Source organism: Pseudomonas sp. R5(2019), assembly GCF_009905435.1.
In the GTDB taxonomy this organism is placed as follows: Bacteria; Pseudomonadota; Gammaproteobacteria; order Pseudomonadales; family Pseudomonadaceae; genus Aquipseudomonas.
In genome coordinates this window covers 1-52945 of sequence record NZ_JAAAMT010000040.1, presented here as the reverse complement: position 1 = coordinate 52945, position 52945 = coordinate 1, and the positions used below count along the sequence as shown (strand labels likewise).

General features: G+C 61.8%; 52 protein-coding genes. 30 read left to right on the top strand and 22 right to left on the bottom strand.

Annotated elements, in window-relative coordinates; genetic code table 11:
- Positions 1-167: 167 nt before the first annotated feature.
- From GUY40_RS21635 to GUY40_RS21620, 4 genes are all read left to right on the top strand, one after another.
- A complete protein-coding gene (locus GUY40_RS21635; RefSeq protein ID WP_166570952.1) occupies positions 168-443 on the top strand; it encodes a short-chain dehydrogenase in 276 nt (91 codons plus the stop codon).
- 78 nt (positions 444-521) lie between these two features.
- Positions 522-1871 (top strand): UDP-N-acetylmuramate:L-alanyl-gamma-D-glutamyl-meso-diaminopimelate ligase, encoded by a 1350-nt coding sequence (gene mpl, locus GUY40_RS21630; RefSeq protein ID WP_166570951.1) that lies wholly within the window; start codon positions 522-524, stop codon positions 1869-1871.
- A complete protein-coding gene (gene ubiX / locus GUY40_RS21625) occupies positions 1868-2497 on the top strand; it encodes a flavin prenyltransferase UbiX (RefSeq protein WP_166570950.1) in 630 nt (209 codons plus the stop codon). The genes mpl and ubiX overlap by 4 nt, the downstream gene beginning before the upstream one ends.
- The gene (locus tag GUY40_RS21620; RefSeq protein ID WP_166570949.1) at positions 2494-2787 is read left to right on the top strand and encodes a YceK/YidQ family lipoprotein; all 294 of its coding nucleotides are present in this window, start codon (positions 2494-2496) and stop codon (positions 2785-2787) included. The genes ubiX and GUY40_RS21620 overlap by 4 nt, the downstream gene beginning before the upstream one ends.
- A 21-nt stretch (positions 2788-2808) precedes the next feature.
- Here GUY40_RS21620 and GUY40_RS21615 read toward each other — a convergent pair whose 3' ends face one another.
- From GUY40_RS21615 to GUY40_RS21605, 3 genes are all read right to left on the bottom strand, one after another.
- Positions 2809-3459, bottom strand: coding sequence for an NAD(P)H-binding protein (locus GUY40_RS21615; protein ID WP_166570948.1), 651 nt, complete (start codon positions 3457-3459; stop codon positions 2809-2811).
- Between the two features lie 42 nt (positions 3460-3501).
- Positions 3502-5208, bottom strand: a complete 1707-nt coding sequence (locus GUY40_RS21610) for a C13 family peptidase (protein WP_166570947.1) — start codon at positions 5206-5208, stop codon at positions 3502-3504.
- A gap of 88 nt (positions 5209-5296) precedes the next feature.
- On the bottom strand, positions 5297-5752 hold the full coding sequence (locus tag GUY40_RS21605) for a MaoC family dehydratase (RefSeq protein ID WP_166570946.1): 456 nt from the start codon (positions 5750-5752) through the stop codon (positions 5297-5299).
- Positions 5753-5923: 171 nt separating this feature from the next.
- Here GUY40_RS21605 and GUY40_RS21600 point away from each other — a divergent pair, with 171 nt between their 5' ends.
- From GUY40_RS21600 to GUY40_RS21590, 3 genes are read left to right on the top strand one after another with little or no spacing between them, the layout of a single operon-like run.
- Positions 5924-6286, top strand: a complete 363-nt coding sequence (locus tag GUY40_RS21600) for a CidA/LrgA family protein (RefSeq protein WP_166570945.1) — start codon at positions 5924-5926, stop codon at positions 6284-6286.
- Between the two features lie 5 nt (positions 6287-6291).
- Positions 6292-7002 carry an LrgB family protein gene (locus tag GUY40_RS21595; protein WP_166570957.1) on the top strand — a complete coding sequence of 237 codons (711 nt, stop codon included), beginning with the start codon at positions 6292-6294 and terminating at the stop codon, positions 7000-7002.
- Between the two features lie 10 nt (positions 7003-7012).
- Positions 7013-7603, top strand: coding sequence for an LON peptidase substrate-binding domain-containing protein (locus tag GUY40_RS21590; protein ID WP_166570944.1), 591 nt, complete (start codon positions 7013-7015; stop codon positions 7601-7603).
- A gap of 155 nt (positions 7604-7758) precedes the next feature.
- Here the strand turns inward: GUY40_RS21590 and GUY40_RS21585 are convergent, their stop codons facing one another.
- Together GUY40_RS21585 and GUY40_RS21580 are read right to left on the bottom strand one after the other, a co-directional pair.
- Positions 7759-9075, bottom strand: a complete 1317-nt coding sequence (locus tag GUY40_RS21585; RefSeq protein ID WP_166570943.1) for a bifunctional DedA family/phosphatase PAP2 family protein — start codon at positions 9073-9075, stop codon at positions 7759-7761.
- Positions 9076-9077: 2 nt separating this feature from the next.
- The gene (locus tag GUY40_RS21580) at positions 9078-9797 is read right to left on the bottom strand and encodes a DNA-3-methyladenine glycosylase (RefSeq protein ID WP_166570942.1); all 720 of its coding nucleotides are present in this window, start codon (positions 9795-9797) and stop codon (positions 9078-9080) included.
- Between the two features lie 170 nt (positions 9798-9967).
- Here GUY40_RS21580 and GUY40_RS21575 point away from each other — a divergent pair, with 170 nt between their 5' ends.
- The 13 genes from GUY40_RS21575 to GUY40_RS21515 all read left to right on the top strand — a co-directional run bounded on the left by GUY40_RS21575 (position 9968) and on the right by GUY40_RS21515 (position 22349).
- The gene (locus tag GUY40_RS21575) at positions 9968-11239 is read left to right on the top strand and encodes a glutamate-5-semialdehyde dehydrogenase (protein ID WP_166570941.1); all 1272 of its coding nucleotides are present in this window, start codon (positions 9968-9970) and stop codon (positions 11237-11239) included.
- A 1-nt stretch (position 11240) separates the two neighbouring features.
- The gene (nadD, locus tag GUY40_RS21570; protein WP_166570940.1) at positions 11241-11933 is read left to right on the top strand and encodes a nicotinate-nucleotide adenylyltransferase; all 693 of its coding nucleotides are present in this window, start codon (positions 11241-11243) and stop codon (positions 11931-11933) included.
- Between the two features lie 47 nt (positions 11934-11980).
- Positions 11981-12367 carry a ribosome silencing factor gene (gene rsfS / locus GUY40_RS21565; RefSeq protein WP_166570939.1) on the top strand — a complete coding sequence of 129 codons (387 nt, stop codon included), beginning with the start codon at positions 11981-11983 and terminating at the stop codon, positions 12365-12367.
- A 9-nt stretch (positions 12368-12376) separates the two neighbouring features.
- Positions 12377-12844, top strand: coding sequence for a 23S rRNA (pseudouridine(1915)-N(3))-methyltransferase RlmH (gene rlmH / locus GUY40_RS21560; RefSeq protein WP_166570938.1), 468 nt, complete (start codon positions 12377-12379; stop codon positions 12842-12844).
- 17 nt (positions 12845-12861) lie between these two features.
- On the top strand, positions 12862-14757 hold the full coding sequence (gene mrdA / locus GUY40_RS21555; RefSeq protein ID WP_166570937.1) for a penicillin-binding protein 2: 1896 nt from the start codon (positions 12862-12864) through the stop codon (positions 14755-14757).
- A gap of 31 nt (positions 14758-14788) precedes the next feature.
- Positions 14789-15892 (top strand): rod shape-determining protein RodA, encoded by a 1104-nt coding sequence (rodA, locus tag GUY40_RS21550; RefSeq protein ID WP_166570956.1) that lies wholly within the window; start codon positions 14789-14791, stop codon positions 15890-15892.
- A gap of 17 nt (positions 15893-15909) precedes the next feature.
- On the top strand, positions 15910-16920 hold the full coding sequence (gene mltB, locus GUY40_RS21545) for a lytic murein transglycosylase B (protein WP_166570936.1): 1011 nt from the start codon (positions 15910-15912) through the stop codon (positions 16918-16920).
- Positions 16920-17918: a septal ring lytic transglycosylase RlpA family protein gene (locus GUY40_RS21540; RefSeq protein WP_166570935.1), complete on the top strand. Its 999-nt coding sequence runs from the start codon at positions 16920-16922 to the stop codon at positions 17916-17918. Before mltB ends, GUY40_RS21540 begins: the two co-directional genes overlap by 1 nt.
- A gap of 216 nt (positions 17919-18134) precedes the next feature.
- Positions 18135-19295, top strand: coding sequence for a D-alanyl-D-alanine carboxypeptidase family protein (locus tag GUY40_RS21535; protein ID WP_166570934.1), 1161 nt, complete (start codon positions 18135-18137; stop codon positions 19293-19295).
- A 78-nt stretch (positions 19296-19373) separates the two neighbouring features.
- Entirely contained in the window at positions 19374-19658 is a 285-nt protein-coding gene (locus tag GUY40_RS21530) for a DUF493 domain-containing protein (RefSeq protein ID WP_166570933.1), read from the top strand.
- On the top strand, positions 19658-20305 hold the full coding sequence (gene lipB / locus GUY40_RS21525; protein ID WP_166570932.1) for a lipoyl(octanoyl) transferase LipB: 648 nt from the start codon (positions 19658-19660) through the stop codon (positions 20303-20305). Before GUY40_RS21530 ends, lipB begins: the two co-directional genes overlap by 1 nt.
- Position 20306: 1 nt before the next feature.
- Entirely contained in the window at positions 20307-21335 is a 1029-nt protein-coding gene (lipA, locus tag GUY40_RS21520; RefSeq protein ID WP_256675816.1) for a lipoyl synthase, read from the top strand.
- Between the two features lie 84 nt (positions 21336-21419).
- The gene (locus GUY40_RS21515; RefSeq protein WP_178117918.1) at positions 21420-22349 is read left to right on the top strand and encodes an LD-carboxypeptidase; all 930 of its coding nucleotides are present in this window, start codon (positions 21420-21422) and stop codon (positions 22347-22349) included.
- Between the two features lie 87 nt (positions 22350-22436).
- Here the strand turns inward: GUY40_RS21515 and GUY40_RS21510 are convergent, their stop codons facing one another.
- From GUY40_RS21510 to leuS, 4 genes are all read right to left on the bottom strand, one after another.
- A complete protein-coding gene (locus tag GUY40_RS21510) occupies positions 22437-23765 on the bottom strand; it encodes a lytic murein transglycosylase (RefSeq protein ID WP_166570931.1) in 1329 nt (442 codons plus the stop codon).
- A 133-nt stretch (positions 23766-23898) separates the two neighbouring features.
- Entirely contained in the window at positions 23899-24936 is a 1038-nt protein-coding gene (gene holA, locus GUY40_RS21505) for a DNA polymerase III subunit delta (protein WP_166570930.1), read from the bottom strand.
- 40 nt (positions 24937-24976) lie between these two features.
- Positions 24977-25582, bottom strand: coding sequence for an LPS assembly lipoprotein LptE (gene lptE, locus GUY40_RS21500; RefSeq protein WP_166570929.1), 606 nt, complete (start codon positions 25580-25582; stop codon positions 24977-24979).
- Between the two features lie 69 nt (positions 25583-25651).
- Positions 25652-28258, bottom strand: coding sequence for a leucine--tRNA ligase (leuS, locus tag GUY40_RS21495; protein WP_166570928.1), 2607 nt, complete (start codon positions 28256-28258; stop codon positions 25652-25654).
- 285 nt (positions 28259-28543) lie between these two features.
- Here leuS and GUY40_RS21490 point away from each other — a divergent pair, with 285 nt between their 5' ends.
- Complete coding sequence (locus tag GUY40_RS21490; RefSeq protein ID WP_166570927.1) at positions 28544-28861, top strand: hypothetical protein; 318 nt, start codon at positions 28544-28546, stop codon at positions 28859-28861.
- A 127-nt stretch (positions 28862-28988) separates the two neighbouring features.
- A complete protein-coding gene (locus GUY40_RS21485) occupies positions 28989-29804 on the top strand; it encodes a YdcF family protein (protein ID WP_166570926.1) in 816 nt (271 codons plus the stop codon).
- Here the strand turns inward: GUY40_RS21485 and lnt are convergent.
- From lnt to miaB, 5 genes are all read right to left on the bottom strand, one after another.
- On the bottom strand, positions 29754-31271 hold the full coding sequence (gene lnt / locus GUY40_RS21480) for an apolipoprotein N-acyltransferase (RefSeq protein WP_166570925.1): 1518 nt from the start codon (positions 31269-31271) through the stop codon (positions 29754-29756). The two genes, GUY40_RS21485 and lnt, sit on opposite strands and share 51 nt — an antisense overlap.
- 8 nt (positions 31272-31279) lie before the next feature.
- Positions 31280-32119, bottom strand: coding sequence for an HlyC/CorC family transporter (locus tag GUY40_RS21475; protein WP_166570924.1), 840 nt, complete (start codon positions 32117-32119; stop codon positions 31280-31282).
- A gap of 5 nt (positions 32120-32124) precedes the next feature.
- Positions 32125-32622, bottom strand: coding sequence for an rRNA maturation RNase YbeY (gene ybeY / locus GUY40_RS21470; protein ID WP_166570923.1), 498 nt, complete (start codon positions 32620-32622; stop codon positions 32125-32127).
- Positions 32615-33631, bottom strand: a complete 1017-nt coding sequence (locus GUY40_RS21465; protein ID WP_166570922.1) for a PhoH family protein — start codon at positions 33629-33631, stop codon at positions 32615-32617. The genes ybeY and GUY40_RS21465 overlap by 8 nt, the downstream gene beginning before the upstream one ends.
- Positions 33632-33851: 220 nt before the next feature.
- Positions 33852-35180: a tRNA (N6-isopentenyl adenosine(37)-C2)-methylthiotransferase MiaB gene (gene miaB / locus GUY40_RS21460; protein WP_166570921.1), complete on the bottom strand. Its 1329-nt coding sequence runs from the start codon at positions 35178-35180 to the stop codon at positions 33852-33854.
- Between the two features lie 131 nt (positions 35181-35311).
- Here miaB and GUY40_RS21455 point away from each other — a divergent pair, with 131 nt between their 5' ends.
- Positions 35312-35638, top strand: coding sequence for a DUF1820 family protein (locus tag GUY40_RS21455; protein ID WP_166570920.1), 327 nt, complete (start codon positions 35312-35314; stop codon positions 35636-35638).
- 6 nt (positions 35639-35644) lie between these two features.
- Here GUY40_RS21455 and GUY40_RS21450 read toward each other — a convergent pair whose 3' ends face one another.
- The 4 genes from GUY40_RS21450 to GUY40_RS21435 all read right to left on the bottom strand — a co-directional run bounded on the left by GUY40_RS21450 (position 35645) and on the right by GUY40_RS21435 (position 39166).
- Positions 35645-36193 carry a tetratricopeptide repeat protein gene (locus GUY40_RS21450; protein WP_166570919.1) on the bottom strand — a complete coding sequence of 183 codons (549 nt, stop codon included), beginning with the start codon at positions 36191-36193 and terminating at the stop codon, positions 35645-35647.
- Positions 36194-36416: 223 nt separating this feature from the next.
- Positions 36417-37700 carry a glutamate-1-semialdehyde 2,1-aminomutase gene (gene hemL / locus GUY40_RS21445; protein ID WP_166570918.1) on the bottom strand — a complete coding sequence of 428 codons (1284 nt, stop codon included), beginning with the start codon at positions 37698-37700 and terminating at the stop codon, positions 36417-36419.
- 17 nt (positions 37701-37717) lie between these two features.
- Positions 37718-38344 carry a thiamine phosphate synthase gene (gene thiE, locus GUY40_RS21440; RefSeq protein WP_166570917.1) on the bottom strand — a complete coding sequence of 209 codons (627 nt, stop codon included), beginning with the start codon at positions 38342-38344 and terminating at the stop codon, positions 37718-37720.
- A 24-nt stretch (positions 38345-38368) separates the two neighbouring features.
- Positions 38369-39166: a hydroxymethylpyrimidine/phosphomethylpyrimidine kinase gene (locus tag GUY40_RS21435; RefSeq protein ID WP_166570916.1), complete on the bottom strand. Its 798-nt coding sequence runs from the start codon at positions 39164-39166 to the stop codon at positions 38369-38371.
- Positions 39167-39427: 261 nt separating this feature from the next.
- On the opposite strand from GUY40_RS21435, the gene GUY40_RS21430 reads away from it, so the two are divergent.
- The 4 genes from GUY40_RS21430 (at position 39428) to GUY40_RS21415 (ending at position 45420) form a co-directional block, all read left to right on the top strand.
- Positions 39428-41422: a hybrid sensor histidine kinase/response regulator gene (locus GUY40_RS21430; RefSeq protein WP_166570915.1), complete on the top strand. Its 1995-nt coding sequence runs from the start codon at positions 39428-39430 to the stop codon at positions 41420-41422.
- 109 nt (positions 41423-41531) lie between these two features.
- Complete coding sequence (locus GUY40_RS21425; protein WP_166570914.1) at positions 41532-43181, top strand: acyl-CoA dehydrogenase family protein; 1650 nt, start codon at positions 41532-41534, stop codon at positions 43179-43181.
- A 74-nt stretch (positions 43182-43255) separates the two neighbouring features.
- Positions 43256-44725, top strand: coding sequence for an AMP nucleosidase (amn, locus tag GUY40_RS21420; RefSeq protein ID WP_371924940.1), 1470 nt, complete (start codon positions 43256-43258; stop codon positions 44723-44725).
- 128 nt (positions 44726-44853) lie between these two features.
- Positions 44854-45420: a pseudouridine synthase gene (locus tag GUY40_RS21415; protein ID WP_166570953.1), complete on the top strand. Its 567-nt coding sequence runs from the start codon at positions 44854-44856 to the stop codon at positions 45418-45420.
- 7 nt (positions 45421-45427) lie between these two features.
- Here the strand turns inward: GUY40_RS21415 and GUY40_RS21410 are convergent, their stop codons facing one another.
- A complete protein-coding gene (locus tag GUY40_RS21410) occupies positions 45428-45631 on the bottom strand; it encodes a DUF2788 domain-containing protein (RefSeq protein ID WP_166570912.1) in 204 nt (67 codons plus the stop codon).
- Positions 45632-45699: 68 nt separating this feature from the next.
- The gene (locus GUY40_RS21405; protein WP_166570911.1) at positions 45700-46179 is read right to left on the bottom strand and encodes an Lrp/AsnC family transcriptional regulator; all 480 of its coding nucleotides are present in this window, start codon (positions 46177-46179) and stop codon (positions 45700-45702) included.
- 899 nt (positions 46180-47078) lie between these two features.
- Here GUY40_RS21405 and GUY40_RS21400 point away from each other — a divergent pair.
- Positions 47079-47909, top strand: coding sequence for a DUF6515 family protein (locus GUY40_RS21400; RefSeq protein ID WP_166570910.1), 831 nt, complete (start codon positions 47079-47081; stop codon positions 47907-47909).
- Here GUY40_RS21400 and GUY40_RS21395 read toward each other — a convergent pair.
- Both GUY40_RS21395 and GUY40_RS21390 read right to left on the bottom strand, forming a co-directional pair.
- On the bottom strand, positions 47902-48801 hold the full coding sequence (locus GUY40_RS21395) for a cation diffusion facilitator family transporter (protein WP_166570909.1): 900 nt from the start codon (positions 48799-48801) through the stop codon (positions 47902-47904). The genes GUY40_RS21400 and GUY40_RS21395 overlap by 8 nt on opposite strands.
- Positions 48802-48819: 18 nt before the next feature.
- On the bottom strand, positions 48820-49245 hold the full coding sequence (locus GUY40_RS21390) for a polyribonucleotide nucleotidyltransferase (protein WP_166570908.1): 426 nt from the start codon (positions 49243-49245) through the stop codon (positions 48820-48822).
- A 117-nt stretch (positions 49246-49362) separates the two neighbouring features.
- On the opposite strand from GUY40_RS21390, the gene GUY40_RS21385 reads away from it, so the two are divergent.
- Positions 49363-49812 (top strand): DEAD/DEAH box helicase, encoded by a 450-nt coding sequence (locus GUY40_RS21385; RefSeq protein ID WP_166570907.1) that lies wholly within the window; start codon positions 49363-49365, stop codon positions 49810-49812.
- A 60-nt stretch (positions 49813-49872) separates the two neighbouring features.
- Complete coding sequence (gene hrpB, locus GUY40_RS21380; RefSeq protein WP_166570906.1) at positions 49873-52395, top strand: ATP-dependent helicase HrpB; 2523 nt, start codon at positions 49873-49875, stop codon at positions 52393-52395.
- The last annotated feature ends 550 nt before the right edge of the window (positions 52396-52945 follow it).

Here is a 52945-nt window from a genome sequence, read left to right as displayed (position 1 = left end):
GAAGCAGCATCTTCAGCAATGCGGCTTTGCGTTCAGGTGAATAGTACGGCACGACCAGTCTCTTTCCGCCCCCGATATGCTTTTTCAGGAAAAACCGGAGAGGCGACAACTATCCTGACACCGGGGGTGTGATTCGTTTCGATATGCCAACCCTGGAGTCTTTATCGATGCCCCAATACATTGCTCTGACCAATAATTGCGATCTTCCTTGCCTCGCCATAGATAGCCACGCCCCGTTGGCTGATCTTCACCATAACGCCCTGCTGCGCATTCGAATCGCAACTCAACTACTGGAAAGCCTCGCCCGAAACGAACTGATGAGCGCCGACGGCACTGACTTGCAGTACGTCAGCCAGGCCACAGCAGTCCTGATGCGCGATGGCTGTGATCTGCTGGATGTGCTGGGGCGTAATCTTCCTCGGGATCGCGATACCACCGGCTGACTTTCGGACCCTCGACCAAACAAGTCGAGTTTTTCCCCGCCCTAAGCTACCCTGCCTCGATGTTTCGCGAGGTCAATCATGCACATTCATATTCTCGGTATTTGCGGCACGTTCATGGGTTCGCTGGCGGTGTTGGCCAAGGAGTTGGGCCATCGCGTGACCGGCTCCGACGCCAATGTCTATCCGCCCATGAGCACTCAACTCGAGGCTCAGGGCATCGAGCTGACTCAGGGCTATGATGCCGCCCAGCTGGACCCGGCACCGGATCTGGTGGTGATCGGCAATGCCCTGTCGCGCGGCAATCCGGCGGTGGAGTACGTGCTGAACAAGGGCCTGCCTTATGTGTCGGGCCCGCAGTGGCTGGCCGACCATGTGTTGCAAGGCCGTTGGGTGCTGGCTGTTGCCGGCACCCATGGCAAGACCACCACCAGCAGCATGCTGGCCTGGGTGCTCGAGCATGCGGGCATGAGCCCGGGCTTTTTGATTGGTGGAGTACCGCAGAATTTTTCGGTGTCGGCCCGTTTGGGCGGGACGCCGTTTTTTGTCGTTGAGGCCGATGAATACGACAGCGCCTTTTTCGACAAGCGTTCGAAATTCGTTCATTACCGCCCACGCACGGCGATCCTGAACAACCTGGAATTCGATCACGCTGATATCTTCCCGGATCTGGCGGCCATTGAGCGGCAATTCCACCACCTGGTGCGCACCATTCCAAGCGAAGGCCTGGTCATTCACCCGACCACCGAGCCTGCCCTGCAGCGGGTGATCGAGATGGGCTGCTGGACGCCGGTACAAACCACCGGTGTCGGCGGCCAGTGGCAGGTCAAGTTGCTGAGCGCCGACGGTTCGCGCTTTGAAGTCAGCTTCGAGGGCCAATTGCAAGGCGTGGTCGAGTGGGAATTGACCGGTCAGCATAACGTCGCCAATGCCTTGGCGACCCTGGCGGCGGCGCGCCATGTCGGCGTGGTACCGGCCATGGGCATCGCCGCGCTGAGCGCCTTCAAAAGCGTGAAGCGGCGCATGGAAAAGGTCGCCGACGTACAGGGTGTGACCATTTACGACGACTTTGCTCACCACCCGACTGCCATTGCCACCACGCTGGACGGCCTGCGCAAGCGCATCGGCGATGCGCCGCTGATTGCGGTGATCGAGCCGCGCTCCAACTCCATGAAGCTGGGCGCACACCGGGACGGTTTACCGGAAAGCGTCAAGGATGCCGACCAGGTGATCTGGTACGCCCCGCCGAATCTGGGCTGGGACCTGGCCGCGACGGCTGCCGAATGCGCGGTACCGGCCATCGTCGCCGACTCCCTTGAGGCAATCATTGCCCGGGTCAAAGGTCAGGCCAAGCCGGGCACCCATGTGGTGATCATGAGCAATGGCGGCTTCGGCGGGCTGCACGGCAAATTGGCCGAGGCGCTGAAATGAGTGGCCCGGATCGCATCACCCTGGCCATGACCGGTGCGTCGGGGGCGCAGTACGGTCTGCGCCTGCTCGATTGCCTGATCCGGGAAGACCGCGAGGTGCACTTCCTGATTTCCAAGGCCGCGCAGTTGGTGATGTCGACTGAAACCGACGTGCTGCTGCCAGCCAAGCCACAAGGTATACAGGCCTTTCTGACCGAATACACCGGCGCTGCCGCCGGGCAGATTCGTGTCTACGGCAAGGAAGACTGGATGTCACCGGTGGCCTCCGGCTCCGGCGCCCCGGCGGCGATGGTGGTGGTGCCGTGCTCAACCGGTACCTTGTCGGCGATTGCCACCGGCGCGTGCAACAACCTGATCGAGCGGGCGGCGGATGTGACCCTCAAGGAGCGTCGGCAACTGGTGCTGGTCCCGCGTGAGGCGCCGTTCTCCAGCATTCATTTGGAGAACATGCTCAAGCTGTCGAACATGGGCGCGGTGATTCTGCCGGCGGCGCCAGGTTTTTATCACCAGCCGCAGACCATCGACGACCTGATCGATTTTGTCGTGGCGCGGATTCTCAATGTGCTGAACATCCCGCAAGACATGTTGCCGCGCTGGGGCGAGCACCACATCGGCGGCGAAGAATGAAACGGCGACTGGTGTTGGTGGCGTTGGCCGTGGCGGTCCAGCTGGTGGGCTGTGCCACGGTCAGTACGCTGAATGCGGCCAAGCCCGGCGCGCCCATTGTGTATTCCGGTACACGGCTGGACCTGTATGCGATGAAGGGGGGATGTTGCCCTGAAGACAGGTTTGGCGTGGCGGCGCCCCGTTACCCGGCGCTGGACCTGCCCGGCAGCGCACTGCTCGATACCGTGCTGCTGCCGTTATCGGTATTGACCGTGCTCGGTGTCGAGTTTCAGGCCACAGGCGGTCTGTAGCCTGCCCCTCGCAGCTGGCAGCTATTGCTTGAGTTTGCCCAGCTTGCGCAGCTCCTCGGACTCCACGACGCGAATGCCCTCCTGTTCTTCCAGCGCCAGGCGCCACAAGGCCCTGGCCAGCTGGCAGGCTTCGATGCCGTGGTATTTGCCGGGAATCAACTTCGACAGCGGCGCCGCCAGGCGTTCGCCCAAACGAGGCTTGGGGCGGTTGCCCAGCAACAGGGAAGGCCGGACGATAGTCAGTTGTGGCCAGTCCTGCTCCTTGAGCGCCTGTTCGGTCTCACCCTTGACCCGGTTGTAAAAGATTGGCGAATGCTGGTTGGCGTCCACGGCGCTGATCACGATCAGGTGACGCGCGCCCAGTTCGCGTGCGCGTTTGCCGAAGGCCACCACCAGATCATGGTCCACTTCACGAAACGCTTCTCTGGAGCCGGCTTCCTTGAGGGTGCTGCCCAGGCAGCAGTAGGCGATATCCACCCGGCCGCCCAGCTGCGGCAGCAGTTCGGTGAACTTGCCCACCGGATTCTCCAGATGGGGGTGTTCGGCCAGGGGACGGCGCGACGGGGCCAGGACGCGGGTGATGGTCGGCTCATTGAGCAACCGATCCAGCAGGTGCTCTCCTGTCAAGCCGGTGGCGCCGGCAAGCAGTACGTGTTGGGGCGTCAAGTACATAATGTCTCTCCCTTGATACACACCAGCTTAGTGCTTGCGCGGCTATTTTGCCTCTTCTGAAGAATTACTTTGCAGGGCACGGCGGGCTTGCTGTTGACGCAATTGTTGCCAATGAGCGAGTACGCCTTTGGGCGCCCAGATCTGTGGTTCGGAGGCGTCGAAACCGTCAGTGATTTCTCTGACGGCCACTTGGGTGCGAGCCAGCTCGAAGGCCTGCTGCAAATCGTCGGTCTGGTTCAGGGCCTGGGCGAACAGCGCATTGCCGAAGTAGGTGAAATCCGCTTCTTCCGAGCAGCCGAACGACACCCGGTCGGCGCGCGAGGCAGTCATGATCACCGTCTTCTCATCCTTGAGCGCGGGGATAAAGCCACCTGAATAGCAGGCGGAGATGACGATCACTTTATCGCGGTTCTTCAGCGGCGCGAGCACGCTGGCAAGGTCGGCGGCAGGCAGGTCGGAGAGTTGCAGGCGTGGCACGTCCAGGACCAGTTCGTGTTCCTGGCTGCCGTGGCTGGTCAGGTAAATGAAGATCAGGTCTTCCGGGCCGCTGCGTTCGGCCAGGATGTGCACGGCGCGGGTCAGGGTTTCGCGGGTGGCGATCGGATGATCGGCCAAGTGATCGCGGTGGTTGACCAGGCTGATCTGGCCGAAGGCGCCAAAGCGGCTGGCCAGCATGCGGCTGACATAATCGGCCTCACGCATGAAGACACTCTGTTTGCCGTCGCCGGCCAGCGTCAGGCTGAACAGTTCAATGGCCGGGGTAGAGGCAGGCACGGCGGCCAGCGTCTGGTCGAGCAGGCGGCCCTGATTGAGCAACGCCAGTTCCAGCGAGTCTGGCAGCAGTTTGCCGTGTTCGTCGCGCACACGCTGGCCGTTGACCCATTGGCCCGACTGGACGCTGCCATCGGCCTGGATCAGGCGGCCCGAGCCTTGGTAAACATCATTATCGAGCTGGCCTTCATAAACGCTGCCGTCGGCCAATGCCAGGCGCCCGGCGCCGGAAAAGCGCCAGTCCTGAAAGCTGCCTTTGTAGTGGCTGCCATCGGCGGCGAACAACTCGCCCTTGCCGGTCAGCGCACCGTCCTTGAACTGGCCGATCCAGACATCGCCGTCGGCATTTTCGTAGCGGCCGCGGCCTTGCAGCTGGTTATGGTGAAAGTTGCCGATGTACTGGTCGCCCTCGGGGCTGTTGAAGGTGCCGCTGCCTTCCAGCTGGCCGTTGACGAAGGTGCCGGTGAATTCATTCCCGCTGGCGTCGCTGCGGGTGCCTTCGCCATTGGGTTTGCCCTTGGCGAACAGGCCCTGGTATTCGCTGCCGTCCTCCAGCTCCAAGTGGCCGGCCCCTGAATATTGGTCAGCCTTGAAGCCGCCGCGGTAGAGCAGGCCAGGCTCCTTGAGCGTGCCTTCGCCTTCGCGTCGACCCAGCTGGTAGCCACCGCTGTAGTGGCTGCCATTGGCTTGCAGGCTGCCTTGGCCGTGGAACAGGCCTTGCTGGAACTGCCCACGATAGACTTCGCCATTGCTGCCATGCCATTCGCCCTGGCCGTGCCACTGGCCGTTGAGGAACTGCCCGGCGTACCAGCTGCCATTGGGGTAGTCGATGCGCCCCTGGCCTTGCAGCACGCCATTGATCACTTCGCCCCGGTAGCGGCCGCCATCGGGCAAGCGAGCATCGGGAGGTGACAACGGCTCACCTTCGCCACAGGCGGCGAGCAGCAGTGTCAGGGCGAGGGGAAAGAGTGGGCGCATGGCTGGGTCCGGGCAATTGACGGCCCGAGTATGCCGCAGAATGTCATGCGAAACAGCCACCATGGCTGTTTCGCGTGGTGCTGCGGTTTTAAACGAAGCAGAGAGATAAAGGCTCGGCAATGTACGCCGGCTTTTCTTCGCCTTCGATTTCCAGCGTCGTGGTGGCCTTGAGCAGCCACTGGCCGGGCTTTTTTTCAATGGCTTCAGTGAGGTCGACTTTCAGCCTGACCTTCGAATTGACTTTGACTGGCTGGATGAAGCGCACGCTGTCCAGGCCGTAGTTGACGACCATTTTCAGGCCTTCAGGCAGGATCAGAATGTCTTCCATCAACTTGGGGATCAGCGACAGCGTCAAAAAGCCATGGGCAATGGTGGTGCCGAACGGGGTCTGAGCGGCCTTGACCGGGTCGACGTGAATGAACTGGAAATCCCCCGTGGCCTCGGCGAACAGGTTGATGCGCTCTTGATCAATCGTCATCCATTCGGAATGCCCCAGTTCCTTCCCAACATAGTCCTGAAGCGCTGCAATGGGTACATACGGCATACGACTCTCCTTGTTTGATCGATACGGACACATTTTGGTACGAGCGTCCAACGATGCTAGATCAGCATGGCTACGACGACCGGTCAAGCGTTCATGGGTGCGGCGAATGGCGGTGTATAGGCCACCGGGTGGCGTGTTTATAATGGTCGGCCATCGCGCGGGGAGTTATTTATGTTGTTACGGGGTTTGACGTGGCTGGTGCTGTTCCAGCTGCTGGGCACGGCGCTCAACCATGTGTTGGTGCCGGTTTTGCCAGGGCCGATCATTGGCCTACTGCTCTTGCTGATTTTTCTGATGGTCCGCGGCGAAGTGGGTGAGCCCCTGAGCCTGGCGTCGAGCAGTTTGCTGCGTTACTTGCCCCTGTTGCTGGTGCCGCCTGCCGTCGGGGTGATGGTCTATGCCGCCGACATCGCTGCCGATTTCTGGGCCATCGTCGGTACCCTGGTGTTGTCGCTGTTGATCGCGATTGTCGTGGCCGGGGTGTTGATGCAAAAGCTGATCGAGCGCCAGGCCCGTAGCGAGGACCGCCCATGAACCTGCTGGACTGGCACGGCGCCGTCGAAGCGGTCATCCATCATCCGCTGTTTGGCATCGGCATTACTCTGGGCGCCTACCAGTTGGTGCTGGCTGCCTATGAGAAAACCCGCTGGATATTCTTGCAACCGGTGCTGGTGTCAATGCTGGTGGTGGTGGGTGTATTGGTGGCCTGTGGCCTGACCTACGGCGAATACCGCAAAAGCACGGAAATCCTCAGCATTCTGCTGGGCCCGGCCACGGTGGCGCTGGCCGTACCGCTCTATCTCAATCTGCGGCGTATCCGTCAGTTGTTCTGGCCAACCTTTACTACGCTGGTAGTGGGCGGCGTGGTGGCGACCGGTGTGTGCTTGTGGCTGGGCGAGCTGTTCGGTGCCGAACACATGATTCTGATGACCATGGCGCCCAAGTCGGTGACCTCGCCGATTGCCATGCTGGTGGCCGAGCAGATTGGTGGCGTGGCCGCGCTGGCTGCCGTGTTTGTGTTGATCACCGGGGTGATCGGGGCGATTTTTGGTCCGGGGCTGTTGTCCTTGCTGCGAGTGGATAACCACGCGGCGCGGGGCATGGTGCTGGGCCTGACCGCACATGCGGTGGGTACGTCGGTGGCGTTGCAGGAAAGCGAAGAGTGTGGCGCGTTTGCGGCCCTGGCCATGAGCCTGATGGGCGTGGCGACCGCGGTTTTCCTGCCCCTGGCGGTCAGTCTGGTTGCTTAAGGAATCCGTTATGACCTTGCCGTTGTTCCCCCTCAATACCGTGTTGTTTCCTGGTTGCTACCTCGATTTGCAGCTGTTCGAGGCGCGTTATCTGGACATGATCGGCCGTTGCATGAAGCAGGGCGGCGGGTTTGGCGTGGTCTGCATTCTCGATGGCGAGGAAGTGGGCAATGCGCCTCAGGCCTATGCGCAGATCGGTTGCGAGGCGCTGATTGTCGACTTCAAGCAGCAGGACAACGGCTTGCTCGGGATCCGCGTGCAGGGTGGGCGGCGTTTTCGCGTCACGGCCAGCGAAGTGCAGCGCGACCATCTGATCCTGGCCGATGTCGAATGGCTGCAGGAGCAGCCCGGCCAATCCTTGGATGAAGGGGACAGCGACTTGCTGGCCTTGCTTTCGGCCTTGGCCCAGCACCCCATGGTGGCCGCGCTGGACATGGGCCATCACGCTGATGACCAGCAATCTCTGGCCAATCAGCTGGCCTACCTGCTGCCGTTTTCCGAGCTCGACAAGCTTGATCTGCTTGAGCTGGACGATCCGCAGCAACGCCTGGATGCCATTCAGGCGCTGCTCGATGACCTGCAGGGCGAGCTGTTCGCCTGAGCCTGTTGGAAACGGGCTCGCCTCAATGCCAGTCAGTTAAGGCGCGGACCCCGTAGGAGCCGGGCTTGCCCGCGAAAGAGGACGCCGCAGTTTTTCAGGGGTTGCGCGTCATCGTTCATCGCGGGCAAGCCCGGCTCCTACAGCGCGTCGAGGTTTCAGTAGCTATAGCGCTCCAGTGCATGGGGCAGGGCATGCAGGGCGGAAAACGCCAGCAAGGCCACCACGGCCGGCAGAATCAACCACCATATCCGCAACGATAGGGCATCGAGCGGTGCCGGCCGTTGAGTCAGTGTCAGGCTGATGGCGCACATGCAGCTGGCCAACAAGGCGCCGGCCAGCACGTCGGTCGGCCAGTGGACTCCCAGATAAAGCCGCGACGAAGCAATGGCCAGGGCCGGCAGGCAGCCGAGCAAAAGCCAGGTCAGGCGCATGCGCGGCGGTTGCCCGCGACCGGCCAGCACCGCCAGGGCCAGGAACAACGCAAAAGACGCCGAGCTATGGCCGCTGGGCATGCTGAACGTGGTCAGCGGGGCGCTCAGCACTTCCGGCCGCGCCCGGGCAAACAGCCATTTCAGGCTGCCGTTGCCCAGCGCTGTGCCCAGCAGGGTGACGCCAACGAAGATAAAATGACGCCATTGCCGGGTCAGCAACAACAAGCTGGTCAGCAGCGCGCCGACGAACAGTTGAGTGCGAAAATCACCCAGGCGGGTCACCACCACCATGGCGCCATCGACCGCGCGGCTGCGGTGTTCCTGAATCAGGGTCATCAAGCCCTGATCGAGCTGCACCAGGTGTGGCCAGCCAATCAACAGAGCGGCCAGCATCAGCAGGGTGAGGGCTGCGGTCAGCCGGGTGGCGCCTTTTTTGTTGCGCAAGGTGGTGCCGATGCCAACACCCAGCAGGATGGCCAGCCCTGCTGCGACCACGCCGGCCTCTGGCCAGAAACCTTCAGGCAGCGGCAAGCGCATGGCGGCGCCGGTGGCCCAGCCGGGGAGCAGGTAGGCCACCGACCAGCCGGCGCCGGCGATCAAACTGACGCCGATAAAGCGCGGCACGGGCATGTCGAACATGCCGGCGACCATCGGCAGCATTGGCCGCAGCGGGCCGATAAAGCGACCCACCAGCAAACTGGCAATCCCGTAGCGCTGGAAATAGGCCTCGGCGCTGCCGATCCATTCCGGATGATGGCGCAGCAAGGGCAGGCGGCGGATGTTCTGGTGGAAGCGGCGACCGAGGAAGTAGGACACCGCATCGCCCAGCATCCCGCCCAGGTAACCAAGCAACAGAGTTTCACCCAGCGACAGCGCGCCACTGCCGGCCAATACGGCGACGGCAAACAACAGCACCGTGCCCGGCACGACGATCCCGGCAATGGCCAGGCATTCGATGCAGGCCACGACAAAAATCGCCACCCCCAACCATTGTGGGTTGACCGTCAGCCAGCCGGTCATGCTGTCGAGCCATGGGCCCATGCTCAGTTTCCTTGTTTGTGTAGTAGGTGATCGATCAAAACGTAGTCGTGCCCTTCGACTTGCCCGCGTCGCAGCGGGTTCCGGGTGCAGTATTGAGCGTATTGGGCGTCGACGAAGCGATAGGGCAGATGTTCATCGCGCCCGCGGGGGATACCCAGCCGGGTGGTCTGGATAATGTGTTGCACATTGATTCCCCGGTCTTCGACAAACAGTTGCTCGTGGTCAAAGCGCCTGGCATCCCAGTTCGGCACTTTCAGGCCCAGCGCCCGGCACAATAAGGTCTGCCCGGCGCACAACCGCTCAGGTGCGCGCGCGTTACCGCTGGCGTCGGGGTTGTTCAGCTGCATCTGCGCCAGGCTGTTGGCATCCGAGTACTGATCGAGCCAAGGGAAGGCGGATTTGATCAGCACTGCATTGCCTGGCCCCTGGGCGCTGAAGTTCAGCGAGTCACCGCCGCGGGCGTAGTACATATAGATGTGGCCGCCATCGAGAAACAGCGCCTTGCGCTTTTCGGTATAGCCCAGCGAGGCGTGGCTGCCTTTTTCCGCACAGTAATAGGCTTCGGTCTCGATGATGCGCGCCGACAGCCAGTACGGCCCCTGGCGATGGCGAATGATTTTGCCCAGCAGTTCACGGGCAAGCACTTGGGCGTCGCGGTCGAAAAAGGCGTCGGGCAGGGGGCGGGCATCCGGCCACGGCAGCGAAGCAAGGGGTTGCAGCATCGAGGTCCACCGCAAGAGAGAGGTCGCGGATCATAGCAATTTCCAGCTTAATCGGCCCTGAACAGCGCCGTGTGACAGTTGATTTCGACCATCCGCCTGCCACCGCTGTCCGTCGACGGGCGCGACAGCTATAATCAGCCGCTTTCTTCTCCGCCAAGACCACAGAGACCATGACTGAGTCCGTTCTTGACTACATGACCCGCCTGGGTCGCTCTGCCCGCGAAGCCTCTCGTGTCATCGGCCGTGCCAGCACTGCGCAAAAAAACCGCGCCCTGCAAGCCGCCGCTGCCGCCCTGGACGAAGCTCGCGCCGAATTGACCGCCGCGAACGAACTGGACCTGGCCGCTGGCCGGGCCAACGGTCTCGAGCCGGCCATGCTCGAGCGCCTGGCGCTGACCCCGGCACGCATCGACGGCATGATCGTCGGCCTGCGCCAGGTGGCCAGCCTGCCGGACCCGGTCGGCGCCATTCGTGACATGAGCTACCGGCCCTCAGGTATTCAGGTCGGCAAGATGCGCGTGCCGCTGGGCGTGGTGGGGATCATCTACGAGTCGCGTCCGAACGTGACCATCGATGCCGCCAGCCTGTGCCTGAAATCGGGCAATGCGACCATCCTGCGCGGTGGCTCCGAGGCGATCAATTCCAATCGTGCGATTGCCGCCTGCATCCAGCGCGGCCTGGCTGAAGCCGGCTTGCCGGCGGCGGTGGTCCAGGTGGTCGAAACCACCGATCGCGCCGCGGTCGGCGCGCTGATCAGCATGCCGGAATTCGTTGACGTGATCGTACCGCGTGGCGGCAAGGGCCTGATCGAACGGGTCAGCCGCGACGCACGGGTGCCCGTCATCAAGCACCTGGACGGCATTTGCCACGTCTATGTGGCTGCCGATGCCGACCTGCAAAAAGCCCAGCGCATTGCCTTCAACGCCAAGACGTACCGTTACGGCATCTGTGGCGCGATGGAAACCTTGCTGGTCGATCAAGCGGTCGCCGCCCAATTCCTGCCGGCCATGGCCGCGCAATTCCGCGAAAAAGGCGTCGAGCTGCGCGGTTGCGAGCGTACCCGTCAGTTCATCGAGGCGGTGCCTGCCACTGAAGAAGACTGGCACACCGAATACCTCGCGGCGATTCTGTCGATCCGCGTGGTCGACGGCCTGGACCAGGCAATCGAACACATCAACCATTACGGCTCGCATCACACCGATGCGATCGTGACCGAGCATCAGGGCCAGTCCCGCCGGTTCATGAGCGAAGTCGATTCAAGTTCGGTGATGCTCAACGCCCCGACCTGCTTCGCCGACGGTTTCGAGTACGGGCTGGGTGCCGAGATCGGTATCTCCACGGACAAGCTGCACGCCCGTGGCCCGGTCGGCCTGGAAGGCCTGACCTGCGAGAAGTACGTTGTGATTGGCGACGGACAATTGCGCGGCCAGGAGCCTGTCTGACTTGGCAGGCGTCAAGCCAAAGGCTAGCCAACAGCCTGCCCCCGCTGCGTCTGCGCGACGTGTCGGCGTGCTGGGCGGCACCTTCGACCCGGTGCATATCGGCCATTTGCGCAGTGCGCTGGAAGTGGCCGAGATGCTCGGGCTCGACGAGTTGCGCCTGACACCCAATGCCCGCCCGCCGCATCGCGACACGCCACAGGTGTCTGCCCAGCAGCGCCTGGCGATGGTCGAGTGCGCGGTGCAAGGGGTGGCGCCGCTGACGGTGGATGCGCGTGAGCTGCAACGCAACAAGCCGTCGTACACCGTTGATACGCTGGAGTTGATGCGCGCCGAGCTGGCCGCTGACGACCAGCTGTTTTTACTGCTGGGGTGGGATGCCTTTTGCGGTCTGCCGACCTGGCACCGCTGGGAAGAACTGCTGCAGCATTGCCACATCCTGGTGCTGCAGCGGCCGGATGCCGATGTCGAGCCGCCGGATGCCTTGCGCAACCTGCTGGCGGCGCGGTCCATCAGCGATCCGCAGGCGCTCCAGGGGCCCGGCGGGCAAATCACCTTTATCTGGCAGACACCCTTGGCCGTGTCGGCCACCCAGATCCGACAGCTGCTGGCCAGCGGCAAGTCGGTACGTTTTCTGGTGCCGGATGCGGTACTGGCCTACATCGATGCGCACGGGCTGTACCGTGCGTCGACCTGAGGGCACGCCGCAAGGCGGCCCCAATCTACGAGTTGAATGAGTTTTTTATGAAGAAACAAACACTGAATGGCGAAGAACTGGTCAAACTGGCCACCGCCGCCCTGGAAGACGTCAAGGCTTCGGACATCCTGGTCATCGACGTCAAGGACAAGCACAGCCTGACCGACTACATGATCATCGCCACCGGTACTTCCAATCGCCAGATCAACGCGATGCTGGACAAGGTCCGCGAAAACGTCAAAGCCCAAGGCTGCCAGCCACTGGGCGAAGAAGGCAAAGGCGAGAGCGACTGGGTGCTGCTGGACCTGGGCGATGTGATCGTGCACATGATGACCGCCGCCGCTCGCCAGTTCTATGACCTGGAGCGTCTGTGGCAAGGTGCCGAGCAGAGCCGTGCTGCAAGCGGTGCGCACCACACCCCTGGCAACGAATAAGGCAGCGCTGTGCGTCTACGCCTGATTGCAGTCGGCTCGCGCATGCCCAAGTGGGTTGAAGAGGGCTGGCACGAGTACGCCAAGCGCCTGCCCTCGGAATTGTCGCTGGAACTGGTGGAAATTCCGCTCAATACCCGCGGCAAGAACGCCGATGTGGCCCGCCTGATCCGTCAGGAAGGCGAAGCCATGCTGGCCAAGGTTCAGCCCGGTGAGCGGATCGTCACCCTCGAGGTTCACGGCAAGCCCTGGAGCACCGAGCAGTTGGCGGTCGAGCTGGATCGCTGGCGCCTGGATTCGCGCACGGTCAACCTCATGGTCGGTGGCCCCGAAGGGCTGGCGCCAGAGGTGTGCGCGCGCGCGGAGCAGCGCTGGTCGTTGTCACCGTTGACCCTGCCGCACCCGCTGGTGCGGATTCTGATCGGCGAACAGATTTATCGCGCCTGGACTGTCCTGTCCGGGCACCCCTACCACAAATAAGCCTGTAAGCCTTCTTAATGTCTCAGCCGATTCGCCTCAAGGATCACGAGAAAGACGCCCGCCTGGTGCGCAAGCGCGTTGTCGTGGGCGCCGTGGCGGTGGTCGTGCTCATTTGTGTGCTGATCGCCCGCTTGTACTACCTGCAGGTGATTCAGTACGAGTATCACTCGACGCTGTCGGAAAACAACCGCGTCCATGTGCAGCCGATTCCGCCGACCCGCGGGCTTATCTTTGATCGAAATGGGGTGATCGTCGCCGATAACCGGCCGAGTTTCAGCTTGAGCATGACCCGCGAACGCTCTGGCAACTGGCGGCAGGTGCTCGATGTGATCGTCGAGGTGCTGGAACTGACGCCTGACGATCGCGCCTTGTTCGAAAAACGCATGAAGCAGGGGCGCCGGCCGTTCGAGCCGGTGCCGATTCTGTTCGAGCTGACCGAAGAACAGATCGCCCGCGTGGCGGTCAACCAGTTCCGCCTGCCCGGCGTCGAGGTGGTGGCGCAGCTGGTGCGGCATTACCCGCAGGGGGCGCACTTTGCCCACTCGGTCGGTTATGTCGGGCGGATCAACGAGAAAGAGCTGAAAACCCTCGACCCGGTGAACTACAGCGGTACCCACCATATCGGCAAGACCGGCATCGAGCGCTTCTACGAGCCTGAACTGCACGGCCAGGTCGGTTACGAAGAAGTCGAAACCAACGCCCGTGGTCGCGTGTTGCGGGTGCTCAAGCGTACCGACCCGAGCCCCGGCAAAGACATTGTCCTGAGCCTCGACATCAAGTTGCAGGAAGCGGCGGAAGCTGCCCTGGGCGGGCGCCGTGGTGCCATCGTGGCCCTGGACCCGAACACCGGCGAGGTGCTGGCAATGGTCAGCCAACCGAGCTTCGACCCTAACCTGTTCGTCACGGGTATTGGCTTCAAGGCCTATGCCGAACTGCGCGACTCAATCGACCGGCCGCTGTTCAACCGCGTGCTGCGCGGCCAGTACCCGCCAGGCTCGACCATCAAGCCGGCGGTGGCCATCGCTGGCCTTGATTCTGGTGTTGTCACCGCAGCATCGCGGGTGTTCGACCCCGGTTACTACCAACTGCCCAACTATGACCACAAGTACCGTAACTGGAACCGTAGTGGCGACGGCTGGGTAGACCTGGACATCGCGATCATGCGGTCCAACGACACGTACTTTTACGACTTGGCGCACAAGATGGGCATCGATCGCCTGTCCGACTATATGAACCGCTTCGGCATTGGTCAGAAAGTCGCCCTGGACATGTTCGAAGAATCGCCGGGGCTGATGCCGTCACGGGACTGGAAACGCGCCACCCGCCGCCAGGCCTGGTTCCCGGGAGAAACCCTGATTCTCGGGATTGGCCAGGGCTATATGCAGACCACCCCGCTGCAACTGGCGCAGGCTACCGCGCTGATCGCCAGCAAGGGCAAGTGGTACCGTCCACACCTGGCCAAGACCATCGAAGGCTTGCCACCGGTCGATGAAAACCCGATGGAAGACATCGTGCTGCGTGACAAGTCTGACTGGAACAAGGTCACCCACGGCATGGAGCAGGTGATGCACAACGCCCGAGGCACCGCGCGCAAGGCGGCGATCGGCGCGCAGTACCGGATTGCCGGCAAGAGTGGTACGGCCCAGGTCGTGGCCATCAAGCAAGGTGAGCGTTACGACCGCTCCAAGGTTCAGGAACGCCATCGCGACCACGCCTTGTTTGTGGGTTTTGCCCCGGCCGATAACCCGAAAATCGTGGTCTCGGTCATGGTCGAGAACGGTGAGTCCGGCTCCGGCGTTGCAGCCCCTGTGGTTCGCCAGGTGATGGACGCCTGGCTGCTCGGTCCGGATGGCCGCCTCAAGCCTGAATTCGCCAACCCTACCGTTGCGGAGGCTGCGGCCAATGATCAGTAATTTTGACCGCATGCTCTCCAGTGAGGACGTCATGCGTCGGCGCGCGAGCCTGCTGCAGCGCCTGCACATCGACGGTCCGCTGCTGGTGCTGCTGCTGACCCTGGCGGCCGGCAGCCTGTTCGTGCTGTATTCGGCCAGCGGCAAGAACTGGGACTTGCTGCTCAAGCAGGCCTCCTCGTTCGGCATCGGCATGGTCTCGATGTTTGTCATCGCCCAGCTTGAGCCACGCTTCATGGCCCGCTGGGTGCCGCTGGCCTATGTGATCGGCGTGATCCTGCTGGTGCTGGTGGATGTCATGGGCCACAACGCCATGGGGGCCACGCGCTGGATCAATATCCCGGGGGTCATCCGCTTCCAGCCCTCGGAATTCATGAAAATCATCATGCCGGCGACCATTGCCTGGTACCTGGCCAAACGCTCGCTGCCGCCACACCTCAAGCATGTGGCGATCAGCCTGATGCTGATCGGAGTGCCGTTCATTCTGATCGTGCGCCAGCCAGACCTGGGCACCTCGCTGCTGATCCTGGCCTCGGGCGCCTTCGTGTTGTTCATAGGAGGCTTGCGCTGGCGCTGGATTATCAGCGTGCTGGCCGCTGCCGTGCCGGTGGCGGTGGCCATGTGGTTCTTTGTGATGCACGACTACCAGAAGCAGCGGGTATTGACCTTCCTCGACCCTGAAAGCGACCCGCTGGGCACCGGCTGGAACATTATTCAGTCCAAGGCCGCGATCGGTTCGGGTGGTGTGTTCGGCAAGGGTTGGCTCTTGGGCACCCAGTCGCACCTGGACTTTCTGCCGGAAAGCCACACCGACTTCATTATCGCCGTGCTCGGCGAAGAGTTCGGGCTGGTCGGGATCTGCGCCTTGCTGCTGATTTATCTGTTGTTGATCGGCCGCGGCCTGGTCATCACGGCACAGGCCCAGACCCTGTTTGGCAAGCTGCTGGCGGGCAGCCTGACCATGACGTTTTTTGTGTATGTTTTCGTCAATATCGGTATGGTCAGCGGCTTGTTGCCCGTGGTGGGCGTGCCGCTGCCATTCATTAGCTACGGCGGAACTTCGCTGGTGACGCTGCTGTCAGCGTTTGGAGTTTTGATGTCGATCCATACCCATCGCAAGTGGATCGCTCAAGTCTGATTAAGGTGAACAATTACATGCAATTCATGCGCAACTGGGCTGTCCGGTGCGTTTCCTGGGTAGGCCTGGTGGGCATCCTGGGTGGCGCGCAGCAAGCGGCCGCGGGCGATTACGAAGGTTCACCGCAAGTGGCCGCTTTTGTCGGCGAGATGACTCGCGACTATGGCTTTGCCGGTGAGCAGTTGATGGGTGTGTTCCGCGAGGTAGAGCGCAAGCAGTCGATTCTCGACGCCATCTCGCGCCCGGCCGAACGGGTCAAGCCGTGGAAAGAATACCGGCCGATGTTCATCACCGACGCCCGCATCGCCCGCGGTGTCGATTTCTGGCGCCAGCATGAGGCCGCACTGGCCCGCGCCGAGCAGGAATACGGCGTGCCCGCGCAGGTCATCGTATCGATCATTGGCGTCGAGACTTTCTTCGGCCGTAATACTGGCAACTACCGGGTCATTGATGCGTTGTCGACCCTGGGCTTCGATTACCCGCCACGCGCCGATTTCTTCCGCAAGGAGCTGCGCGAGTTCCTGCTCCTGGCCCGTGAAGAGCAGATCGATCCGATGACGGTCAAAGGCTCCTACGCCGGGGCCATGGGCTTGCCGCAGTTCATGCCCAGCAGCTTTCGCGCCTATGCCGTGGATTTTGACGGCGATGGCCACATCAATATCTGGAACGACCCTGACGATGCCATCGGCAGCGTCGCCAGTTACTTCAAGCGTCATGGCTGGGTGGCCGGCGAGCCGGTTGTCAGCCAGGCCTCGGTGCGCGGCGAGCGCGTCGACGAGGGCTTGACCCCAGGCCTGGACCCGGTAAAGACCGTGGGGGAGTTGCGGGCATTGGGGTGGTCGAGTCATGATGCGCTGCGCGACGATCTGCCGGTCACCGCTTTGCGGCTCGAAGGCGAAACCGGCCCAGAGTACTGGATGGGGATGAAGAACTTCTATGCCATTACGCGTTACAACCGCAGCGTGATGTACGCTATGGCGGTCCATCAATTGTCGGAAATGCTGGTTCAAGCACGGGGCGTCAAGTAATGCGCGCAATGCCTATTCGCACACCCTTGAAGCTGATGACCTGCGCGGTCGTGGCGTTGCTGGTGGTCAGTTGTTCCACCAGTCGTGCACCGCAGACCAGCACCGCGGTGCCGGCCAAGCCGGGCCTGGACATCAACCGCGCGCACAAAGACGGCGCGCCCTGGTGGGACGTGGATGTCTCGCGCATTCCCGATGCCGTGCCCACTCCGCACAATGGCCCGTATAAAGCCGCGCCTTACTCGGTGCTGGGCAAGTCCTATTTCCCCATCAGCGATTCGCGCAGCTACGTCGCCACCGGCACGGCGTCCTGGTATGGCACCAAGTTCCATGGCCAGAACACCGCCAACGGCGAGGTCTACGACCTCTACGGCATGAGCGCGGCACACAAGACCCTGCCGCTGCCCAGTTACGTGCGCGTCACCAACCTGGATAACCAAAAGAGCGTGGTCCTGCGGGTCAACGACCGTGGGCCGTTCTATTCCGACCGTATCATCGACCTGTCCTACGCGGCCGCGAAAAAACTCGGCTATGCCGAAACCGGTACGGCGCGGGTCAAGGTAGTAGGCATCGACCCGCAGCAATGGTGGGCGCAGAAAGGCCGGCCGGCACCGATGGTGCTCGAACAACCGCAGGTGGCCCAGGCCAAGCCGGCGTTCAGCTCCTCTACCGGCGCCATTGAAGTCTATACGCCGCCGCCACAGCAACATGCCGCCGCGGTGCTGCCGGTGCAGGTCAGCGCGAACAAGTCGGCCACCGGCTCGTCGGGCGTGTTCCTGCAAGTGGGGGCGTTCGCCAACCCGGATGCCGCCGAACTGCTGCGTTCCAAGTTGAGTGGGATGGTCCGCCAGCCGGTGTTCATCAGCTCCATCGTGCGCAGCCAGCAGACCTTGCACCGGGTTCGCCTGGGGCCGATCGATTCGCAGGGGGAAGCCCAGCAAGTCCAGAACAGCATTCGTCTGGCCAACCTGGGCCAGCCGAGTGTGGTAACTACCGATTGAACCGGCAGCGCCGGCTTCGTGTCGGAGCAGGCACTGCCTAGGATATAAGCCCGCCGCAGAGCGGGTTGTCGCTGGCGGGTCTCGGGGGGCCAGCCTGACAAAGCGACCGCCGAAGCGTGAAACAGCCTGTACAATGGCTGCCTTTGCCTCGGGCCCGAGCCTGAAAACCACGATTGCCCGCAAGGGCATTTGCCCATTAGCAATTTCGAGAGACGGATGAACATCACCACCTTTGCCAAACGCTTGTGCCTGCTTGTATCGCTGATGATCGCCCCTGCCGCCTTCGCGGCGGAGCAGATGATGCCGTCGCCGCCGCAGCTGGCTGCCAAGTCCTACGTGCTCATGGAAGCTTCCAGCGGGAACATCCTGGTCGAGAACAACGGCGATCAGCGTTTGCCGCCGGCCAGTCTGACCAAGCTGATGACCGCCTACATCGCGACCCTGGAAATCCGTCGCGGGCAGATCGGCGAGAACGATCCGGTCACTGTCAGCGAGAACGCCTGGCGTACCGGTGGTTCGCGGATGTTCATCAAGGTCGGCTCGCAAGTGACCGTCAGTGATCTGCTGCACGGGATCATCATTCAGTCCGGCAACGACGCCAGCGTCGCGATCGCCGAGCATATCGCCGGCAGCGAAGATGCCTTCGCCGACCTGATGAACAAGACTGCCGAAAAGCTCGGCATGAGCAACAGCCACTTCATGAACGCCACCGGTCTGCCGCACCCGGACCACTACTCCTCGGCGCATGACATGTCGCTGCTGGCACGGGCGATCATCCACGAAGACCCGGCCCACTATGCGATCTACTCGCAGAAAGAGTTCTTCTGGAACGGCATCAAGCAACCCAACCGCAACCTGCTGCTGTGGCGTGACAAGACCGTCGACGGTCTGAAAACCGGTCACACCGACGAAGCTGGCTACTGCATGGTGTCTTCGGCCGTACGCGATGGCATGCGCCTGATCGCCGTGGTCTTCGGCACCAACAGCGAACAGGCTCGCGCCGCTGAAACCCAGAAGCTGCTGACCTACGGTTTCCGCTTCTTCGAAGCCCAGACCTTCTATCAGAAAGGCACTGAGCTGGCTCAGGCGCCGGTCTGGAAGGGCGACGCTCGCCAAGTCAAGGCAGGCCTGGCTGATGACCTGACCATGACTTTGCCTAAAGGCCAATTGAAAAACCTGGCTGCCAGCATGACCATGAACCCGCAACTGACCGCGCCAATCGCCAAGGGCGAGGTGATCGGCAAAGTTGAAGTCAAACTGGGTGAGCAGGTTGTCCACAGCGCCGACCTGATTGCACTGGAGGCCGTCGAGGAAGGTGGCTTCATGCGCCGCATGTGGGATAGCATTCGTCTATTCTTCTACGGCTTGTTCAACTGATATCGACGATCAGCCCGCCCCCGGCCTGTTTCAGGCCGGGGGCGGGCTTGTCGCCGCGGCTTAAGAGGCCGTTACTCCATGACTGATCCAAAAGACATAGATCCAGAAGCACATAAAATCGTATTCCCTTGCGAGGATTACGTGATCAAGGTGATCGGCGATACCGGTGTCGGATACAAGGCAACCGTTATCGAAGTCCTGAAAAAACACGCCGTCGTCGATATGGCGACACTGGCCGAGCGCCAGAGCTCCAACGGCAAGTACACCACGGTCCAGTTGCACATCATCGCTACCAGCGAAAATCAGTTGCAGGACATCAACAGTGCACTGCGCGCTACGGGTGTCGTGAAGATGGTGCTCTGATGTCGACCACCCTGGGCTTTCGTGAATTGGGCCTGATGGCCTATGAGCCTGTCTGGCAGGCCATGCGAGCGTTCACCGACTCGCGTGGGCCGCAGACCGCCGACGAAATCTGGCTGGTTCAGCACCCGCCGGTATTCACCCAGGGGCAGGCCGGCAAGGCCGAACACCTGTTGCTGCCGGGGGATATCCCGGTGGTGCAGGTCGACCGCGGTGGCCAGGTGACCTATCACGGTCCTGGCCAGCTGGTCGTGTATTTGTTGCTGGATGTCCGGCGACTGGGGTTTGGCGTTCGTGATCTGGTCAGCCGGATCGAGCGCAGCCTCATCGAGTTGCTGGCCAGTTATGGTGTAGAGGCGGCCGCCAAGGCCGATGCACCAGGTGTTTATGTCGACGGCGCGAAGATCGCGTCCCTCGGCCTGCGGATTCGCAATGGCTGCTCCTTCCACGGGTTGGCCTTGAACGTGGATATGGACCTGGCGCCATTCCGACGCATTAATCCCTGCGGGTATGCGGGGCTGGCGATGACCCAGCTGCGCGACCACACTGGTCCCATTGAATTGGCCGAGGTAAGTGCAAGGCTGCGCTCGCAGCTCGTCAAGCACCTCGACTTTGCTGAGCAGACGACCCTCACGGGCGGAATCGACTGATATGACTACTGCGCTAGAAACGGTAAATGACGCCGTGCAAACCTTGATCCCCACGGAGAATGTGGGCGAACGCCCAGCCCGTGCCAAAGTGGAAGCCGGCGTCAAGCTGCGCGGTGCCGAGAAAGTCGCCCGTATCCCGGTGAAGATCATTCCCACCGACGAACTGCCGAAAAAGCCGGACTGGATCCGGGTGCGCATCCCGGTTTCCCCCGAGGTCGACCGCATCAAGCAACTGCTGCGCAAGCACAAGCTGCACAGCGTTTGCGAAGAGGCCTCGTGCCCGAACCTGGGCGAGTGCTTCTCCGGCGGTACCGCCACGTTCATGATCATGGGTGACATCTGCACCCGTCGTTGCCCGTTCTGTGACGTGGGCCATGGTCGTCCGAAACCATTGGACGTCGATGAGCCGAAAAACCTCGCGGTCGCCATCGCCGACTTGCGCCTGAAATACGTGGTGATTACCTCGGTTGACCGCGACGACCTGCGTGACGGTGGTGCCCAGCACTTCGCCGACTGCCTGCGGGAAATTCGCGCACTGTCGCCGGGCGTCCAGCTCGAGACCCTGGTACCTGACTACCGCGGTCGCATGGATGTGGCCCTGGCCATCACTGCCCAAGAGCCGCCAGATGTCTTCAACCACAACCTGGAAACCGTGCCGCGCCTGTACAAGGCCGCGCGTCCGGGTTCGGACTACCAGTGGTCGCTGACCTTGCTGCAGAAGTTCAAGGAACTGGTGCCGCACGTGCCGACCAAATCCGGCCTGATGCTGGGCCTGGGTGAGACCGACGAAGAAGTGATCGAAGTGATGCATCGCATGCGCGAGCACAACATCGACATGCTGACCCTCGGCCAATACCTGCAGCCGTCGCGCAGCCACTTGCCGGTACAGCGCTTCGTGCACCCGGACACCTTTGCCTGGTTTGCCGAGGAAGGTTACAAGATGGGCTTCAAGAACGTTGCCTCGGGCCCGCTGGTTCGCTCCTCGTACCACGCCGACCAGCAAGCCCACGAGGCCAAGATCAAACTCTGATCGGTTGCCTTGATTGCTGTGTGATGCCGACATCGAGCCTTGGGCTCATGTCGGCATTGTTGTTTTTGCTGACAAGGAATTCTTCTGTTGAGTCTTCAAGCTCCTTTGTTGAAAGCGCTGCCGGTCAATGGCCTGATCGCCATCATCGCCCCGGCTGGCCCTCGCGAGTTCGATGCCGAGGCAGCCGTTAACTGGTTTGCCCAGCGCGGCTTTGGCTGCCGGTTATACCCCAGCGCGACAACGCACGGCGGTTATCTGGCCGGTGCCGACGCCTGTCGGCTGGCGGACCTTCATGCGGCCTTCGCCGATCCGCAGGTGGACGCCATCATCTGCCTTCGTGGTGGGTACGGCAGTATGCGATTGCTCGACGGCATCGACTTCAAGTTGCTGCGCGACAATCCCAAGCCCTTTATCGGTTACAGCGACATCACAGCGCTGCATACGGCCATTGCCCGATATGCGGGTTTCGTGACGTTCCACGGCGCCATGCTGACTTCAGAACTGCTGGCCTCCAGGCAGCCGCCCACCGAGTCGTCATTGTTCGACCTGTTGCAGGGGCGTGTGCGGGCCGGGGAGTGTCTTGAGCACCCTGAACACTGGTCATTGACCACCTTGTTGCCGGGGAGGGCGCAGGGGCGCCTGGTGGGCGGGAACCTGGCAATGATCGGCGCGACGCTGGGGACTCGGTTCGACATCGAGTTGGCCGGCAATCTGCTGTTTATCGAAGACATTGGCGAGCCGCTGTACCGAGTTGACCGACTGCTGACCCAGCTACGCCTGGCGGGCAAGTTCGAGGGCTTGCAGGGCGTGCTGGTAGGCGACTTCACGAAGCTTGGGGTGGAGGAGATGGCACCGTTACTTCGCGAGACCTTCGCGCCGTTGGGTATACCGGTGTTGGCGGCGTGGCGCAGCGGGCATTGCGATCCAAACCTCACGCTGCCGCTCGGCGCCATGATGAGCCTGGACGCCGATCGCCAGGAGCTGCGGCTGGAGCAGGAATTGTTCCGCCTGTAGGAGCCAGGCTTGCCTGCGATGGGCTGCGCAGCAGACCCTAGGGCCGCTGCGCGCCCCATCGCGGGCAAGCCCGGCTCCTTACCCAGGTCAGCGGTTACGCAAGCTCTCCAGCAGCTTGTGCGTCGGATAACCATCGGCCGGCCAGCCCAGTGACTGCTGAGCGCTGCGAATGGCCTTGCGGGTGTTGGCGCCGATGATGCCGTCCGGGTTTCCGGCATCGTAGTTATTGCTAGTGAGCAGGGTCTGCAGCTCGATGCGTTCGCTACGGCTGAGCGGCAAGTCATCGCGCGGCCACTGGCCATAGATGTAGCCGCTGCCATTGAAGCGTTCACCCAGCAGGCTGACACCCATCGCGTATGACGACGAATTGTTGTACTTGAGGATGGCGCGGAAGTTGTCCAGCACCAGGAACGCCGGGCCGCGATAACCGGCCGGCAGCAGCAGGGTGGCGGACAGGTTCTCGACACCTGCAGGCATCCGTGCACCGGCCGGCAGGGTCACGCCCAGCCGCTGCCATTCGCTGACGCTCATGCGCACCGTGCCGTCGGCCTTGGCAAAGTCGAAGGTGGGCGGCAGAGCCACTTCAAAGCCCCACGACTGGCCTGGTTGCCAGCCCGAGCTCTGCAGGTAGTGCGCCGTGGAGGCCAAGGCATCAGCAGCGCTGTTCCAGATGTCCCGGCGGCCGTCGCCGTCGAAATCCACGGCGTGGGTGTTATAGGTGGTCGGGATGAACTGGGTCTGGCCCATGGCACCGGCCCACGAGCCGAGCATGCGTTCTGGCTCGATATCGCCGTTTTGCAGGATTTGCAGAGCCGCCAGCAGTTGGCTGTGGGCGAAATCCGGGCGCCGGCCTTCGTAGGCCAGGGTCGCCAGTGAGCGGATGACCGACTTGTCACCCTGGAACTGCCCGAAGCTGCTTTCCATGCCCCACACCGCGACCAACACCTGCCGGTCGACGCCGTAACGCTGCTCGATCCGCCCCAGGATGTCGGCGTGTTGCGCCAGCAGTGCCTGGCCTTTACGCACACGTACGGGCGACATGGCGCCCTCCAGATACTCCCAGACCGGGCGAGCGAATTCGGGTTGGCTGCGGTCAGCCTTGACCACGCTCATGTCCGGCTCGATGCCGGCGAAGGCGCGGTCGAACAGGGCAGGGCTGACGCCTGCTTGCAGCGCTTGCTGGCGGAAGCCATCGCGCCATTGCTCGAAGGACTGGGTCGGTGGGATAAAGGCGTCTGCCTCTGGTTCAGCGGCCGGTTTGACGGGCGTCATCAGGGCAGGGGTGGCGGGTTTGGCAGGCACCAGTGGCACGGCATCGGCAGCCGTCGGCTTTTCGGCGCAAGCGACGAGCAGGATGAGGCTGGAGGCGGTCATCAGTTGGCGTAATTGCCAACGATTAGAAAGGCTTGGGAGCATGCAGAGGTCCAGGTAATACCGTTCAGATACTGACCATATCATGCCTTGGAAGGTTCGCGGTTTTATGCTGCCAAAAAGTAACAAGCCGCCCGTTTTTTAGACGGGAAGGCTTCGCGGCGTGATATGACAGAGTCTATTGGGGGGGCAATGCCAACCGTTGTCCAGCCATCAGCAACGACAACCGCGATAGGCTGATCCAGGGTGAACCGGCAGCCTGGCCTTTGATTTGGGCGTCGATCTGCTGGGCATCCTGCAACAGCTGCGCCCAACGTTGCGCCGAATACCGTTGCAGGGCTTTGCTCATTAACGGTTTGCGTTTGTCCCAGATCGGCGGGCGGGCCAGGCTGAAAGCTTTGTCCAGTGGCACACCCTGGCTGTATTGCTGGGCCAGGTTGGCGAGCACTCGCAGTTCCCGCGCCAGCGCCCAGAGAATCACCGGTGGCTCGACGCCTTCACCGCGCAACCCTTCGAGAATGCGCAGGGCGTGCGCAGGTTCGCCATTGAGCACCGCGTCCACCAGGCCAAAGACATCGAAGCGCGCACTGTCGGCGACCGCTGCTTGCACGGTTTCGACGGTGATCTGCTGGTCATCGGCCAGCAGCTTGAGCTTCTCGATTTCCTGGGCGGCGGCCAGCAGGTTGCCCTCGACCCGGGCGGCGATCAGTTCGACCGCGTCCTGTTGCGCGGCGAGCCCGGCTTGCGACAGGCGTTGGCGAATCCATTGCGGCAATTGCGCCGCATCGACCGGCCAGATCTGTAAAAACTGGGTGGCCTGGCCATCGATCAGGGCCTTGCCCCATTTGGTTTTCTGCGCGCTGCCATCAAGCTTGGGCAGGCTGATCAGCAGCACCGTATCTTCGGCGGGGCGCGAGCAATATTCGATCAATGCCGCCGCGCCCTTGTCGCCCGGCTTGCCGGAAGGCAGGCGCAGCTCAAGCAGACGCCGCTGGGCAAACAGAGAAAGACTGGCGCCGGCCTGGAGCAGGGTGCCCCAGTCGAAGTTGGCGTCGGCACTGAACACCTGGCGTTCATCGAAACCCTGCTGGCGGGCGGCTGCGCGTATGGCGTCGGCGGCTTCCTGGCAGAGCAGCGGGTCGTCGCCGCTGATCACATAGACCGGCGACAGGCTACCTTGCAGGTGCTTGTTGAGTTGGGCGGGGGTCAGTTTCATCGGCGTCGGCAGGCGGGGCACTCACGTGCCCCGCATGGCATCATTTGATAGGCAGTTGCATGGGCGACTGCTGCGGCTGCGCTTGCTGAGCGCGGAGAGCGGCGTCCAGTGCGTCGGCTTCAGCCTTGGCGCGGGCTTCGGCATCGATTTGCAGTTGTTCCAGCTGGGCAGGCGTCAGCTGCTGCAGGCGCAGCATCATGCGCTGGACCAGCTCGCGACGCATCTCGCGGCGGACCTGATCCGATTGCTGGCCGGAGCCGGCAACGTTGTTACCGTCGTAAATGTAGACCTTCTGCACTTCGAGCTTGTCGCCCAGCAGAGACAAGTTGCCTTGGCCCTGGATCTCGTATTGCAGTTCGGTGCCCAGCTCATACTCGGCCGAGCGAGCGGAACCGGTGTAGCTCGCAGTGCGCTGGGTTTCGTTTTCGCGGGTCAGGACCAGTTTGTACGGCGCGCCAGCGTGAACGTTCACACCGCTGTTTTCCAGCGTCTGACGCAGTTGCTTGACGGTTTCGCCGTAAGCGTTGCGGGCAGTGACGTCCAGTTCCTTGATGGCCAATTCGTTGGTGCCGGTGCCCCGCAGCTGGAAGCCGCAGGCGCTCATCAGCATGGCGAGGCCCACTACCAGCAGATTGCGTTTGATCATGTAATGCTCCTTGAAACCCTGTAGGCCGATTCTGCGACAGGCGCCCGTTGCTGCGGGCGCCTGCTTCAATCAGCTGGCGACAATATTGACCAGTTTGCCGGGTACCACGATGACTTTGCGAATCGTCAGGCCTTCGGTGAAGCGCAGCACGTTTTCGTTGACCCGCGCAGCCGCTTCCACGTCCTCGCGGCTGGCGCTGGCAGGCATTTCGATCTGGCCACGCAGCTTGCCGTTGACCTGGATCACCAGCACCAGGGTGTCTTGCACCAGGGCGTTTTCATCCAGCACTGGCCAGCTGGCGTCGATCACGGCGCCGCCGTGACCCAGTCGGTGCCAGAGTTCGTGGCTGATGTGCGGGGTGATCGGCGCCAGCAGCAGGGCGCAGGTTTCCAGGCCTTCCTGCAACAGGGCGCGATCCTGCTCGCTGCCTTGCGGGGCTTTTTCCAGTACGTTCATCAAGGTCATCACCTGGGCGATGGCGGTGTTGAACTTGTGGTACTGGCCAACATCCTGGCTGGCCTGCTTGATGGCCTGGTGGATGGCGCGGCGAATGACTTTCTGTTCGTCGTTCAAGGTGTTGACGTCCAACTTGCCGGCCAGGCCCTGGGCCACATGGGCCTGTGCCAGGCGCCAGACACGGCGCAGGAAGCGGTTGGCACCCTCGACGCCGGAGTCGGACCATTCCAGGCTCATGTCAGGCGGTGAAGCAAACATCATGAACAGACGGCAGGTGTCGGCGCCGTAGGCGTCGATCATGGCCTGTGGGTCAACGCCGTTGTTCTTGGACTTGGACATCTTCTCGGTGCCGCCGATTTCCACCGGCAGGCCGTCGGTCTTCAGGCGTGCGCCGATGATCTTGGCCTTGGCATCGCGCTCGACTTCGACGTCGGCCGGGTTGAACCAGTCCTTGCCGCCGTTGGCCGCGACACGGTAGTAGGTTTCGGCAACGACCATGCCCTGGGTCAGCAGGTTCTTGAACGGCTCGTTCGAGCTGACCAGGCCTTCGTCGCGCATCAGCTTGTGGAAGAAGCGCGCGTAGAGCAGGTGCAGGATCGCATGCTCGATGCCGCCGATGTACTGATCGACCGGCAGCCAGTGGTTGGCCGCTTTAGGGTCGACCATGCCGCCTTCGTAGTTAGGTGAGGCGTAGCGGGCGAAGTACCAGGACGACTCGACGAAGGTGTCCATGGTGTCGGTTTCGCGCTTGGCGGGCTGGCCACATTTCGGGCAGCTGCACTCGTAGAACTCCGGCATGCGCGCCAGCGGCGAACCGGCACCATCGGGTACCACGTTTTCAGGCAGTTTGACCGGCAGTTGGTCTTCCGGCACCGGCACGTCACCACAGCTGTTGCAGTGAATGATCGGGATCGGGCAGCCCCAGTAGCGCTGGCGGCTGATGCCCCAGTCGCGCAGGCGGAACTGGGTGCGCGACTGGCCGAGGTCCTTGCGAATCAGCGCTGCTTCGATGGCGTCGAAGGCGCCGGCGAAGTCCAGGCCTTCGAATTCGGCAGAGTTGATCAGCTGGCCGTACTCGTTGTAGGCGTCTTGCCACGGGGCCGGGGTTTCGTCACCGGCGCTGGTGCGCACCACCGGCTTGACCGGCAGATTGTACTTATGGGCGAATTCGAAGTCACGCTCGTCGTGGGCCGGGACCGCCATGACGGCGCCATCGCCGTAGTGCATCAGCACGTAGTTGGCGACCCAGACCGGCAGTTTTTCACCGGTCAGCGGGTGCTCGACGAACAGCGACGTCTGCAGGCCTTTCTTCTCTTGGGTGGCCACGTCGGCCTCGGCCACGCTGCCGCTCTTGCATTCGTCGATGAAGGCTTGCAGCTCGGGGTTGCCCTGGGCCGCGAGGGTGGCCAGTGGGTGCTCGGCGGCAACGGCCACATAGGTGGCACCCATCAGGGTGTCAGGACGAGTGGTGAAGACTTTCAGGGCACCGGCCGAACCGATCGACGCCAGGTCGTACGGGAACTGGACTTCCATGCCGCGGGACTTGCCGATCCAGTTGCGCTGCATGGTCTTGACCTGTTCAGGCCAGCCCGGCAGTTCGTCGAGGCTTTCCAGCAGCTCGTCGGCATAGGCGGTGATCTTGAAGTAGTACATCGGGATTTCGCGCTTCTCGATCAGCGCGCCCGAACGCCAGCCGCGGCCGTCGATGACTTGCTCGTTGGCAAGGACCGTCTGGTCAGCCGGGTCCCAGTTCACGGTGCCGTTCTTGCGGTAGATCACGCCTTTTTCAAACAGGCGGGTGAACAGCCACTGCTCCCAACGGTAGTAGTCGGGCTTGCAGGTGGTGACTTCACGCGACCAGTCGATGGCCAGGCCCAGGCTCTTGAGCTGGGTCTTCATGTAGTCGATGTTTTCGTAGGTCCATTTGGCCGGCGCGACGTTGTTTTTCATCGCGGCGTTTTCGGCCGGCATGCCGAAGGCGTCCCAGCCCATTGGCTGCAGGACATTCTTGCCTTGCATGCGCTGGTAGCGGGCGATCACGTCGCCGATGGTGTAGTTGCGCACGTGCCCCATGTGTAGCTTGCCGCTAGGGTAGGGGAACATCGATAGGCAATAGTAGGTGTCCTTGCCTGGCTGTTCACTTACTTCAAAGGACTTTTGCTCGTCCCAGAAGGACTGGGCGGCGGCTTCGATTTCGCGGGGCTGATAGAGTTCGTGCATGGCTACTTTGCGCTGAGAAATGGGTGACCTTATCCAGGCAGCGGTGAATCCGCTGCACTCGGCAATCCGGTGTCTGATGATGAACGCAGTAGCATACATGACCCCTGTCTATCGAGGGAAACGCTGATTGCATGGAGGCCGACCCGAGGCTGGTCTATAAGACTATTCAGACGGGCATTTGGCTCCCAGCCCACGCTATCCGTTGGTCGCAGCGTACGGCCGGTTTGGCGAGCAACGCTAAGCTCATGAGTGGGGAGTCTGTTTTATCTTCAATGAGGTGAGCGGATGGTAGAGTCGCAGCTAAAAGCAATGAAACCGGAGCTGTACGAACGGTTGATCGACCGCTTGGGGCTTGCCCTCGATGTGGCTCGGACTTCAGTTCGTTTACGAGATGAAATGCCTGCTGAATTGGAGTTACGTGGCCTGAGCCGCGCTGAATTCGAATTGATCAACGCCTACCTGGAATCCATCCCGGTAGCTGGGCATGGAAGCTCTGGCGCTCCGCAGTCAAAAGAGTCGCCTCGTTCGGCCAGTGTTGTCTGGCTGAAGGACAAGAGGGGCGGTAAATCCACGGTCAAATCCAGAACGCTGCAATTCAAATAACCATTGCAACGAGCCTGACGCAGGCTGGAGTGCGTCGCATGCAAAGTCCATTTTCACCTGACTGGCGTGCTGACATTGTTGTTGGTCGCCAATCCTCTTAGGCTTCGGGCATCCATGGAGATGCCCGATGCCTTTTCGATACCTGCTCAAACAACTGATTCTACCCCCCGGCTTTTTTTTCCTTCTTTTGCTGCTCGCATGGTGGTTGCGCCGCTCGCGCCCACGCCTGGCGGCGATTTCGTTCGTGGTCAGTGCGGGTGGTCTATGGCTGATGAGCCTGCCCATTGTGGTCGAATGGGCAGCGCGAGGCCTGGAAACCGAACCGCCACTGGTTGAGCAGCGCTGGGCGGATCTGGCCCTTCAGGCCGATGCGATTGTGGTACTGGGCGCCGGCCGCGAGCGTGGCGATCCGGGCTGGGGCGGGGAAGACCAGCCCACGGCAATCGCCACAGAACGGCTGCGCTACGCCGCGCGGCTGGCCAAGGCGACCGGCTTGCCGTTGTTGATTACCGGTGGCTTGCACTACGGATCGCCGCCCAGTGAAGCCGACATCATGGCGCAATCGCTGGAGCGCGATTTCGGTGTGAGCGTGCGCTGGAAAGAAGGACGAAGCCGAACCACCTGGGAGAACGCGCAATTCAGTGCAGCGCTCTTGGGGCCAGAGTTTCGGCGCGTTGTGTTGGTCACCCAGGCCTGGCATATGCAGCGCTCGCGCTGGAGCTTCGAGCAAGCGGGGTTCGGCGTAATTACGGCGCCGATGGGATTTTGGGGTGTGGATAACGCCCGCCCGTTTGGTGGTTGGCTGCCGGAAAGCAAGGCGATGTGGCAGAGCGGGATGTTGCTGAACGAGGCGGTAGGCTTGATCGGCTACCGCCTGTTCTATCGGAGCGCGTCAGACCGTCTTGGCGATCCGGCTGGCCAGCAGCGCCCAGCCCAGAATTAACCCGCACAAGATAACCAGTGGCCAGGAGCGCCATTGCAGGTAAGGCGTCAAGTTGTGCATGGGCACCACTTCACCGTACAGGATGGCGCGTTCGAACTGCGGAATCTGCACAGTGATCTTGCCGAACGGGTCAATCAAGCCGGTGACGCCGTTGTTGGTCGCGCGGATCATCCAGCGACCGGCCTCCAGTGCGCGCATCTGGGCCATCTGCAGGTGTTGCAATGGACCAATCGAGGTACCGAACCAGGTGTCGTTGCTGACGGTCAGCAGCAGGTCGCTGCGGGCGGCCAGGTTGGCGGCGAACTCCGGATACACCACTTCGTAGCAGATAAACGGGGCTATCTGATAGCCCTTGGCCTGCAACAAGGCCTGGTCTGCAGGCCCGCGGGCAAAGTCGGACATCGGCAGGTCGAAGAAGGCGATCAGGCCCCGCAGCAGGTCTTGCAGCGGCACATACTCGCCAAACGGTACCAGCTTCTGCTTCAGGTATTCGCCGTCGCCCTGGCCGACCACGGTGATGCCGTTGAAGTAACGCTTATGGCCATGCACCAGCTGGCGGATCGGTACACCGGTGATCAAGGCGGCCTGACGGTCGCTGGCGAAGCTGCCCATCATGTCCAGGTAACCCTGGGCCGACTCCTTGAGCACCGGTACGGCGGTTTCTGGCCAGATAATCAGGTCGACCGGTTTGGAGGTGAACGTCATGTCGCGGTACAGGGCCAATTGCGCGTTCAGCTGCGCGGGGTCCCATTTCAGGCTTTGCTCGATATTGCCTTGAATCGCGGCAACCCGCAGCGGTTCTCCGGACGGGCTGGTCCAGGCGTGGCCCTTCAGGCTCAGGCCGACAACCCAGGGTGCTGCCATTACCACGATGCCCGCGACCAGAAAGGCCTTGCGGTCCTTGAGGTGAGCGAGGTTGCAGAGCAGTGCGGCCGTCACTGCCAGGCTGAAGGAAATCAGCCAGACGCCACCCAGTGGCGCGAGCCCGGCCAAGGGGCCGTCGAGCTGGCTGTAGCCGGAATAGAGCCAAGGGAAGCCGGTCAGGAACCAGCCACGAAACGCTTCCTGAGCCAGCCAGATCGCGGCAAAGGCCAGCGCATCGGCCAGCGGTGCTTCATTGCGGCGAATCCAGCGCGCCCAGAGCCAGGCAGGAAAGGCGAAAAACAGCGAAATGGCGGCGATGAACGCCACCATCAACAGGCCTGCCAGCAGCGCCGAGGCGCCACCATAGGTGTGAATACTGACGTAGATCCAGCTGGTCCCAGCGCTGAACACGCCGAACCCGTAACACCAGCCCCGGACAAGCGCCTGACGGGACGTGAGCTCGCGCAGGCCCAGATAGAACAGACCCAATGACAGCAAGGCCAGGGGCCAGATGTCGAACGGCGCTAGCGCCAGGGTGGTGATGGCGCCGGCCGCCACGGCCAGCAGGTTACCGGGCCAGCCGGGGCGGGTGATCCAGCGCATGGTTATCCTTAACGGGTGATGGGGGTCAGGCGCAGCAAGTGAATTCGCCGGCTGTCGGCGTTGAGAATGCGGAACCGGTAGGTGCCGATCTCGGTGGTTTCGTTGCGTTTGGGCAGGTGCCCGAAAGCACTCATGACCAGGCCGCCGACGGTGTCGAACTCATCGTCGGAAAACTCGCTGTCGAAAAACTCGTTGAAGTTTTCGATCGGCGTCAGGGCCTTGATCAGGAAGTCGCCGCTGGGCAGCGGCTTGATGTAGCTGTCTTCTTCGACATCGTGCTCGTCTTCGATGTCGCCGACGATCTGTTCCAGCACGTCTTCAATCGTCACAAGGCCCGCCACGCCGCCGTACTCGTCGATGACGATGGCCATGTGGTTGTGGTTGGCGCGGAATTCACGCAGCAACACGTTCAAGCGCTTGGACTCGGGCACGAAGGTGGCCGGACGCAGCAAGTCCTTGATGTTGAAGCTTTCGCCGTTCTCTTTGAGGATCAGCGGCAGCAGGTCTTTGGCCAGCAGCACGCCGAGCACGTCATCATGGCTTTCACCAACCACCGGATAGCGCGAGTGCGCCGCGTCGATCACCGACGGCAAAAACTCGCGCGGGGTCTGGGTCGACTTGATGCTGATCATCTGCGAACGCGGGACCATGATGTCGCGTACTTGCAGGTCGGCGACCTGGATCGCGCCTTCGACGATGGTCAGCGCTTCGCTGTCGAGCAGTTTGTTCTGGTGGGCTTCGCGCAGCAGCTCAAGCAGCTCCTGGCGGTTTTTCGGCTCGTGGGCAAAAGCCTGGGTCAGTTTACCCAGCCAGGACTTTTGCCCGTTGCTCGATCGGTCTTCGCTCATGGCGTTTACTCGTGATCCTTTTGTGTTTCGGTGGTGGGTTGATCGGATTCATCATCGGCATACGGGTCCGGGTAGCCCAGTTCGGCAAGCAACGTCCGTTCCAGGGCTTCCATTTCTTCAGCCTCGTCGTCGTCAATATGGTCATACCCCAGCAAATGCAAGCAGCCGTGGATCACCATGTGCGCCCAGTGGGCGTCGAGTGCCTTGCCTTGCTCGGCAGCTTCACGCGCAACGACCCCGACGCAAATCACCAGGTCACCCAGCAAGGGGATATCCAGCATGTCGTCGGGGACGTCGGCGGGGAAGGACAACACGTTGGTCGCGTAGTCCTTGTGCCGGTAGGTGTGATTCAACTCGCGGCCTTCGGCTTCGTCGACCAGACGGATGGTCAACTCCGAGTCGCCCTTGCGCTGACGCAAGGCCAGCTCGCACCATTGGCGAAAGCGGGCTTCATCAGGTGGGTTGGGCGCATCACTGGCCAGTTGCAGGTCAAGCTCAACCATCGTGGCCAGTGCTCCGCGGGGCCGCGTCGATGGCCTTGTTGCCGCTGTGGCTTTCATAGCGTTCATAGGCTTCGACGATGCGCTGCACCAGTGGATGACGCACCACATCCTTGGGCTGGAAGTGGGTGAAGCTGATGCCTGGCACATCGCCCAGCACGTCGATGACATGCGCCAGGCCCGAACGCGTGCCGCGCGGCAGGTCGACCTGGGTGATGTCACCGGTGATGACGGCGGTAGAGCCGAAACCGATCCGGGTCAGGAACATCTTCATCTGCTCGACGGTGGTGTTCTGGCTTTCGTCGAGAATGATGAAGCTGTTGTTCAGCGTGCGGCCGCGCATATAGGCCAGCGGGGCAATTTCGATCACCTGGCGCTCGATCAGCTTGGCCACGTGTTCGAAGCCGAGCATCTCGTAGAGTGCGTCGTAGAGCGGGCGCAGGTATGGGTCGATCTTCTGGGCCAGGTCGCCTGGCAGGAAGCCGAGCTTTTCGCCTGCCTCGACCGCCGGGCGCACCAGCAGGATGCGGCGAACCTGTTCGCGCTCCAGGGCATCGACAGCACAGGCCACGGCCAGGTAGGTCTTGCCGGTACCGGCCGGGCCAATGCCGAAGTTGATATCGTTGCCGAGGATCTCCTTGACGTAGCGCTGCTGATTGACGCCGCGCGGGCGGATGGTGCCCTTGCGCGTTCGCAGCGATACGCTGACTTCGTTGATGGCCGGGTTGTCCAGCTCTTCAACGGAGGATTCCTGCAGGAACAGATGGACCACGTCAGGCGACAGTTCTGTGGCCTTGGTCTCGCGGTAGAGACGGCGCAGCAGGTGTTCTGCGGAGTTGGTGTGCCCGGGTTCGCCGATCAGTTCGAATTGATTGCCGCGATTGCGGATTTCGATGGCCAGGCGTTGTTCGATCAGGCGCAAATGCTCGTCGAACTGCCCGCACAGATTGGCGAAGCGGCGAGCCTCGAAGGGCTCGAGAATGAAACGATGGGGTTCTATGGGTGCGTTCAAGGTCGTTTTTTAGCCGCCCAACGGCAATTAGGATGAACTCAAGGATAACCCCAGCCGCCTGAGTGCGAAAGCGCTTAAACGATCAAGGGCGATTTGCCTACTGGCACGGTCTGACAGGAGCAGGCTTTAGCCGTGAAGGGGCGCGTAGCGGCCCCAATCGGTGGGCCTGCTGCGCAGGCCATCGCGGCTAAAGCCTGCTCCTGCCGTTGATTGCGACAGCTCACTGCACCAGCGAGCCACGCAGTGAGTGCGGCCGCGCTTCATCGATGTGCACATCGACGAACTGGCCGATCACGGTCGGATCGCTGCAGCTGAAGTTGACGATGCGATTGTTCTCGGTGCGCCCCTGCAATTGGCCCGGGTCTTTACGCGAATAATCGGTGACCAGGATGCGCTGGACACTGCCGACCATTTGTCGGCTGATCTCGAAGCCCTGCTGGTTCAAACGATGCTGCAGAGCGTCCAGGCGTTCCTTTTTCAGAGACTCTGGGGTTTCGTCTTTAAGGTCCGCAGCCGGAGTGCCGGGGCGCTGGCTATAGACGAACGAATAGGAGAAGTCCATGCCGACATCGGCGACCAGCTTCATGGTCTGCTCGAAGTCTTTCTCGGTCTCGCCCGGGAAGCCGACGATAAAGTCCGAGCTGATGCAGATGCCCGGCACGGCAGCCTTGAGCTTGCGCAGCTTGGACTTGTATTCCAGCACCGTGTGGCCACGCTTCATTGCCGCCAGTATCCGGTCTGAACCCGATTGCACCGGCAGGTGCAGGTGTTTGACCAGCTCCGGCACTTCGGCGTGGGCCTGAATCAGGCTGTCGGAAAATTCCAGCGGGTGCGAGGTGGTGTAGCGAATGCGCTCGATACCGTCGACGGCAGCCACCACCCGGATCAGCTCGGCGAGATCGGCCAGGCGGCCGTCGTGGGTCAGGCCGCGATAGCCGTTGACGTTCTGGCCCAGCAGGGTGACTTCACGCACGCCGTTTTCGGCCAGGTGAATGACCTCGGCAATGACGTCATCGAACGGGCGGCTGACTTCTTCGCCGCGGGTATAGGGCACCACGCAGAAGGTGCAGTACTTGCTGCAGCCTTCCATGACCGAGACGTAGGCGGTAGGGCCGTCGATGCGTGGTTCGGGCAGGTGATCGAACTTCTCGATCTCGGGGAAGGAGATGTCCACCTGGGGCAGTTGGGTGGTGCGCGCCGCGTCGATCATTTCCGGCAGGCGGTGCAGGGTCTGCGGGCCGAAGACCACGTCGACATAAGGGGCGCGCTTGCGGATGGCTTCGCCTTCCTGGCTGGCCACGCAACCACCCACGGCGATGACCATGTCGGGCTTGGCCAGTTTCAGTTCACGCCAGCGGCCGAGCTGCGAATACACCCGGTCCTGGGCGCGTTCACGAATCGAGCAGGTGTTGAGCAGAATGACGTCGGCGTCTTCCGCCCGGGCGGTGACCTCCAGGGCTTGATGTTCGCCCAGCAGGTCGACCATGCGCGAGCTGTCGTACTCGTTCATTTGGCAACCGTGGGTTTCGATATAAAGCTTCTTGGCCATGGGAGATCATCAGGTGGTTCGCAGAACCGCGCATTATAGTGGCCGGGGCGGGACGTTCCTAGCGTTGTCTGTCTGGCGGCTATGTTATAGTTTTCGCCCTCTCCCACATCCCCGATTATCTACGTCCAACGATGACCAAACGCGAAGCTCCGATCTACAAAGTCATTTTCCTGAACCAGGGCCAGGTGTTCGAGATGTACGCCAAGCAGATCTATCAAAGCGATCTGTGGGGCTTTCTGGAAGTCGAGGAGTTCGTGTTCGGTGAACGCACGCAAGTGGTCGTCGACCCGAGCGAAGAAAAGCTCAAGGCGCAATTCGAAGGCGTGGTCCGCAGCTTTGTGCCGATGCACTCGATCATTCGCATCGACGAGGTCGAGCGCCTGGGCACGCCGAAGATCAGCGAGGCTCGCGGGGTCAGTAACGTGATGCCGTTTCCGATGCCGATGCCCGACAAATAAGGGCGCTCAAGGCAGTGGCGCGAAGGGGGTGCGACCGTCGGCGGTCTGAAGCTCGAGCAAGTATTTGCGGAAAATTTGCCCCAGCACCTGGGTCGCGGTTTCCAGCTCGTCGCGCCTCATCTGTTCCGACACTTCGTCAGCGGTGTCCAGCGCCTCTTCGGCACCGTTGACGGCCGCCATCTTCAGCACGATGTAGGCCTGGATGTTATTGGCCGGTACGCCTTCGCCACGAAAAAACATGGTGCCCAGACGAAACTGCGCCTGCGCATGGCCTTGCAGCGAGGCCTGCTCGAAAAAAATGAGGGCTTGATTGAGGTCACGCGGCGCATTTTTGCCGTCGTAGTAGAACTCGCCGAGCTCGTATTGCGCCTGGGAATCGCCTGATTTTGCCGCTTGCTGGCACGCCGCCAAGGCCTGGGGCAGGTCTTCAGGCTGAGTGTTGAGGGTGCAGCGACCCATCGCTGGGATCAACAACGAGTTGCCGCCTGCCGAGGCCAGCAGGGGCTGAAGGAGCAACAGGCAGCCCAGGGTCAGGGCGCGGCCGGTGCGGTTCATGGGGATCGACTTACCTCTGCAGGGTACGGCCAGTGAAGGTGCGGGTGGCACATTATGAAATAAGCAGGGCTCACCTTACAAAGTCTTTACCAGATTTTCTCTCGACCTGCTCCATCCGACTACTGTGGGAGCTGATTTATCCGCGAATAAAGACGATACGGTTATCAGGTAGACCGTGTTGCCTCTATTCGCGGATAAATCCGCTCCCACAGGGAGAGGGTGGTTATTTCAGGGCGGCGAAGGCTTTTTCGGCGGCATCGAGCGTGAGCTTGAGCTCGGCTTCGCCATGGGCGATCGAGGTGAAGCCTGCTTCGAAGGCGCTCGGCGCCAGGTACACGCCGCCCTCGAGCATCAGGTGGAAGAAGCGCTTGAAGCGCTCGGCATCGCTGGCCATCACATCATCGAAGGTGACGATGTCGTCAGCGCCGCTGAAGTACAGGCCGAACATGCCACCGGCCTGTGTGGTGACGAACGGTATGCTGGCGGCATCGGCGCGCTGTTGCAGGCCATCGAGCAGGCGACTGGTGTACTCGCTCAACTCGTCGTGAAAGCCCGGGCGGCTAATCAGCTTCAGGGTGGTCAGGCCCGCAGCCATGGCCAGTGGATTGCCCGACAGGGTGCCGGCCTGGTACACCGGGCCCAGCGGGGCGATACAGCCCATGATCTCGCGCTTGCCGCCGAAGCAGCCGACCGGCATGCCGCCGCCGACGATCTTGCCGAAGGTGCTCAGGTCCGGGCTGACCCCGTAGTGAGCCTGGGCGCCGCCCAGTGCGACACGGAAACCAGTCATCACTTCGTCGAAAATCAGCACCACGCCATGTTTGTCGCAGAGGCTGCGCAGCCCTTCCAGGAAGCCTGGAGCTGGAGGCACGCAGTTCATGTTGCCAGCCACCGGCTCGACAATGATGCAAGCGACGTCCTGGCCCACTTTGCTCAGCAGCTCTTCAACGGCATCGATGTCGTTGAAGGGCAGGGTCAGGGTGTGTTTGGCGAAGTCGGCAGGCACGCCGGCCGAGCTTGGCACGCCCTGGGTCAGCAAGCCGGAGCCGGCCTTGACCAGCAGGCTGTCGGAGTGGCCGTGGTAGCAACCTTCAAACTTGATGATGGCGTCGCGGCCGGTGAAGCCACGGGCCAGGCGAATGGCACTCATGGTCGCTTCGGTACCGGAACTGACCATGCGCACCATTTCCATCGATGGCACCAGCGAGCAGACCAGGTCGGCCATCTCGGTTTCCATCGCGGTCGGCGCACCGTAAGACAGGCCATGCTCCAGCTGCTTGCGGACTGCGTCAAGCACGTCCGGATGGCTGTGGCCGAGAATCATTGGCCCCCAGGAACCCACGTAATCGACATAGCGCTTGTCATCTTCGTCGGTGACGTAAGCGCCTTCGGCATGCTTGAAGAACAGTGGCGTGCCACCCACGCTCTTGAAGGCGCGGACCGGTGAGTTAACGCCACCGGGGATGTGCTTCTGGGCGTTGGCGAAGAGGGTTTCGGAGCGGGACATGGGCAGTTCTCTCTAAATCAGGCGGATTCGAACAAGGCGTTGAACGCGCGGGCGCGGCGAGTGACTTCCTGGGCGCTGTCGGCACCGAACAGGCCGTGGATCACGGCCAGCAGGTCGGCCCCGTGGGCTACCAACGGTGCAGCGTTTTCCAGGGTGATGCCGCCGATGACGGCGATCGGCAGCTTCAGCGTAGTGCGAGCCTGGTCGAGCAGGTCAAGGCTGGCTGTCGGTGCGCCGGGCTTGGTGTTGGAGTTGAAGAAGCGACCGAAGGCCACGTAATCGGCACCTTCACGCGCGGCCTGCTCAGCCAGCGGCAGCTGGCCATGGCAGGTGGCGCCGATAATGGCCTTGCGGCCCAGTAGCGAGCGCGCAGGTGTCAGCGGGCCGTCGGTCTGGCCCAGGTGCACACCCACGTTCAGGCGCGCGGCCAGTTCAGCATCGTCGTTGATGATCAGGCGGGTCTTGTAGCGTTCGCACAACTTAAGCAGCGCCTGGGCCTCGCGCAGGCGGCGGGCGTCGTCAGTGCTTTTGTCGCGGTACTGCAGCAGCGTCACGCCGCCATCGAGCGCGGCTTCGACGTAGGAGAGGAACTTGCCGGTCAGCAATTGGCTGTCGGTGATGGCATACAAACCGCGTAACTTCATTGATCAAGCCTCAAGGCTCAGTTGTCAGGAGCAGAAATCCAGTGGCAGACGACGGGGCACGAACTGGCCCTTGCCCAGTTGTTCGGCGTCGCGAAGGGTGCGCCAGGTGTAGTCGAGTGCCGAGCGCACGGCGCTGTCCAGTTGCTCACCCAGTGCCAGGCGACCGGCCAGGGTGCTGGCCAGGGTGCAGCCGGAACCGTGATAGCTGCCCGGCAAGCGCTGGCAGGTGAAGGTGTGGCGCTCGCCAGTGCGGCTGTAGAGGCGATTGTGCACCTCGTGCTCGTCGCCGTGACCACCGGTGATCAGCAAATATTTGACGTAGGGCAGCAGTTTTTCTGCGCATTCGTCTGCCGTGCCTTCGGGCAATTCGGCCAGGATGCGCGCTTCAGGAAGGTTGGGGGTGGCAATGGTCGCCAGGGGCAGCAGTCGCTCGCGCATGGCGTAACCGACTTCATCCTTGCCCAGCCGGCCACCGCCGCCAGCACGCAAAACCGGGTCGCAGACCACCGGCAGGTGCGGGTGGGCCGAGAGCAGCTCGACCACGGTGTCGACCATTTCCAGTGAGCCGAGCATCCCCAGCTTCACGGCGGCCACGGTCGAGTCGTTGAGTACGGCATTGGCCTGGGCCATTACCCACTCGCGATCGAGTACGCGGAAGTCGCTGACATTGACGGTATCCTGGACGGTCAAGGCGGTCACGGCGGGAGCGGCGTGGCAACCTTGTGCGATCAGGGCTTCGATATCTGCCTGCAAGCCGGCGCCGCCACTAGGGTCGTGGCCGGAGAGACAGAGGACAACGGGGCGGGAGCTATAGGTATTCATGGTGCGCGAGCTTACCACCAAACCCTTTTTGCGGGACTGGCTGGCTGTCACATTAATTTTGATCAATAGGTCAGTGAAAAACCTGAAATATTTCTGAAAATATTGATCTAGAGCCTTTTAAATCATTTTTTACATGGCGAGCACCGGCGACGGACAGCTATGCTAGAGTGCTTCGATATTGATATCAGGCACTGCCGGACCGTCGTCTCAAGGGAGCTGGGGAGTTTCTCGACGTGAACAGGCGGGCACTGCTGGGGCCGTATGCGTTATTTGCTGATTTTCCTGCTGGGCTGGCTACCGTTGTTGGCCAGTGCGGTCGAGTTCAACGACTCCACTCGCAGTCTCCCCCTTGGGCGAGTGATGCAGGTTTTCGAGGACCGCGACGGCACCGCGACCATCGATCAGGTGAGTTCACCCGAGATAGCTGCACAGTTTCATCGTCATCATGCCGATGTCCTCAATGCCGGTTACTCCACCTCGGTGTTCTGGCTGCGCATCGACCTGCACTACGTGCCCGGTCAAACGCCGACACCGCGCAACTGGCTGCTTGAACTGGCATACCCACCCCTGGATCATCTGGACCTCTACCTGGCCGACGACAGCGGCACCTTTCGCCTGGCGCAACGCACCGGCGATAACCTGCCATTTGCCAGTCGGCAGGTGCGGCAGAACAACTACCTGTTCCAGCTCCCCTTCAACCCGGGGCAGGCCCGCACGCTGTACCTGCGCCTGCAGAGCGAGGGCTCGGTGCAGGCGCCGATTACGCTGTGGTCCAGCGCGGCTTATATCGAAGCCCAGCCGATCCGCATTTATGTCTTCGGGCTGATCTACGGCGTGCTGGCCGGGATGCTGGTGTACAACCTGTTCATCTACCTGAGCGTGCGCGACACCAGCTATCTGTTCTACATCCTCTATATCGCCGCGTTCGGCCTTTATCAGATCTCGGTCAACGGCGCGGGCGTGCAGTACCTGTGGCCGGACAACCCCTGGTGGGCAAATGCCGCGACGCCGTTTTTCATCGGTGCGGCGGGGTTATTCGGTTGCCAGTTCACCCGCAGTTTTCTGCAAATGGCCAGCTACGGAAAATTCCTCGACCGCGTCTTGCAGGTGCTGATGGCGGGCGGCCTGCTGGTCATGGTGCTGTCGCTGAGCAGCAGCTACGGGTTGGCCCTGCGAATGGCGACCACGCTGGCGCTGCTCTTTACCGTGATTATTTTCAGCGCCGGGCTGGTGGCCTGGTGGCGCGGCCTGCGGGTGGCGCGATACTTCATCATCGCCTGGTCGGCGCTGTTGCTCGGTGGGCTGGTCAATACGATGATGGTGCTGGGTTACCTGCCCAACGTGTTCCTGACCATGTACGCCAGCCAGATCGGTTCGGCACTGGAGGTCGGGCTGTTGTCGCTGGCGCTGGCGGACCGCTTCAACAGCCTGCGCGAATGCCAGGCCACTACCTTGCTGGAAGCGGGGCAAAAGCTGGAAGTGCTCAACCAGCAACTGGCCAACAGCAACCGCTTGAAAGACGAATTCCTGGCCACGGTCACTCACGAGTTGCGCACGCCCATGAACGGGGTAATCGGCTCGCTCGAGTTGATGGAAACCCAGCCGCTGACACCCGAGCTTGGCCACTACCGGCGCACGGCCGCCGGTTCCGCGCGGGACATGATGCGCATGGTCGACGATATTCTGATCCTCACCGAATTGCAGGCCGGCAGGCTCTACCCGCTGCATGAAGACTTCAGCCTGCGGCTGTTGCTCGACAGCCTGCAGTTGCAGTTCAGTGGCCCGGCTCGGGCCAAGAAACTGGACTTCACGGTCGAGGTGGCGGCGCAGATTCCCGACCAGCTGCACGGGGACGCGAAAAAGCTCAGCCTGTGCCTGGCCTGCCTGTTCGACAACGCCATCAAGTTCACCCGTCATGGCTCTGTCAACTTGCGCGTGCGCAGCCGAGACGTGGCGCCGGACGTGTTGGAGTTGTCGTTCAAGGTCAGTGACAGCGGCATCGGCTTCAGCCACCTGGACGATGCCACCTTGTACCAGCGCTTCTATCAGCTCGACGGCTCAATGAGCCGCCAGTATGGCGGCCTCGGCATTGGCCTGGCAATCTGCCGGCAATTGACCGAGCTGATGGGCGGTAGCCTCAAGCATCACTCGACGCCGGGGCAGGGCAGTACCTTCGAAATCACCTTGCCGCTGGTCGTCTCGAAAGCCACGAGCCCGGCCTTGGGCCAGGTCCCCAGCGCCATACGCCGTTCCTGAGGCTGATTCGCAGGGCAGATGCGCCGCCAGTTCGGCGCTTATGTCACTTTGAGTGCCCGCCAGAGCATGATTCACTGAAGCGAGTCGACCTTGTTCGAAGGAGCTTTCAATGGACCTGCATGCGTTCGCCGAAACCCATGAAGTCACCAACCAGCCACCTCCGCTGGAGGGTGCCAACCTCTACCGCATCGACCTGCCGTTACAGCAATGGGCGCAGCGTTACGGCGCTGGTTGGGCTGAACAGCAGATCGATGCCTATGGTGCACTGGCCGGCGGGCCGCTGATGTCGGCAGGCTTTCTCGCCAACGAGAACAAGCCGGTATTCCACAGCCATGATCGCTATGGCCATCGGATCGATCTGGTGGCCTTTCACCCGGCCTATCACGAGCTGATGCGCGCCGCGGTCGAGCACGGCTTGCCGTCCTTGCCCTGGACCGACCCACGCGCCGGTGCCCATGTGGCCCGGGCCGCGATGACTTATATGCACACCCAGGCCGAGGCCGGCAGCGGTTGCCCGCTGACCATGACCTTTGCCTGTGTACCGGCGCTGAAATTGCAGCCGGACCTGGCCGAGCAATGGCTGCCCAAAGTGCTGGCGCGCGAGTACGACCCGCGCAACGTCGGCATCGCGCACAAGGCCGGCGCCACCATCGGCATGGCCATGACCGAGAAACAGGGCGGCACCGATGTACGCGCCAACACCACCCGCGCCTATCCGGTAGGCGCAGGCGGGCCGGGCCAGGCCTATGAACTGGTGGGGCACAAGTGGTTCTGTTCGGCACCGATGTGCGATGCCTTCCTGACCCTGGCGCAAACCGACAAAGGCCTGAGTTGCTTTCTGTTGCCTCGCCATCGGCCCGACGACAGCCGCAACCAGTTCTACATCCAGCGCCTGAAAAACAAACTCGGCAACTGTTCCAATGCCTCCAGTGAAGTGGAGTTTCGCGGCGCGCTGGCGTGGATGATCGGCGAAGAAGGCCGTGGCGTGCCAACCATCATCGAGATGGTGGCGATGACCCGCTTTGACTGCATGGTCGGCTCCAGCGCCTTGATGCGCCAGGCCCTGACCCAGGCGGCGCATCACTGTGCACACCGGCGGGTCAGCGGGCGCTTGCTGAGCGAACAGCCGCTGATGCAGAACGTGCTCGCCGACCTTGGCCTGGAGAGCGAAGCGGCGCTGGCCCTGAGCCTGCGCATGGGCAACGCCCTCGATCGCCCGGATGATCCGCAGCAGGCGCACTTTGCCCGGCTGGTCACGGCGGTGGGCAAATACTGGATCTGCAAGCGGGCGCCGGCGCTGATCAATGAGGCGGCCGAATGCATGGGCGGGGCGGGCTATGTCGAAGACAGCATCCTGCCGCGACTGTACCGTGAAGCGCCGGTCAACTCGACCTGGGAAGGCTCCGGCAATGTGCAGTGCCTGGATGTGCTGCGGGCGTTGTCGAAAGAGCCGGGCGTGCTGGATTCATTGTTTATCGAACTGGGCGATGGTCATGGCGACAAGCGCCTGGCGGCCCATATCGATGCCCTGAAAGCGGCGTTTCTGGATACCACTGACATTCAGTATCGCGCGCGCCAATTGACCGAAGACATCGCCCTCGGGCTGCAAGCCAAGCTGTTGCTGGAGGCCGGCAATTCGGCGGTCAGTGACGGTTTTATCGCCAGCCGCCTGGGCACGGCCGGACGTGTCTACGGCACCTTGCCGCGCGGTGTCCCGGCGCAGGCGCTGTTGCAGCGGTGCACCCCGTTGTGGAGCTGATGCGCCAGCGTTGCGGCGCATCGTTCATTAGAGGCAAGATGAAGCTCTGCACCATAAAGACAGGACGTTTCATCGTGACCCGAACTGATGAATTTGTGACCGTTGAAACCCCCGAGCAGGCTGTCGATCTACTCGCCCGCCTGCATGCCGAAGCGACCGATGCCCTGAGCCAGGCACTCAAGTGCTACCTCAAGGATCGCACCGAACCGAGCGCCGCCCAGCGTGCGCTGTTCCGCTACCCCGAATTGCGCCTGACCTACGAGTGCCACGGCGAAGTCCCCACCACCACGCGGGCCTACGCCAAGGTTCAGCTGCCCGGCACCTACAGCGTGACCGTGACCCACCCGGCCGCCTTCCGCAATTATCTGCTGGAGCAGCTGCGGCCGCTGATGAACGACTTCACCGTCACGGTGCAGGTCGGTGTCAGTGAACAAAACATTCCTTATCCGTATGTGGTCGAGCAGGGCGACGAGCTGGCCGGCAGTGGGGTGACCGCCGCCGCGCTGGCGCGGGTATTCCCCAGTACCGACTTGTCTGCCGCCACCGACGGCATCGCCGATGGCCTGTACGACTGGGGCAATGCCGACCCGCTGCCGCTGGCGCTGTTTGACGCCGCCCGGGTGGATTTCTCCCTGCGCCGGCTGGTGCACTACACCGGCAGCGACTGGCGCCATGTGCAGCCCTGGATCCTGCTGACCAACTACCACCGCTATGTCGACCAGTTCGTCCTGCATGGCCTGGAGCAGTTGCGTGATGATCCGCGCTTTGTGCGCATGGTCATGCCCGGCAACGTGATCATCGAAAAATCCATGGACAATGGCGAAGCCCAGGCGCTGGTCGCCGGGGTGGTCTGGCACCGCTACCAGATGCCGGCCTATCACCTGATCGCCGCCGATGGCGATGGCGTGACCCTGGTCAACATCGGCGTCGGCCCGTCCAACGCCAAGAACATCACCGACCACCTGGCTGTGCTGCGCCCCCACTGCTGGCTGATGATCGGCCACTGCGGCGGCCTGCGTCAGTCGCAGACCATTGGTGACTATGTGCTGGCGCACGCCTACATGCGACGCGACGGGATTCTCGACCGTGTGGTACCGCCGAACATTCCGATCCCGGCCTTGGCCGAAGTGCAGATGGCCCTTCAGGAAGCGGCCGCGCAGGTCACCGGAGAGCGTGGCGATGAGCTCAAGAAGCGTCTTCGCACCGGCACCGTGCTGACCTATGACGACCGAAACTGGGAGCTGCGCTGGGCCCAGGAGCGACCTCTGATCAACCTGTCGCGGGCGGTGGCGGTTGACATGGAAAGCGGCACCGTTGCCGCCCAAGGCTATCGCCTGCGGGTGCCGTACGGCACGTTGCTGTGTGTGTCCGACAAACCGCTGCACAGCGAGATCAAGCTGCCGGGTTCGGCCAACGCCTTCTATAACCGTGCAGTCAGCCAACATTTGAATATCGGTATCGCCGCCCTCGACTTGCTGCGTACCGAACTGAACTCGCTGCACTCGCGCAAACTGCGCAGCTTTGACGAGCCGCCGTTCCGTTGAGGTTTGCTCAATCCGGCGGGGCGCTCTAGCATGAGCGGCCCTGCCGGATTGAAAACTTCTCTGCCATGCCCCTGCCTCCTCGCCGCCCGTCCAACAAACCCACAGGCAAACCTGCGCCGAAGCGTCGGGTGGCCAAGGCGCCGCCTGCCGAACCGCGACTGATTCTGTTCAACAAGCCGTTCGATGTGCTCACCCAGTTCAGCGATGGTGAAGGGCGGGCAACCTTGAAAGACTACATCGACGTGCCCGGCATTTACCCGGCCGGACGACTGGACCGCGACAGCGAGGGCCTGCTGTTGCTGACCAACGACGGTCAGCTGCAAGCGCGCATCGCCGACCCCAAACACAAGTTGGCCAAAACGTATTGGGTGCAGGTTGAAGGTGTACCGACTGAGGAGCAGCTGGAGCGTCTGCGCAAAGGCGTTGAGCTCAATGACGGCATGACCCTGCCGGCCCAGGCTCGGCTGCTCGAAGAGCCGCAATTGTGGCCGCGCAATCCGCCGGTGCGCTTTCGCCTGAGCGTGCCGACCCACTGGCTGGAGCTGGTGATTAAGGAAGGGCGCAACCGTCAGGTTCGGCGCATGACCGCCGCCGTCGGCCTGCCGACCCTGCGCCTGGTGCGGGTGCGCATCGGCGACTGGACACTGGACGGGCTCGATCAGGGGCAGTGGCGCGAAGTGCCGGCGCGGCTGTAAACAGGCGTCAGGCGCCTTCGATGTAGGCGATGACCACGCTTTTGATGATAAAGGCGAGAATCCCCAGGCCCAGCACGACAAACAGAATGACGGTGCCGAACCGGCCGGCCTTGGACTTTTTCGCCAGGTCCCAGACAATAAAGCCCATGAAGCCGATCAGAATGGTGACCAGGCCGGTCATCATCCACTCTTCGAATACAGCAGGATCCATCGATGCTCTCCCAGTCGGTGCAGGCGGGCGATTATACGCCGATGCGCCGACCTCACTACAGCCGGAGGTCAACTGCGCAGATGGGTCAGTGGCATCTCGGTGCTGGCCAACACCTGGTTGAGCACGAAACTCGAGCGCACGCTGGTGACGCCTTCGATGCGGGTCAGGTGGCCCAGCAGCAGTTTCTGGTAGTGATCCATGTCGGGCACCACGACCTTGAGTTGGTAGTCAGCGTCCATACCCGTAACCAGGCTGCATTCGAGCACTTGCGGCAGAGTGCGGATGGCGGCTTCGAAGGTTTCGAAGCGTTCGGGCGTGTGGCGGTCCATGCCGATCAGCACATAGGCCGTCAGGCTCAGGCCGAGCTTTTTGCGATCGAGCAGGGCGACTTGGCGGGAAATGTAGCCGTCGTCTTCAAGCTGCTTGACCCGGCGCGAGCACGGGGAGGGCGACAGGCCGATGCGCTCGGCCAGTTCTTGGTTGGAGATGCGTGCATCGCGCTGTAATTCGGCAAGAATACTCAGGTCATAGCGGTCCAGCTTGCTCATGGATCAGGCCTTTGTCGTTTGTATTGCTGCAAATTATGTATATGAAGTGAAAAATTGCGCAAGTGGTGTTTCATTGAGCAATATTCGCAATCCGCTGCCGCCGCCTTCGCCGTATTCTTTTACCCAGAATCACTGCCCGGACATGAGTCCAGTGCGGTTCACCCAAGCAGGAGAACCGCGGCCAGCAATCCCACAGGGTTGTGTTTGGCCCCCGGGCTACACACTGTCCAGAAGACGGCGTGAGGTGAGCCGACGTCAAAAGCGTCGCGCACGGACGAAATTCTCGAAGGGGGGCCATCTGGTCCCCCTTTTTTATGGTTCATCGCGCAATTGTGGGATAACCACACCGAAACCACACAGATCTAAAGCCGAACAAACAAGGCTGGCAACTCCATTTCACAGGCCATGGCACGTTGCAACAAATGTGGGAGCGGATTTATCCGCGAAGCGCCGCGCGGGCGGCGCTCGATGTTGGCAGCGCCGGAAAACCCAAGGCAAGCACCTGGAAGCCTTGATACGGTCCTCAAGCAACCCTATTCATTCTGATGGGGAGGCGAGGGTGGCCTGCCAGCAGATCGCATGAGCCGTGTGAGGTGCCTGCCTTGGTTTTTCCTTTGTTCTTGAGATCGAGCGCCGCCCGCGCGGCGCATCGCGGATAAATCCGCTCCCACATTTGTTGCAACGTGCCATGGCCTGTGAGCTTAGGGTTGTCAGCTTTGTTTGTTCGGCTTTATATCTGTGTGGTTTCGGTGTGAGTATCCCGCAATTGCGCGATGAACCTTTTTTATTGGCCGGCGATTATGGACGCTGGCGCTTTCAGGCAGACTTAATGCGTCGACGCAGAACCGGGTCCGGTTTTGCCAGTCTTATGGGTACCCCTCTAGCTCCGTGAGGAAAGCATGAAGTCGCGCATCTGGCGTGTAGCAGGTGTTGGTCTGCTCTGTCTGGGCGTTAGCGCCCAATCCCTGGCCGAAGGGCCAAGCCCGCAGGACCAGCTGCGTGGCAGCGGTGGGGGTGGAAACGGTGGTGAGCAACGTGGGAATGGCGGTGGTCACTCCAACCGTGGCGACCATGACAGCTCGGGACAAGGCAGCCAGTCAAACAACTCGCTGCCGATCCAGAGCAAGCCTTCAGAAGTCCGCCAGTACCAGACCGGCCCGCGCCCGGACGATCGTCGCTGGGACGGGCGCCCGGACGGGCATGGCAACGGCTGGGGCAGCGGGCCGCAATACCGGCCGGGCCACCTCATCAACAGCTTCCCTGAGCGGCATTGGCGCGTGCCATACCGTGGCCGGGACTTTTTCTACTCCGGCGGCTACTGGTACCGGCCACAAGGTCCAAGTTACGTGGTGGTGCGGCCACCCTACGGAATTCGGGTGACCTACCTGCCGTCCTATGCCCAGGAAGTGTGGGTCGGTAGTGCGTTGTTCTTTCTGCTTGCAGGTACCTATTACCAGTACCTCGATGATTCGCGCGAATACGTGGTGGTCAACCCGCCGCAGGTCAGCGCGCAACCGCTCAGCAACAGCTATGACGTGGTGGCTTACCCGGCCTATGGGCAGAGCCCGCAGCAGGTCGATCAGGATCGTTACGAGTGCCACCGCTGGGCGGTGGAACAGAGCGGCTTCGACCCCGCGTCGGCCAGTTATGCACCCGCGGACTATGTGGTGCAGAACTATCGGCGGGCGATGGCGGCGTGTTTGAGTGGGCGGGGGTATAGCGTTAATTAGGTGGGGTGGGCATAGCGGCCTGTTCAACAGGATCCGCATGCACCAGCACCTCCGCACGCGGATATTGCTGCTGGATCACCGCCTCGACCTGCTCGCACAGACCATGCGCCAGCGTCAGGCTCAAGGTGCCCGGCAGCTCAAGGTGCAATTGCACAAACCAGTGGCTGCCGGACACCCGGGTGCGCAGGTCATGGGCGCCCAGCACGCCGGGCACGCTGCGGGCCAGGGTCAGCATGTGTTCGCTGACATCGGTCGGCAGCTCCTGGTCCATCAACACCGCCGTACTCTCGCGGGCGATTTGCACCGCGCTCCAGAGGATATATACGGCGATCCCCAACCCAAAGAACGCATCCAGCTGCGGCCAGCCGAACCGGGCCAGCACCAGGGCAACCAGGATGCTCGCGTTGAGCAAAAGGTCTGAGCGGTAGTGAAGGGAGTCGGCGCGCACTGCCGTGGAGCCGGTAACGCGGATGACTTTGCGCTGAAACGCCAGCAGCACCAGGGTCAAGGCCAGAGACAGCAGCATCACGGCAATACCGACCTCGGCATCACCGAGCGGTTGCGGGTTGTACAGCCTCTCAATCGCCTGGCCGCCCACCAGCAAGGCACTGACCGCGATAAACAGCGCTTGCGCCATGCCCGCCAACGCTTCGGCCTTGCCATGGCCGTAGCGGTGGTCTTCATCCGCCGGGCGCAGCGCATAATGCACGGCCAGCAGGTTCAGGAAGGAGGCAAAGCCATCCAGCACCGAGTCGGTCAGGCCCGCCAGCAGGCTCACTGAGCCGCTGATCCACCAGGCGATGGCCTTGGTCAAGATCAGGATGCTGGCGACCGCGAGCGAGGCGCGGGTCGCCAGCCGGAGCAGCCGTTCGTGTTCGGCGCTTTGATTCATGCCGATGCAGCTTCCTGGTTACAGCGCGTGGGCAGCGGTGATGCCATACATGGCCAGTTGTTCATGGCTGCCCTTGTGCTGGATCAGGCGTGGATCGTTCAACGGCAGGTTCAAGCCCTGCTCGCTCTGCAGAATAGCCTGCAGCTTGTGGTTGTCGACGCGGCCATCGGCGCCAATCGCTTCTTGCAGCTTCTCGGGTGCAATTTGCGCAGTGCTGCCGCCGGGCAGGTAGATCGCCCCGGTGGCGAAGTCGACACCGAAGGCGATCAAGCCCGGGATGACATAGAAAAGAATGCCGATGGCGTCCAGCGCGACGACCACTGGGTCCACTCTACCTTCGATCTGGCCACGCCGATCCGGAAAGAACAGCGTGCCGCAGGCTGTCAGTTGAGTCAGCAAGGTCGCGACCAGAACGCCACCGATGACACGAGAAGGAATACGCATCGAAATCTCCAGATAGAAGAGTCAACGATACAGGCAAACAGCCTGCATCTATAGCTAAGACCATGATAAGGCGGGCTCGGTTCGCCGTTATACTCGGCGCACTGTTTGAGGACTACCATGAATTCTTTGCCGATTGATGCCGTTTTGCCTGCGCTGCGCCAGGCGCTGTCCGAGCGCGATGAAACCGTACTCGAAGCGCCCCCCGGCGCAGGTAAAACTACCCGTGTACCCCTGGCGCTGCTGAACGAGCCGTGGCTGGCCGGCCAAAGCATCGTGATGCTCGAACCGCGCCGCCTGGCCGCGCGTGCCGCCGCCGAGCGGCTGGCCAGCGAACTGGGTGAAAAGGTCGGTGAAACGGTGGGCTATCGCATCCGACTGGACAGCAAGGTCGGGCCGAACACCCGTATCGAGGTCGTCACCGAAGGCATCCTCACCCGTCGACTGCAGGAAGACCCGGCGCTGGAAGGCGTGGGCCTGTTGATCTTTGACGAATTCCACGTTTTGCTGAATGCACAGAAACCATCACTTTCTTGTCAAAAACTCTCAAGCAACGCCATCTCAGTCTGACCGCTTAATCTCCACGCTTGACCCCCCGTCGTATACTGCCTCCCTGATTTGGGAGCCTCGATGATTTCTCTACCTATTGACCTCGTATTGCCAGACTTACGAGCGGCCCTGTCCAACCGCCACGAAGTAATCCTTGAAGCGCCACCTGGTGCGGGTAAAACCACTCGAGTGCCCCTGGCGCTGCTGAACGAACCTTGGCTTGGTGACCAGAAAATCATCATGCTCGAACCTCGCCGACTGGCTGCTCGGGCGGCTGCTGAGCGTTTGGCGAGTGAGCTGGGTGAGAAGGTTGGTGAGACTGTCGGCTACCGAATTCGCCTTGAAAGCAAGGTAGGCCCGCGAACCCAAATTGAGGTGGTCACCGAAGGTATCCTAGCTCGCCGGCTTCAAGATGATCCTGCACTGGACGGTGTGGGCGTGGTCATCTTCGATGAGTACCACCTTCGAAACCTTGACTCTGACCTTGCACTGGCTCTGTGCCTGAGTGCCCGCGAACTGCTACGTGATGAGCCCCCGCTGAAGCTGCTCCTGATGTCCGCAACGCTGGAAGGTGCTCGCCTTTCAAAGGTGCTGAATGATGCGCCTGTGGTCACCAGTGAAGGGCGGATGTATCCGGTCTCCGCGGTTTGGGGTAGCCCCTATCAGCCGGGCGAGCGAATCGATGCGCGAATCACGAACACCTGCTTGGCTGCGATCAACGAACAGTCTGGAAGCGTTCTGGTTTTCCTTCCTGGGCAGGCAGAGATTCGGCGGGTGGCGGATGACCTCAAGGAGCAACTGAGCAGCCGTCTAGAGGTGATCGTATGCCCGCTGTACGGTGACCTCGACCTGAACGCACAGCGTGCTGCGATAGACCCTGCGCCCAAAGGCTCCCGGAAGATCGTACTGGCCACGAACATCGCCGAGACCAGCTTAACCATCGAAGGCGTCAGGGTCGTGGTGGACAGTGGTCTTGAACGAGTACCGAAGTTCGATCCTCGCAGCGGGATGACTCGACTTGACACACAGCGTATCTCGAAGGCTAGCGCTACCCAGCGTGCCGGGCGGGCAGGGCGTTTGGAGCCAGGTGTGTGCTATCGCCTGTGGTCGGAGTCGCAGCACGAGCAAATGGCCGGCTACAGCACCCCAGAGATCCTGCAGGCGGATCTTGCGGCTCTGGCACTCCAGTTGGCCCGGTGGGGAGTGAAGCCGGAAGAGATGACCTGGCTCGACCAACCTCCATCAGCCCCTTTCGGCCAAGCCAGAGACCTGCTGAAGCGTCTGGGCGCACTCGACGATGCTGGACAGCTCACGCCACACGGATCAGCCATGAGCGAGCTTCCAGCGCATCCACGGATCGCTCACATGCTCATCAAGGGCAATGCGATGGGCCTGGATGACCTAGCGTGCAACATCGCGGCGCTGTTGGGTGAGAAGGATATCCTGCGTGGTGCAGGTGGCGACCTTCACACCAGGCTGAGTGCCTTGTCAGGCGAGCAACATTCACGTCGAAGTGGCGGTTCCCTCCAGCGGGTGAAGCAGTCTGCTAGGCAGTACCGCTCCCTGCTGCGTGGAAGAGCTTCCAGCCCCGTCAGCGAGCCCGATCAACCAAGATGGGTAGGGTGCCTACTGGCGTTCGCCTACCCTGACCGAATCGGTCTCCAGAGGCGTGCAAGTGCATCCGAGTACCGTCTCTCCAACGGTCGGGCTGCTGTGTTCTCAGAGCCCGATGCTCTCACCAAGCACGAGTGGCTGGTGGTGGCCGACCTGGGTAGCCGGCAAGGACAGCGTGAGGAGCGGATCTACCTAGCGAGTGACCTCGATCCGGCCCTGTTCGATGATGAGCTGGTTGACCTTGTGAGGTCTGTCGACGAGGTTGACTGGGACGAAAGGGAAGGGGTGCTCAAGGCTGAGCGGCAGTTGAAGGTTGGGCAACTCATCTTGTCGACGACAGCCCTGCCGAGTCTTGATGAGCAAACCCGTTCGCTGGCCTTGGTCAACCTGGTGAGGCGCAAGGGCATCGAGCTCCTCCCTTGGAATCCCGAGCTGCGGCAGTGGCAATCGCGGGTTGATCTGCTGCGTCAGCTGGATATCCAGAATGGCCAGGTAGAAAGCAAATGGCCTGATCTCAGCGATGCCAACCTCCTCGATACTCTCGAAGAGTGGCTCACACCGTACTTGGGCAGAGTCACGAGGCTCAGCCACTTCAGCCAGCTTGATCTGTCGTCGATAGTCAGAAACCTCCTGCCTTGGCCGCTTCCACAGGAACTGGAGGCTCAGGCGCCTCAGGCGATCCAGGTGCCTTCCGGTTCGAATATCCGTATCGACTACTCGCAGTATCCACCCATCCTTGCTGTGCGGCTGCAGGAGCTGTTTGGTCTAGCAGAAACTCCTCGCATCGCCCAGGGCAAGCAGCCGCTGATTCTGCATCTCCTGTCGCCGGCTCGTAGGCCTGTGCAGGTTACCCAGGATCTTGCGAACTTTTGGCGTAGCACCTACTTGGAAGTGAAGAAGGATCTTAAGGGACGATACCCAAAGCACCATTGGCCTGAAGATCCATTGGTAGCCGAGGCGACTGCCAGAGCGAAGCCTAGGAAGCCCTGAGGTTTGGGCGTGCCTGTCGGACGGCTGTCGTGAACCAAGCCGCCTTGGCGTCTTGGCCCTGCGGGCTTCCATCCTCACGCCTTCAGCCATCCTGGCTTGCGCGCTCCGCTTACTCTTCAGCATGGTGCTTAGACCAGGCCGCTAGCCGTTTCGACCTAGCTGCCTGTTTTTCTGCGGTTTTAGGCTAGTTATTCAACTGGCCCGAGATCACGCTCAAGCAACTTCAGGAAATGTTCGATGAGGCCCGACGCATAACGCGCCTCGGATACAAGTTCCTCGTCATCTGCCCCTTTTCCGAGCATAAACTGAGCATACGATTTAGGCCCAATCAGATCGTGCCCCTCTGTCTTCAAGGTGCTGCAGAATCTCTCTTTCAATGCGATCCGGCATGCCTTGACGGCCTCTGGATGCAGGCCAGAGTTCGTAAGGGGTCGGCGAACACACCTTCCCGCCTCCACCGCTGAGGGCCATGGTGTCCACCTAATTTAAGTGGACACCATTTCTGGCCCCAACAAGCGGATTCCCCATGCAGCCACAGCGCCGTACCTAC

Bases quoted from the DNA above. Each gene is read 5' to 3' on its own strand.
- GUY40_RS21635 (WP_166570952.1), top strand. From the start codon at position 168: ATGCCCCAATACATTGCTCTGACCAATAATTGCGATCTTCCTTGCCTC.
- mpl (WP_166570951.1), top strand. From the start codon at position 522: ATGCACATTCATATTCTCGGTATTTGCGGCACGTTCATGGGTTCGCTG.
- ubiX (WP_166570950.1), top strand. From the start codon at position 1,868: ATGAGTGGCCCGGATCGCATCACCCTGGCCATGACCGGTGCGTCGGGG.
- GUY40_RS21620 (WP_166570949.1), top strand. From the start codon at position 2,494: ATGAAACGGCGACTGGTGTTGGTGGCGTTGGCCGTGGCGGTCCAGCTG.
- GUY40_RS21615 (WP_166570948.1), bottom strand. From the start codon at position 3,459: ATGTACTTGACGCCCCAACACGTACTGCTTGCCGGCGCCACCGGCTTG.
- GUY40_RS21610 (WP_166570947.1), bottom strand. From the start codon at position 5,208: ATGCGCCCACTCTTTCCCCTCGCCCTGACACTGCTGCTCGCCGCCTGT.
- GUY40_RS21605 (WP_166570946.1), bottom strand. From the start codon at position 5,752: ATGCCGTATGTACCCATTGCAGCGCTTCAGGACTATGTTGGGAAGGAA.
- GUY40_RS21600 (WP_166570945.1), top strand. From the start codon at position 5,924: ATGTTGTTACGGGGTTTGACGTGGCTGGTGCTGTTCCAGCTGCTGGGC.
- GUY40_RS21590 (WP_166570944.1), top strand. From the start codon at position 7,013: ATGACCTTGCCGTTGTTCCCCCTCAATACCGTGTTGTTTCCTGGTTGC.
- GUY40_RS21585 (WP_166570943.1), bottom strand. From the start codon at position 9,075: ATGGGCCCATGGCTCGACAGCATGACCGGCTGGCTGACGGTCAACCCA.
- GUY40_RS21580 (WP_166570942.1), bottom strand. From the start codon at position 9,797: ATGCTGCAACCCCTTGCTTCGCTGCCGTGGCCGGATGCCCGCCCCCTG.
- GUY40_RS21575 (WP_166570941.1), top strand. From the start codon at position 9,968: ATGACTGAGTCCGTTCTTGACTACATGACCCGCCTGGGTCGCTCTGCC.
- rsfS (WP_166570939.1), top strand. From the start codon at position 11,981: ATGAAGAAACAAACACTGAATGGCGAAGAACTGGTCAAACTGGCCACC.
- mrdA (WP_166570937.1), top strand. From the start codon at position 12,862: ATGTCTCAGCCGATTCGCCTCAAGGATCACGAGAAAGACGCCCGCCTG.
- rodA (WP_166570956.1), top strand. From the start codon at position 14,789: ATGCGTCGGCGCGCGAGCCTGCTGCAGCGCCTGCACATCGACGGTCCG.
- mltB (WP_166570936.1), top strand. From the start codon at position 15,910: ATGCAATTCATGCGCAACTGGGCTGTCCGGTGCGTTTCCTGGGTAGGC.
- GUY40_RS21540 (WP_166570935.1), top strand. From the start codon at position 16,920: ATGCGCGCAATGCCTATTCGCACACCCTTGAAGCTGATGACCTGCGCG.
- GUY40_RS21535 (WP_166570934.1), top strand. From the start codon at position 18,135: ATGAACATCACCACCTTTGCCAAACGCTTGTGCCTGCTTGTATCGCTG.
- GUY40_RS21530 (WP_166570933.1), top strand. From the start codon at position 19,374: ATGACTGATCCAAAAGACATAGATCCAGAAGCACATAAAATCGTATTC.
- lipB (WP_166570932.1), top strand. From the start codon at position 19,658: ATGTCGACCACCCTGGGCTTTCGTGAATTGGGCCTGATGGCCTATGAG.
- lipA (WP_256675816.1), top strand. From the start codon at position 20,307: ATGACTACTGCGCTAGAAACGGTAAATGACGCCGTGCAAACCTTGATC.
- GUY40_RS21510 (WP_166570931.1), bottom strand. From the start codon at position 23,765: ATGCTCCCAAGCCTTTCTAATCGTTGGCAATTACGCCAACTGATGACC.
- holA (WP_166570930.1), bottom strand. From the start codon at position 24,936: ATGAAACTGACCCCCGCCCAACTCAACAAGCACCTGCAAGGTAGCCTG.
- lptE (WP_166570929.1), bottom strand. From the start codon at position 25,582: ATGATCAAACGCAATCTGCTGGTAGTGGGCCTCGCCATGCTGATGAGC.
- leuS (WP_166570928.1), bottom strand. From the start codon at position 28,258: ATGCACGAACTCTATCAGCCCCGCGAAATCGAAGCCGCCGCCCAGTCC.
- GUY40_RS21490 (WP_166570927.1), top strand. From the start codon at position 28,544: ATGGTAGAGTCGCAGCTAAAAGCAATGAAACCGGAGCTGTACGAACGG.
- GUY40_RS21485 (WP_166570926.1), top strand. From the start codon at position 28,989: ATGCCTTTTCGATACCTGCTCAAACAACTGATTCTACCCCCCGGCTTT.
- lnt (WP_166570925.1), bottom strand. From the start codon at position 31,271: ATGCGCTGGATCACCCGCCCCGGCTGGCCCGGTAACCTGCTGGCCGTG.
- GUY40_RS21475 (WP_166570924.1), bottom strand. From the start codon at position 32,119: ATGAGCGAAGACCGATCGAGCAACGGGCAAAAGTCCTGGCTGGGTAAA.
- ybeY (WP_166570923.1), bottom strand. From the start codon at position 32,622: ATGGTTGAGCTTGACCTGCAACTGGCCAGTGATGCGCCCAACCCACCT.
- miaB (WP_166570921.1), bottom strand. From the start codon at position 35,180: ATGGCCAAGAAGCTTTATATCGAAACCCACGGTTGCCAAATGAACGAG.
- GUY40_RS21455 (WP_166570920.1), top strand. From the start codon at position 35,312: ATGACCAAACGCGAAGCTCCGATCTACAAAGTCATTTTCCTGAACCAG.
- GUY40_RS21450 (WP_166570919.1), bottom strand. From the start codon at position 36,193: ATGAACCGCACCGGCCGCGCCCTGACCCTGGGCTGCCTGTTGCTCCTT.
- hemL (WP_166570918.1), bottom strand. From the start codon at position 37,700: ATGTCCCGCTCCGAAACCCTCTTCGCCAACGCCCAGAAGCACATCCCC.
- thiE (WP_166570917.1), bottom strand. From the start codon at position 38,344: ATGAAGTTACGCGGTTTGTATGCCATCACCGACAGCCAATTGCTGACC.
- GUY40_RS21435 (WP_166570916.1), bottom strand. From the start codon at position 39,166: ATGAATACCTATAGCTCCCGCCCCGTTGTCCTCTGTCTCTCCGGCCAC.
- GUY40_RS21430 (WP_166570915.1), top strand. From the start codon at position 39,428: ATGCGTTATTTGCTGATTTTCCTGCTGGGCTGGCTACCGTTGTTGGCC.
- GUY40_RS21425 (WP_166570914.1), top strand. From the start codon at position 41,532: ATGGACCTGCATGCGTTCGCCGAAACCCATGAAGTCACCAACCAGCCA.
- GUY40_RS21410 (WP_166570912.1), bottom strand. From the start codon at position 45,631: ATGGATCCTGCTGTATTCGAAGAGTGGATGATGACCGGCCTGGTCACC.
- GUY40_RS21405 (WP_166570911.1), bottom strand. From the start codon at position 46,179: ATGAGCAAGCTGGACCGCTATGACCTGAGTATTCTTGCCGAATTACAG.
- GUY40_RS21400 (WP_166570910.1), top strand. From the start codon at position 47,079: ATGAAGTCGCGCATCTGGCGTGTAGCAGGTGTTGGTCTGCTCTGTCTG.
- GUY40_RS21395 (WP_166570909.1), bottom strand. From the start codon at position 48,801: ATGAATCAAAGCGCCGAACACGAACGGCTGCTCCGGCTGGCGACCCGC.
- GUY40_RS21390 (WP_166570908.1), bottom strand. From the start codon at position 49,245: ATGCGTATTCCTTCTCGTGTCATCGGTGGCGTTCTGGTCGCGACCTTG.
- GUY40_RS21385 (WP_166570907.1), top strand. From the start codon at position 49,363: ATGAATTCTTTGCCGATTGATGCCGTTTTGCCTGCGCTGCGCCAGGCG.
- hrpB (WP_166570906.1), top strand. From the start codon at position 49,873: ATGATTTCTCTACCTATTGACCTCGTATTGCCAGACTTACGAGCGGCC.